Raw genomic sequence first — 55,096 nt, 5'->3', positions numbered from 1 at the left:
GCTGGTCTTCCTCGACCCGGTCGCGCGCGCCCTGCACCCGGACTGGGAGGCGAAGGCCGTGGAGGTGGTCGGCAACCTGCGTGCCGAGAGCGGGCGGCACCCCGAGGACCCGCGGATCTGCGAGGTGGTCAACGAACTCCTCGCGCACAGCCGGGACTTCCGGCGGATCTGGGAGACGCAGTCGGTGCACGAGTGCCTGTGCGGCACCAAGTCCCTCCAGCATCCGCACGTCGGCGAGCTGGTCCTCACCTTCGAGAGCTTCCGGCTGAGCACCGACGCGGACCAGGCGCTCGTGACGTACACGGCCGAGCGCGGGTCGCCGACGGAGCGGCGGCTGCGGGAACTGGGGGCGCTGGGACAACCGGTCCTGACGGCGTAGCGGCGTACAGCGACGCACCGCGACGGCGGCGCCTTCCGGAGCCGGGCCGGGCAGGTGCTCGGACTCGGGCCCGCCGCCGCCGGGCCGGGCCGCGGACCGCCTCAGCGGACGGCGCTGCTCCCCGCACTTCCCACGGCATTCCCCGCGCCGCTCCCCCCGGCGCCGCCCACCACGGCGCCCGCCGCCGCACCGCTCGGCACACCGCTCACCGGGCCACCCACCGCCCCGCCCCTGGGCGCCAGCGCCTCCCACCGCACCGTGACCTCCCCCTGCCGCCGGCGCCGCGGGTCGCCGGTCAGCGGCCAGTCCGCGGCCAGCGCCTGTACGGCGGCGCGCCACCGCTGGCGGGCCCCGAGCGCGCCGAGCGGGGCGGCACTGGCCCAGGCACGGTCGAAGTCCCGGAGGAAGGCATGCACGCCCTCGCCCGGCACATTGCGGTGGATCAGCGCCTTGGGGAGGCGTTCGGCCAGGTCGGAGGGGGTTCGGAGGGAGCCGAGGCGGGTGGCGAAGGTGACCGTGCGCGGCCCCTCCGGGCCCAGCGCCACCCAGACGTGCCGCCGCCCTATCTCGTCGCAGGTGCCCTCGACCAGCAGCCCGCCGGGCGCCAGCCGGGCACACAGCCGCTGCCACACGGCGGCCACCTCGTCCTCGTCGTACTGCCGCAGCACGTTCGCGGCCCGGATGAGGACCGGCGCCCGCCGCCGCTGCCCCGGCAGCGGCACCTCGAAGCCGCCGTGGAGGAAGTCCAGCCCGGGCCGCTCGTACGGCCGGGCCGCCTCGACCCGCGCCGGATCTATCTCTATGCCGACGACCCGGGCGTCCGGGCGCACCGTACGCAGCCGGTCCAGCAGCTCCACCGCGGTCCAGGGCGCGGCGCCGTAGCCGAGGTCGACCGCCACGGGGTCGGCGGCGCGGCGCAGCGCGGCGCCGTGCTCGGCCGCTATCCAGCGGTCCATACGGCGCAGCCGGTTGGGGTTGGTGGTCCCGCGGGTGGCGTTTCCCAGGGGCCGGGACTGCGCGGGTATCAGGGCGGCGCCGGAGACGGCGGGGCGGCGGACCATGACATCGAGGGTATGGGGTGGCCGGGGGAGAGCGGTCCGCCGCGGTCCGGGGCCCCCGCCCGGCCACGCCGCTTAAGCACGCCACTTGGTCACGCTTTGGCAAAGTACGCCCGGAGGCCGCCGGACGGAAATGGATGGCCGGGGTCTGTTGTTGGAGGGGTGCGGAGGCGTGCCGCCCGCCCCGTGCCTAGGAGGTAGCTCGACGTGAGCCCATACGCATCCCGGCTCCGCAGTCGGCCCCACGGCCAGTTCCCGGGCCAGTCCCGGCTGCGCCTGCCCGGCAGCCTGCGCCGTCCGCGCCGGGTGGCGATGCTCAGCGTCCACACCTCCCCGCTGCACCAGCCCGGCACCGGCGACGCCGGTGGCATGAACGTCTACATCGTCGAGCTGGCCAAGAAGCTCGCCTCGATCAACATCGAGGTGGAGATCTTCACCCGCGCCACCACCGGCACCCTCCCGCCCACCGTCGAGCTCGCCCCCGGCGTCCTCGTACGGCATGTGGACGCCGGGCCGTACGAGGGCCTGGCCAAGGAGGAGCTGCCCGCCCAGCTGTGCGCCTTCACCCATGGCGTGATGCAGGCCTGGGCCGGCCACCGCCCCGGCCACTACGACCTCGTGCACTCCCACTACTGGCTCTCCGGCCATGTCGGCTGGCTGGCCGCCGAGCGCTGGGGCGTCCCGCTGGTGCACGCCATGCACACCATGGCCAAGGTCAAGAACGCCGCGCTGGCCGCCGGCGACACCCCCGAGCCGGCCGCCCGGGTCATCGGCGAGACCCAGATCGTCCGGGCCGCCGACCGCCTGATAGCCAACACCGCCGGGGAGGCCGACGAACTCGCCCGGCATTACGAGGCCGACCGCGGCAAGGTCGCCGTGGTCCATCCCGGCGTCAACCTCGACCGCTTCCGGCCCACCGGCGGCGAGGTCGCCGAGAGCCGGGCCGCCGCCCGCGCCCGCCTGGGCCTGCCGCAGGACGCGGTCATCCCGCTGTTCGCCGGCCGCATACAGCCGCTGAAGGCCCCCGACATCCTGCTGCGCGCGGCCGCCGCCCTGCTGGACGAGGACCCCTCGCTGCGCTCCCGGATGGTCGTGCCCGTGGTCGGCGGGCCCAGCGGCAGCGGCCTGGCCAAGCCCGAGGGACTGCAGAAGCTGGCCGCCCGGCTCGGCATCGCCGACCTGGTGCAGTTCCGCCCGCCGGTCGGCCAGGAACAGCTCGCCGACTGGTACCGCGCCGCCTCCGTGCTGGTCATGCCCTCGTACAGCGAGTCCTTCGGCCTGGTCGCCATCGAGGCCCAGGCCTGCGGCACCCCGGTCGTCGCGGCCGCGGTCGGCGGGCTGCCGGTGGCCGTGCGCGACGGCGTCAGCGGCTTCCTCGTCGACGGCCACGACCCGGCCGACTACGCCCGCGCGCTCGGCCGCTTCGTCGCGGACCCGGCCCTGCCCGCCCGGATGGGCACCGAAGCCGCCCGGCACGCCCAGTCCTTCGGCTGGGACACCGCCGCCGCGGCAACGGGCGACGTCTACACCGACGCCATGCAGGAACACCGCCGTCACCTACGATCCCTCCATGGGTGACGAGCGAGAGAAGAACGACGCGGCGGGCGGCACCACGGCCGAGGCGGTGGTGCGCGCCAGGACCGTGATCGAGCGGACCCTGACCGACGCCGAGCTCGAATGGGAGTCGCCCGCCGACGGCACCTACGTCGTCAAGCTCCCCGGCACCCGCAAGCTCTCCACGACCTGCTCGCTCGTCGTCGGCAGGCACTCCCTCTCGCTCAACGCCTTCGTCGTCCGCCACCCCGACGAGAACCACGAGGCCGTCCACCGCTGGCTCCTGGAACGCAACACCCGCCTCTACGGCGTCGGTTACGCGATCGACAAGCTCGGCGACATCTACCTCGTGGGCAAGTTCCCCCTGTCCGCCGTCACCCCCGACGAACTCGACCGCCTCCTCGGCACGGTCCTGGAGAACGCCGACGGCAGCTTCAACACCCTCCTGGAGATGGGCTTCGCCACCGCCATCCGCAAGGAGTACGCCTGGCGCGTCTCCCGCGGCGAATCCACCCGCAACCTGGACGCCTTCGCACATCTGACGCGGGAGCGCTCCGCGTAGCCGCGGGCGGGCAGGAGCTGCGCGGACGGTTGCCGCGTACGGCCGACGACGGGACTGCGCGGCAGGCGGCGAGGGGGCCTACGGCACGGGGCAGCAGCGCTCAGGGTGCCGAGTGGGGCACCGGCTGCGTCACCTCCCGGCGCACAGGCGAGTGCGCCGCCGCGAGTCCGGCATCGTGCCCGGCCGTGGCGTCGGCACCCTTCGCCACCCCGGTCCGGACCCCCGTCCCCACCGTCGGGGAGGCCGCCCGGCTCGCCCCTGCCGGCGCCCCCGCCGCCCCCGTCCGTCCCGGCAGGCTCCGCAGCAGCAGCGCGTAGCCCATGGCCGCGACCGTGCCGACGGCCGCGCAGCCGGCCCACAGGGCATCGGCGCCGTAGTGGTCGATCACCATCCCGCCGAGCAGCGGGGCGGCCAGGGTCGCGATGGACCACGACAGGGCGTACATGCCCTGGTAGCGGCCGCGGCCGTGCAGGGGGGAGAGGCGCACCACCAGGCCCATCTGGGTCGGCGAGTTGATGATCTCGCCGAGCGTCCAGACCGTGACGGCGAGCGCGTACATGGCGACCGAGCCGGCCAGCGCCGTCAGCCCGAAGCCGTACCCGGCGAGCAGCGACGAGCCGACCAGGAGCATGGCCGGGCTGCGGTGCTCGATGCACCGCGTCACGGGGATCTGCAGCAGCACGACGAGGATCCCGTTGACCGCGATGACCAGCCCGAAGTCGGCACTGGAGAAGCCGCCCCGGCCCATCGACACCGGCATCGAGACGTACGCCTGCTGGAAGATCAGGGCGAGCAGCAGGTTGAGGCCGACGACGGTCATGAAGCGGCCGTCACGCACGACGGTCAGCAGCGAGACCGGGGCGGGGGCCGGGCCGACGGCGCCGCCCGGGCCGTCCGGTGCGCCCGCGGCGGGGCGCGATTCGGGGAGCTTCCGGAAGACGACCAGCGCGCAGACCAGCACCAGCGCGGACTCGCCCAGGAAGAGGGCCGTGTAGCCGTGGCGGGCGATGAGCCCGGCGGCGGTGGAGGAGACGGCGAAGCCGAGGTTGATCGCCCAGTAGTTGAGGGAGAAGGCGCGGACGCGGTCCTCCGGGGCGACGAGGTCCGCCATCATCGCCTGCACGGCGGGACGGGAGGCGTTGGTCGCCATGCCGACCACACCCGCCACCACCGCGATCGCGACCGGGTGCGCCATGAATCCGAGCAGCGCCACGGAAGCGGCCGTCGACAGCTGGGCGATCAGCATGGTGGGCCGCCGGCCGAGCCGGTCGGTCAGCACCCCGGCCCCGACCGACGAGATCACCCCGCCCAGCCCGTAGAGCGCCCCGACCAGGCCCGCGTACGAGGCGGAGTAGCCGCGCTCGACGGTCAGATACAGCGCGAGGAAGGTGGCGACGAACGAGCCCAGCCGGTTGATCAAGGTGCTGGTCCACAGCCACCAGAACTGCCGCGGAAGCCCGGAAACGCTCTCGCGAGCGGCCCGCCTGAGCCGGCCCGGCCCGGGCGGTGGAGACGTGATGGATGCAGGCATGACAATTCCCCCGATGAGTGGCGATACGGCACGGAAAACGAACGCGGCGGTACGGAAGCGGCACCTGCGGCGAACGAGCGGCGACAGCAGGCGAAGGACGGCAGCAGACGGATGGAGGTAAGTGGCGCAAGCGGCTTTCGCAACCTACATACGCGGCGTCCGTCACCGCCACTCATTTGACGAGAAGCATCAAACGTCCCCGAGAAGCCCAGGTCCTGGACCCGGACAAGGCGCCACGCCGACTTGGATTACGCTCGACGCCATGGCCGACGCACCGTACAAGCTGATCCTCCTCCGCCACGGCGAGAGCGAGTGGAACGCGAAGAACCTGTTCACCGGCTGGGTGGACGTCAATCTCAACGAGAAGGGCGAGAAGGAGGCAGTCCGCGGCGGAGAGCTGCTCAAGGACGCCGGCCTGCTCCCCGACGTAGTGCACACCTCCCTCCAGAAGCGCGCCATCCGCACCGCGCAGCTGGCCCTGGAGTCCGCCGACCGGCACTGGATCCCGGTCCACCGCAGCTGGCGGCTGAACGAGCGCCACTACGGCGCGCTGCAGGGCAAGGACAAGGCGCAGACGCTGGCCGAGTTCGGCGAGGAGCAGTTCATGCTCTGGCGCCGCTCGTACGACACCCCGCCGCCCGCCCTCGACCGCGACGCCGAGTACTCCCAGTTCTCCGACCCGCGCTACGCCGGCCTCCCGCCGGAGCTGCGCCCGCAGACGGAGTGCCTCAAGGACGTCGTCGTCCGCATGCTCCCGTACTGGTTCGACGGCATCGTCCCCGACCTCCGCGCCGGCAAGACGGTCCTCGTCGCCGCCCACGGCAACTCCCTGCGCGCCCTGGTCAAGCACCTCGACGGCATCTCCGACGAGGACATCGCGGGCCTGAACATCCCCACCGGCATCCCGCTCGCCTACGACCTGGACGCCGACTTCCGCCCGCTCAACCCCGGCGGCACCTACCTCGACCCGGAAGCCGCCAAGGCCGCCATCGAGGCCGTCAAGAACCAGGGCAAGAAGAAGTAAGCCCCCAGCCATAAGCCCCCTACCTGCGGTTTGCCCGCGAGTAGGGGGCTTGTTGCTGCCCGGGGCCGCGCGTCCGGGGTGCTCAGCGAGAGTCTGGAGTGCTCTGGTCGCCGACTCTCAGGGGAGGGACGCGGCGCGTGTGCCTGTTGCTTCGGGGACCACCGGCCGCATGAGTGCGGGGGAGCTGAAGCGCTGAGGGGCCGACGTCCGCTGTTCCGCAGTCAGGGGACACGGCCGGTCCGGTGCCGAGGCCGCACCCGGGTCCGTCCCGCTTTCCGGCCCTCCCGCACGCCACGCTCGCCTCACGCCGGCAGTTCCCGGTCCCCCCGCCACGTCACACACGTCATCGCGGCGAGGCCGCCGTTCGCCAGGCCCCTGTAGGTCACGGTCCGGGTGGGGCCGAGTTCGTGGGCGAGTTGTCCGGCCAGGTTTCTGCCCTCGTGGAACAGGCGCTGCCAGGTGTCGTCGTACGTGCCCTCCACCCGGTCGCGGAGTTCGAGGTTCAAGGTGGTGTCGATCTCGTCCGCCCAGCCGTACAGGGCGGCGACGAGGGCGTCGGACAGGTCCAGGGCGGCGGCCGGGTCGTCGGGGAAGAAGTCCCCGAAGCCGTCGGAGCGCAGCGGACCGTACTGGAACTCGCCCTCGACGGTGAGGTCCACCGGGTGCGGAGGCGTGCCGTGGCTGTCGCGTTCCCAGTGCAGGCGCTCGCAGCCCCAGCACACCCACTTCGACGTCCGGTGGCGCTCGTCCCAGTAGCGCACCGCCCACGGCGGCCCGAGGTGCCCGGCCAGCCGCTGAGCCGCCACCAGGCCCTGCTTGACGTGCTTCCGCAGGCCCGGACGGGAGGGGAAACCGTCTCGTGGGCGGGAGCGGGACCACGAGTGCAGCGTGTGGGCCAGGTTCTCCGGCAGGGCCAGGGCGGGGTCGTCCAGCGGCACGTTGCCGGTGAAGGTCCCGATGTCCTCGTGCGTCCCGCGCCCGTACGGCTCGTACAGGGGCGACGGTTCGGATCGGGCCTGCACCAGGAGGTAGCGCGGTCCTTCGAGGGGCATGGGGATCTCCACGATCGTGCCGGGAGGCGGGCCGTGGACGGCTGTCGAAGCAGAGCCGGGGGGCCGGGGTGCCGAACTTGAGCGTGCGCAGAGGACGTCGGTCCCGCCTCGCGGGCCGAGTTGCCCGGTGCCTCGGAAGCTTACGGGGCCGGGCCGGCGGGCCGGCGAGGGTCTCCGGGCAGGGGAGCGGGAGTCCGACCGCGCGCGTCCCCTCCGCCGGGCCGGCGGGGCCGTCGCGCCGCGGGCGGTGAGCGGTGGGGGCGAGGACCGCGGTGTTCGGATGCAGCATGGAAGAGGGAACGTGTTCGTCTGCGACCGGAAGGATGAGTTCGATGCCCAAGTTCATGGACATCCATCACGGTATGAAGGGCGTGACGCCCGACGAGCTGAGTGCGGCGCACCAGGCCGACCTCGCCATCCAGAGCGAGGAGGGCGTGACGTTCGAGCACGCCTGGGCCGACACCGACTCCGGGGATGTCTTCTGCCTGTCGGACGCGCCGTCGGCGGGGGCCGTGCAACGCATCCACGAGCGGGCCGGCCACAAGGCCGACGAGATCCATCCGCTGTCGATCTCCCTCTGACCGCCGGCGGAAGGACCGGCCGACCGGCCCCGGCCCTGACCGACCGCCCCGGCCCTTGCCGTATGACCCCGGCCCGCCGTACGGCAACGGCCCCCTTCGACTACCCCTCTTCGACCGGCAACGGCCCCCCGACCGGCAACGGCCCCGGCCGGTGAGAACCAGCCGGGGCCGCAAGGGCGCTGTGCCTAGTGCCGTGGTGGCGCCGTGCGTGACGGTCGCTAGCAGCCGCCGCCGCACTGGCACGGTCCGCCGGACTGGCAGCCGCAGCTGCAGCCGGAGCCGCAGCCGCAGGCGCCGAGCAGGGGGAGCCGTGGTCGCTCGACGGCCGTCGGGGTGTCGGGCGCGGGGTTGGGGGAGTCCGCCATGGGTGCCATGCATTGCCTCCTAGGGGTCACCTGGTGCCCATTGCAAGCCCGGGTGCCGAGGCGCGTCAACGGCGCGTGGAGGCACACGTCAACGGCGCACGGCGGCTCCGGGGGCGGACTCGCGGCTTCCATCCGCCGCCGCGGCCGGACGCCTCCCGCCGCGGCCACGGCCCCGCCGCCGCGGCTCCGCCTCCGGCCTTGTGCGGCTACGCGCCCTCCACCGCCGTCGGCGGGGCGATCTCGTCGGCGTGCTCGCCGGTCACGAGGTAGACGACCCGCTTGGCGACGGACACCGCGTGGTCGGCGAAGCGCTCGTAGTAGCGGCCCAGCAGGGTCACGTCCACGGCCGTCTCGATGCCGTGCTTCCAGCGGTCGTCCATCAGGTGCTGGAAGAGGGTGCGGTGCAGCATGTCCATGGCGTCGTCGTCCTGCTCCAGCTGCAGAGCGAGGTCGACGTCCTTGGTGATGATGACCTCGGCGGCCTTGGCCATCAGGCGCTGTGCCAGCTGCCCCATCTCCAGGATGGTGGCGTGCAGATCGCGCGGAACGGCCGTCTGCGGGAAGCGCAGCCGGGCCAGCTTGGCCACGTGCTGGGCCAGGTCGCCGGAGCGCTCCAGGTCGGCGCTCATCCGCAGCGAGGTGACGACGATCCGCAGGTCGGTGGCGACCGGCTGCTGCCGCGCCAGCAGGGCGATCGCACGTGCCTCCAGGTCGCGCTGGAGGTCGTCGACCTTCTCGTCGGCGGCGATGACGTTCTCGGCCAGCTTGAGGTCCGCGTCGAGTATCGCCGTGGTGGCGCGCCCGATCGCGGAGCCGACGAGCCGGGCCATCTCGACCAGGCCCTCGCCGATCGAATCCAGCTCCTCGTGGTACGCGTCCCGCATCTGTGACCTTCTCTCGCATCGATGTGGTGGTGTGGCGTGGGTGGGAGGTGGAACGGGGTGCAGGGTGACCTGTGCCCACGCTCTCACGGTCGGTGCCCGTGCGGCCCGTGCCCGGAGGGACGGTGCTCCACGGGGCCGGCCGCCGCGGTGCCGGTGCTCCGGAGGGCCGTGGCCCGCGCGGTCGCTCAGGGTGTCCGGCCGCGCGCCGGTGCACACCGTCCGGCACCCGCACCGTCACCCTGCGGGCGCCGCGCGACCTGCGGTGCCACCGGGGGTGAACCGGCGCCGACGTGAAGGTGAACTCTGGGCGACGCATCCACGGCCCCGAGGGCCGCGGCCCCGTTCACCTGGCCGGGCACCCCGGCGGCGGGGCGCTCCGCCGGTGGCCCCTGGGGCATCCGGCCGGCGGCCGCCCGCCCCGCGCCGGCCTCCGGAGTGAACCAGCGGGTACCTGACGGTGAACTCTGGGCGACGGCTGTTCGAGCAGGGCCCCGCATGGCTGGGGAAGTGTCCGACCAGGCGCATAACCTGGAGTCATGAACGTGGACGCGGCCGTCGCCGCAGTGGCTGCGATCGCCGGGCTCTGTACCGGTGTCTTCGCCATGCTGGCGTTCCGCTGGAGCGAACGCGACCAGGCCAAACCCACCCGTACCTCCCTGCACACCGAAGCCGTGCTGCCGCCCGGGGTCGACACCGTCCTGTCGGTGCTGCGCTCCTCGGCCGTGGTCCTCGACGAGGCCGACGCCGTCGTCAAGGCCAGCTCCGCCGCCTACGCCCTCGGTCTGGTCCGCGGCGGCAAGCTCGCCGTCGAGCCGATGATGCAGATGGCCCGCGACACCCGCAGGGACGGCGAGATACGCCAGGTCGAGCTGGATCTGCCGCGCCGCGGCACCGGCCGCGGCGAGGCGCTCGCGGTCTCCGCCAGAGTCGCCCCCCTCGGCTCCCGGCTCGTCCTGCTGCTGGTCGAGGACCTCACGGAAGCCCGCCGGATAGAAGCGGTCCGCCGTGACTTCGTCGCCAACGTCAGCCATGAGCTCAAGACCCCCGTCGGCGCCCTGTCGCTGCTCTCCGAGGCCGTGATGGACGCCAGCGACGACCCCGAGGCCGTCGAGCGCTTCGCCGGCCGGATGCAGAACGAGGCCACCCGCCTGACCAACCTCGTCCAGGAGCTCATCGACCTCTCCCGGGTGCAGAACGACAACCCGCTGGAGGACGCCGAGCCGGTCCGGGTCGACGAACTGGTCGCCGAGGCGATGGACCGCTGCCGCCAGCAGGCCGGTACGAAGCAGATCACCATGGCCGTGGGCGGCGCCGCCGACCTGCACGTATGGGGAAACCGCGGCCAGCTCGCCGCGGCCCTGGGCAACCTCGTCGAGAACGCCGTCAACTACTCCCCGGCACGCACCCGCGTCGGGATCGCCGGACGCCGCGTCTCCGCGCCCGGTGGCGACCTGATCGAGATCGCGGTGACCGACCAGGGCATCGGGATATCCGAAAAGGACCGGGACCGCGTCTTCGAGCGGTTCTACCGTGTGGACCCGGCGCGCTCGCGCGCCACCGGCGGGACCGGCCTCGGCCTCGCCATCGTCAAGCACGTGGCCGCCTCGCACGGCGGGGAGGTCACGGTGTGGAGCGCTGAGGGACAGGGCTCCACCTTCACCCTGCGTCTCCCGGAAGCCGGAGCCGTACGCGACCGCGAACGGCCCGCCGACCCCTCCGCGGAGGGCCTCGACGACGAGGACCGCCCGTACGAGACCTTCAACGATCCGCTCCCTGCTCACCCAGCCCCGGAGGTCCTTCCGTGACCCGAGTGCTTGTCGTCGAGGACGAGGAATCGTTCAGCGACGCACTGTCGTACATGCTCCGCAAGGAGGGTTTCGAGGTCGCCATCGCGGCTACGGGCCCCGACGGACTCGACGAGTTCGAGCGCAACGGCGCCGACCTCGTCCTCCTCGACCTGATGCTGCCGGGCCTGCCCGGCACCGAGGTCTGCCGCCAGCTGCGTGGCCGCTCCAACGTCCCGGTCATCATGGTGACCGCCAAGGACAGCGAGATCGACAAGGTCGTCGGCCTGGAGATAGGCGCGGACGACTACGTCACCAAGCCCTTCTCCTCCCGCGAACTGGTCGCCCGCATCCGCGCGGTGATGCGCCGCCGCGGCGAGCCGGAGGAGGTCACCCCGCAGGCCCTGGAGGCCGGCCCGGTCCGGATGGACGTGGACCGCCATGTCGTCACGGTCTCCGGCGGCAAGGTCGACCTGCCCCTGAAGGAGTTCGACCTCTTGGAGATGCTGCTGCGCAACGCCGGGCGCGTGCTGACCCGGATGCAGCTCATCGACCGGGTCTGGGGCGCCGACTACGTGGGCGACACCAAGACCCTGGACGTACACGTCAAGCGGCTGCGCGCCAAGATCGAGCCCGACCCGGGCGCGCCGCGCTACCTCGTCACGGTCCGCGGCCTGGGCTACAAGTTCGAGCCGTAAAGCCCACGGCCGTACGGCGCGCGAGCCGGACAAGCGCAGGAGCCGTACGAACCACGGGTCGTACGAACCACGGGCCGTACGGAGCACGCGCCGTACGAAGCACAGGCCAGGCGCGCCCACCGGCCCGCCCCCGGCCGCGCGTTGCGCACATACGCCTCAGGGGCGCCCCTCCGGATCGGACGGGCGCCCCTGAGGCGTTGTGTCGCGCGTCGCGCGGGCGGTCTCAGTGGCCGCTGTGCGCCGACGACGAGGGGGAGCCGGACGGGGAGGCCGAACCGGACGGCTTGCCCGACTGCGACGGCTTGGCGGAACCGGACGGAGAGGCCGAACCGGACGGCTGCGGGAGCTGCGAGGGGCCGTAGCCCTCGAAGTAGTTCTTCGCGGGGACGACGTAGGCGTTGGTCTTCACCTTGCCGAGCGAGCTGAAGCTGAAGGTCAGCGGCTGCACGTTCCCGTCCTTGACGGCCTCGCGGCCGCTGCTCAGGACGGCGGAGGCGCTGTCCTTGCCGCCGAGCACCACGGAGCCGCCGGCCGGCACGGTGATGGCGCCCGAGCCACCGCCCGCGGGCGAGAGCTTGGCCGACTGGCCGGTGCCGTCGACGGAGATCGCGGTCAGCTTCTGGTCCTTGGCACCGTTGTTGAACACCGTCGCGGACACCACTGCCGGGCCCTTGGCGTTCACATCGGGCTGGGTGATCACGTTGATGTTCTGGATCTTGATGCCGTCGACGGTGGTCGCGGCGTTGTCCGGCTTGACCTGCAGCGTCTGGGCGTCGTTCCCGGCTCCGCACGCGGACAGCGTGGCGATCGAGAGCGAAAGGACGGTGGCGGCGAGGACGCCGCGTCGAAGGCTGCGGCTCACGGCGGCGGCATCTCCTTGACGAGCTACGGCGGCCGAACGTTCGTGCCCGGTCGCGGATGGGCGGCTGGGGCGGCCACGTACGCGTCATGACGACGGGTGCGTAAAGCCGCCCTAAGGGTGTGTCAGCGCCGCTAGGTTACCGAGCCGTCCTCGCGCCGCCGCACCCGACCCGCCCCCAGCGCGCTCGGGGCCCCGCCACGCCCGCCCGTGCCCCGTCCCGCGGCCCCGGCAGCGGGAGCACCCGGCGAAAGCTGACCCCGTTTCACGATCCGCCGGGACGCGGCCGGGAGAACCCGTCACCGAGCTCCGGGAGAACGCGCCGCAGCACCCCGGCACCCGACACGCCACCGCGGCCTGCCGGCGACACGGGCCCGCAGACCCGGCCCATGGAGATCACCCATCGAGAACGTTCCCCGGGAAGAGGGAAGGAATTTTCGGCAAGCGGCCGTTCGGGTGGCGACTCATGGGTTTCTCCCTGGGGAAAAGCAGTATTCGCAGGGAATGTGAAGGGCTCGCGGAATTGATCACCCTCTTCGGGGACGGCCGATCGTGATCAATTCCGGAATCGCCCCCGAGGGGCCCGCGAGCAGCCGAACGGAGTACCGGAACTCGCTCATCTGGATCCTGACAAACTAGGGCATTCGGCCCGTTGATCATCGCCCTCCCGGTATGTGACGGGCGGGTTTCCTCTCACCCGTGCAGCCCCTCCGACCTGCGAATACCCGCCTCCCGACGCCCTTCGCAGCACGTTCCGGTCGCTGTTGTCAAGCCCCGAGATATGCCCTGACCTGCGAAAACGCCATTCAGAACGGTCCGTTCCCGTGTTAGCATGGATAGCCACGGAAGGGGTACCTGTCACATGACGTTCAAGGTTGGCGACACCGTGGTCTATCCCCATCACGGGGCCGCGCTGATCGAGGCCATCGAAACTCGCCAGATCAAAGGCGTGGACAAGACCTACTTGGTGCTGAAGGTCGCCCAGGGCGACTTGACTGTTCGTGTGCCAGCGGACAATGCGGAGTTCGTCGGCGTACGCGACGTGGTTGGTCAGGACGGGCTGGACCGGGTCTTCGAGGTGCTGCGTGCACCGTATGCCGAGGAGCCGACGAACTGGTCCCGTCGCTACAAGGCAAATCTCGAGAAGCTCGCTTCCGGTGACGTGATCAAGGTCGCCGAGGTCGTACGTGACCTGTGGCGGCGCGAGCGGGAGCGCGGACTGTCCGCCGGTGAGAAGCGGATGCTCGCGAAGGCGCGCCAGATTCTGGTGAGCGAACTCGCCCTCGCGGAGAACACCAACGAGGACAAGGCCGAGGCCCTGCTCGACGAGGTACTCGCGTCCTGACGACGTGTGCGCCGGTGAGAGCCAGCGCAGCGACGACGTAGCAATGCCGCGGTGCCCGAGTGACGACCGTTTCCCAGTGAGACGGTCTGTTGCCGGGCGCTGCGGCATATCTGCTGCTGTGTCACGAATCTCATGAGCCGGGTCACGAGCTGTGCGATCTTGACTTATGGGGTTGATGACCTGCCGGGACCGGCAGGCGCCGGCCCCTGTGGCGTGCCGGGCCCGGGCTGCTGCCTCGACCGCTGTCACGGAAGGGTCCGGTCAAGGCGTCGCGCCCGGCACTTCCCCAGCCTCCGGCCGGGGCTACCTCCAGGGCCATACCCACCTCTCCCGAGGAAACAAACCTGTCTGCGTCAATTCCGGGCTCGCCCCGGACTCCGGAGTCATCGATGCCAGATCCCTCCCGCCCGGCCCGCACGGCCGCGGTGATCCCCGCCGCCGGCCGCGGTGTCCGGCTCGGTCCCGGCACCCCCAAGGCGCTGCGCGCACTGGGCGGCACACCCATGCTGGTGCACGCCGTCCGCGCGATGGCCGCCTCGCGTGCCGTCTCGCTGATCGTCGTGGTCGCCCCGCCCGACGGCGCCGCCGAGGTGTCCCGCCTCCTCCACGAGCACCCGCTCCCCGAGCGCACCGACCTCGAGGTGGTTCCCGGCGGGCAGACCCGCCAGGAGTCCGTACGGCTCGGCCTGGCCGCGCTCCCGGACACCATCGACGTCGTGCTGGTGCATGACGCCGCGCGCCCGCTGGTGCCGGTCGAGACGGTCGACGCGGTGGTCGCCGCCGTGCGCGGCGGTGCGCCCGCCGTCGTCCCCGCGCTGCCGCTCGCGGACACCGTCAAGCAGGTCGACCCGCAGCCGCTGGGCTCCCCGGAGCCGGTGGTCGGCACCCCGGAGCGGGCCCTGCTGCGCGCCGTGCAGACCCCGCAGGGCTTCGACCTGGCGACCCTGCGCAAGGCGCACGACACCGTCGTCGAGGGCGAGGGCGCCACCGACGACGCCGGGCTGGTCGAACGGCTCGGATCGCCGGTCGTGGTCGTCCCGGGCCACGAGGAAGCGTTCAAGGTGACCCGGCCGCTGGACCTGGTCCTGGCCGAGGCCGTACTCGCCCGCAGGAGGGCCACCGATGGCTATGTCTGAGCAGGACCCGACCCGGCCCGCCGGGCAGGCCCCCGACCCCGCCGCGGCCCCGCCTGCCGTCGTCCCCCTCGTCGGCATCGGCACCGATGTGCACGCCTTCGAGCAGGGCCGCGAGCTGTGGTGCGCCGGGCTGCTCTGGGACGCCGCGGAGAGCGACGGCTACGGCCTGGCCGGGCACAGCGACGGCGACGTGGCCGCACACGCGGCCTGCGACGCGCTGTTCTCGGCGGCCGGCGTCGGCGACCTGGGGGCGCACTTCGGCACCAGCCGCCCCGAGTGGTCCGGCGCCTCGGGCGTGACGCTGCTCGCCGAGGCCGCCCGGATCGTCCGGGCCGAGGGCTTCACCATCGGCAATGTCGCGGTGCAGGTCATCGGCGTCCGCCCGAAGGTCGGCAAGCGGCGGGACGAGGCCCAGAAGGCGCTGTCGGCGGCGGCCGGCGCGCCGGTCTCGGTCTCCGGCACGACCTCGGACGGGCTGGGGCTGACCGGCCGCGCCGAGGGCCTGGCCGCGGTGGCCACGGCGATCGTCTTCCGTACGGCCTGACCGGCGGATACGGCGTCCGGCACGGCCGGTGCGGCGCCCGGCGTTCCCCCGCCCGCGCGGAATGCCGGGCGCCGCACGGGTGTTGGGGGGAGGATGGAGTACTCGTGTCCCCGGAAGGCCCGCAGGAAGGACCCCTCGTGACCGCCACCCTGTCCGACGACCTCAAGCAGCTCCTCGACAGCCCGGTCTTCGTGACCGTGGCGACCGTCCAGCCCGACGGCAGCCCGCAGGTCTCCCCGGTCTGGGTGAAGCGGGACGGCGACGACCTGCTGTTCTCGACGACCGTCGGCAGGCGCAAGGAGGCCAACCTCCGGCGCGACCCGCGGGTCTCGGTCGTCGTCCAGCCCTTCGACGCCCCGTACACCTATGCCGAGGTCCGCGGTTCGGCCCGGCTCACCACCGAGGGCGGGCCGGAGCTCATCGACGAGCTGTCGCGGAAGTACACCGGCAAGCCGTACGCGGAGTTCAATCCGGCGTCGGCCGACGACGCCGCGCGGGTCGTGGTCCGGGTCACCCCGCGCAAGGTGGTCGGCAGCATCTGACGCCGCCCGCGGTCGCTCCGGCCCGGCACCGCCGGCGAAATCGGACGCGTGTGAGGCTTCTGTCACCCCGTGGCCATATGGGTCGCGGGGCACTGCCTCGTTCCGACTACCCTGGTTCCGTGACGATTCGCCTGTACGACACCAGCGCCCGGCAGATTCGCGACTTCACCCCGCTCGTGCCGGGCTGTGTCTCGATCTACCTGTGTGGTGCGACCGTGCAGGCCGCCCCGCACATCGGGCACATCAGGTCGGGACTGAACTTCGACATCATGCGCCGCTGGTTCGCCCACCGCGGCTACGACGTGACGTTCGTCCGCAACGTCACCGACATCGACGACAAGATCATCAAGAAGGCGGAGGAGCAGGGCCGCCCCTGGTGGTCGATCGGCTACGAGAACGAGGTCGCCTTCAACGCGGCCTACGACGCGCTGGGCTGCCTGCGCCCCACCTACGAGCCGCGTGCCACCGGCCACATCCCCGAGATGATCGAGATGATGCGCGGCCTGATCGAGCGCGGTCACGCCTACGCCGCCGACGGCAACGTCTACTTCGACGTGCAGTCCTTCCCGGAGTATCTCCGGTTGTCCAACCAGGAGTTGGACAACCTCCGCCAGCCGTCCGGCGAGGGCGAGACCGGAAAGCGCGATCCGCGCGACTTCGCGATGTGGAAGGCGGCCAGGGAGGGCGAGCCCAGCTGGGAGACGCCCTGGGGCCGCGGCCGGCCCGGCTGGCACCTGGAGTGCTCGGCGATGGCCCACAAGTACCTGGGCGCCGCGTTCGACATCCACGGCGGCGGCATCGACCTGATCTTCCCGCACCACGAGAACGAGATCGCCCAGGCCAAGGCCTTCGGTGACGACTTCGCCGCGTACTGGACCCACAACGCCTGGGTGACCATGAGCGGCGAGAAGATGTCCAAGTCGCTGGGCAACTCCCTGCTGGTCGCGGAGATGGTCAAGCGCTGGCGTCCGATCGTGCTGCGCTACTACCTGGGCACCCCGCACTACCGCTCGATGATCGAGTACAGCGAGGAGGCGCTGCGCGAGGCCGAGTCCGCGTTCGCGCGGATCGAGGGCTTCGTCCAGCGCGTCGTGGAGAAGGCCGGGGTCGTCGAGCCGGCGGACGAGGTGCCGCTGGCCTTCGCCGAGGCGATGGACGACGACCTGGGCGTCCCGCAGGCGCTGGCGATCGTGCACACCACCGTCCGCCAGGGCAATTCCGCGCTGACCGCCGACGACAAGGAGTCGGCGGTGGCCCGGCTGGCGGAGGTGCGGGCGATGCTCGGCGTGCTCGGCCTGGACCCGCTCGACGAGCGCTGGTCCGGCGGCGGCACGGACCGCGGCGAGGACCTCCACGGCGTGGTCGACTCCCTGGTCCGCCTGGTCCTCGAACAGCGCCAGGCGGCCCGCGCCCGCAAGGACTACGCCACCGCCGACGCCATCCGCGACCAGCTCCAGCAGTCCGGCCTCGCCATCGAGGACACCCCGTCGGGCCCGCGCTGGTCGCTGTCCTGACCCCGGCCGCACGCCTCGTCGGCCACCCGGATTCGCCCCGCGCGGTGGCCGCGGGCGACACTCATTCCATACGTACGTACCCACTCCACGTCGCGAGACGTCGAGAGCAGTGAAGAAACAGGTGACCCATGGCCGGCAACAGCCAGCGCAGGAACCGCCGCACGTCCAACAAGAAGGGCGCGCAGGTCGGCAGCGGCGGTAAGCGGCGCCGGGGCCTGGAGGGCAAGGGCCCGACCCCGCCCGCCTCCGAGCGAAAGGGACACGTCAAGAACCGCGTCGCCAATGCCAAGGCGAAGCAGGCCGCGTCGCGCCGCCCGGCCCCGCGCCGCGGCGGCGCCAAGGGCACCGCCGAGCTGGTCGTCGGCCGCAACCCGGTCTTCGAGGCGCTGCGCGACGGCGTGCCCGCGACCACCCTCTACGTCCAGCAGTTCATCGACACCGACGAGCGGGTGCGCGCCGCACTCCAGCTCGCCTCGGAGCGCGGCGACATCAACCTGATGGAGGCGCCGCGCCCCGAGCTGGACCGGATGACCAACGGCCTCAACCACCAGGGCCTGGTCCTGCAGGTTCCGCCGTACGACTACGCGCACCCCGAGGACCTGGCCGCGGCCGCCTTCGACGACGGTGACGACCCGCTGATCGTCGCGCTCGACGGCGTCACCGACCCGCGCAACCTCGGCGCCGTGGTCCGCTCCGTGAGCGCCTTCGGCGGCCACGGCGTGGTCGTGCCGGAGCGCCGGGCGGCCGGGATGACGGCCGGTGCGTGGAAGACCTCGGCGGGCACCGCGGCCCGTACCCCGGTCGCGCGCGCCACCAACCTGACCCGGACCCTGGAGTCGTACCAGAAGGCCGGTCTGACGGTCGTCGGTCTGGCCGCGGACGGCGAGCTGGAGCTGCAGGACGTCGAGGCGCTGGACGGCCCGGTCGTCATCGTCGTCGGCAGCGAGGGCAAGGGCCTGTCGCGGCTGGTCGGCGAGACCTGTGACGTCCGGGTCCGGATCCCGATGCCGGGCGGCGCGGAGTCGCTGAACGCCGGTGTCGCGGCCGGTGTCGTCCTGTGGGAGGCGGCGCGCCGCCGCAGCTGAGTCCGGGTGCCCCGGGGCGGCCGGCCCACGCCCGCGCCACACCCCGGGGCAGAACCTGACCCTCTGTACGCCTTTCCCGTATCCCGTGATCTTTTGACGGGTCTCGGACAGATCGCCCCGGTCAAGGCAGTGTCTTAAACGCGGGTCACTCGGTTAGATGAGCGTGGACACCAGAACACCCCGCACGCCTACGGGGGGACGCTCGCCGGGCTTCGATGACGAGCCGGGCCTGAGCTCGGTCAAGGTGCCGTGCGATCCCGCGCAGGTCATCGTCAACCACGCCAGTTTCCGCGTACAGCTCGCCGCGCCCGCGCCGCGCGGCGCCCTGTCCGACACCGCGCGCATCCCCGTCATCCGGGGCTCGGCCGACGGTGCCAGACGCCGGGCGCCCGTGGTGTGGAGCGGCCGCACCGCACCGGGCGGCACGGCCGGCGCCACCACCCAGCTCCTGCACGCGGTGCGCAACGCGGGCGTCGGCCTCGACGGCCCGCAGACCGAGGACGTCGGCACGACCCAGGTCCTGCCCCGGGTCCGCCTCGGCGACGCCGCCCCCGCCCAGACCGTGATCGGCCAGCGCGGCCCCGCCGACTCCGACCGCACCCCCCTGCTGCGCGGCGTACGCCCCGTGGGCAGCGCGTACGCCGACACCCACCGCGAACCCTCCTACCGCGGCCCCTACGGCGGCCACGACGACGACCACTACGGCGACGACCGCTTCGACGCGCCGGACGGCTACGACCCCGGCAAGCGCCGCGGCACCGACAGCGTGCGCCACGCGTACTACCCGGGCCGCCGGATGAACCTCGGCGTCGTCCTGCTGCCGCTGCGCATCTTCCTCGGACTGATCTCCGTCTACGCCGGCATGGGCAAGCTCTGCGACCCCGTCTACTTCGACGGCGGCGAGCGGGGCTCGATGGTCAAGTGGCTGCTGTCGCTCGACCCCTGGGCGCTGGCCGTGCCGCTGCGGGACTTCGCCGTCTCGCACCCCGTCGGCGCCGGCCTGACCGTCGCCTTCCTCCAGGTCGTCGTCGGCGTCCTGACCATCTGCGGACTGTGGCAGCGCGTTGCCGCGTCCATCGGGGCGCTGCTCTCGGCGGCGCTGCTGATGACCGTCAGCTGGCGTACCGTCCCCGCCTACGACGCCCCCCACATCATCTACCTCGCCGCCTGGAGCCCGCTGATCATCGCGGGTGCGCCCGTCTACTCCATGGACGGACGGCTGGCCGGCGAGGCCTGGCGGCGCCTCGGCCCCCGCGTCGAGGTCGCCGACCTGCGGCGCCGGGTGCTGCGCCGCGGCGCCGTGATGACCGCGGTGGTGGCCGGACTGACCCTGCTCGTCGGCTCGCTGCTCGGCGGCGCCGTACGCTCCGCCACCGTCGCGACCGTCCCCCGCCCCGGCGAGCCCGCGATCAACAACCTCCCCGGCTCCCCGCTGCCCCGCCCCGGCAAGCACACCCCCCGCCCCGGCAAGCACCACAAGGGCAGCGCCGCCCCGCGCCCGGGAACGCCCTCCGCCAACGCCTCGCACAAGGCCCGCAAGCCCGGCACGCCGTCCGCCTCGACCTCCGGCACGGGACGGTCGACGAGCAGCGGCAGCGGCCTCTCGCAGCAGCCGGGAGCGACCACGAGCGCCCCCCAGCAGACCGTCCCCACCCGCGCCCCCGTACCGACCCACGTACCGAGCTCAACAGGCGGCACCGGCGGCGGCACCACCGGCACGGGCAGCACCGGCTCCGGTGGCTCCGGGGGCGACTCCGGGGGTGGAAGCCTGGGCGGGCTCTTGGGCTGACGGCTCTGCCGTCCGCCTGTTGCCTCCCGTCCCCCACCTGCCCCACCTGCCCCACCTGTCGCTCACTGTCCCCTTCCTGTCCCCGATTGCTCTGTTCCCTGTGCGGCTGGATTCGCCGGCTGTGTGGGGGTGGGGTGGTCGGGGACAGGCGTGTGTGGGGGGAAGGGGACGGAGGGGCGTGCGGGTAGAGGGCGGGCTCGGCGGGGTGGGGGAGCCTCAACGGGGCTGGGGGTGGGGTGACTTCGTTGGGTGGTTGGGGTGGTTGCCGTGGCGGCGGGGATGGGGGCGTACGGCGGGCGGCGGGGCGGTACGGCGGCCGTCGGGCGGCAGGTGAGGGTCGTCGTCGGCCGGAGGGTGACGTAACTGGCCCCTGGGGGCGCTCAGCCCGGCCCGGAGCCTCAAGGGGGCCCGGGGCCGGCTCAGCCTGTCCCGAGGCCTCCGGGGACCGTTCAGCCGCTCCGTGACCCGTCCGTCGTGGCCCAGGAGTGCGCAGAAGGCGACGGCGAAGGCGCCGGGGGCCGGGGCCGGGGCCCTCAACCCCCGTGTGCGCTCAGTTCCTCGGCGGCCTCGGTGAGGTCCTTGGCGGTGTCGATGGCGCGCCAGTAGGCGCCCTGGGGCAGCGGGAAGCCGGCCAGACGGCGTTCGCGGGCGAGGCGCGGGAAGGTGGTGCGCTCATGGTCGCCGCGGTCGGGGAGCAGCTCCGTGAAGGCCGCGGAGAAGACGTAGACGCCGGCGTTGATGAGGTACGGCGAGGGCGGCGACTCGATGAAGTCCAGGACGTGCCCGAACGCGTCGGTCTCCACGGCGCCCCAGGGGATGCGGGGGCGGGCCAGCGCGAGGGTGGCATCGGCGTCGCGCTCGTGATGGAAGGCGGCCATCTCACGGAGCGGGAAGCGGGTCCAGATGTCGCCGTTGGTGGCGTACCAGGGCTCGTCCGGGCGGGGGAGGGAGCGGGCCGCGTACTTGAGGCCGCCGCCGCGGCCCAGCGGCACGGTCTCGACAACGGTGGTGACGCGCAACGGCAGTTGGGCGCCGTCCAGCCATTCCTGGAGCACCCCGGCGAGATGCCCGCAGGAGACGACGACGTCGGTGACGCCTTCCGAGGCCAGCCAGTTCAGCTGGTGGCCGATGATCGGGGTCCCGGTGCCGGGAATCTCGACCATCGGCTTGGGGCGGTCGTCGGTGTACGGGCGGAGACGTGAGCCCTGGCCGCCGGCCAGGACCACGGCCTGCGTGGGGTGAGGATGCTGGGCACCTGTCATGGGTCGCACCTTATGCGGTGCGAGCGCGGGTCACTGGGCGGCGGCGACGCCGGTGGCGAAGGAGGTGTCGCAGACCGGGCGGGAGAAGGCCTGGGCGCGGTGTGCGGCGCCGTACTTGGCGACCGCGGCACGGCCGAGGTCACGGGCGATGGAGACACAGTGCTTGGCCAGTGAGGGCCGCTTGGTGGTCGCCTCCTGGAGGTGGGTCAGGGCGACGCCCGGGTCCTTCTCCTGGAGTTCGACGAGGAGGCGCTTGCGCAGCGCGTCCTCGGGGGCGCTGGGACCGGCCTTGGTGGAGGCCTTCCCGGCCGAAGCGGTCAGCACCTGGGAGTCGGTGGCCGTCGAGGCCCACGGGACGCGGGTGACCGCGAGGGTCCCGGACAGCACGAGGACGACGGGAAGGACGAGGGCGAGAGTTCTGCCGATGCGGCGGGCTGCGGAGTTCACGGTCGAGATGGTAGCGAGGAGTGATGATTTGGCGACATTTGGTCACCTTATCGAGGGACGCACGGGCTCATTGGTGCGGTTGCGATGTTGACGCACTGATGCGAAAAGCCCGGTTATGTCCCGATGGTTCCTCCTGGTGGGGACTCCTGGTGGGGACTCCTGGTGGGGCGTCCTGCCGTGCTTCCCGGTGGTGCATCCCGAAGCGGCGGCCCGGCGCGGCGGGCAACGCGACGGCGGCGGCACCAGGTTCTCCCCGGCACCGCCGCCGTTCACACGCGTCGGTCGCCCCGAGTTCGCCGTCCAGGGGGCGTCGCCCTCCTGTCCGTCGTCCAGGCGCCGTCAGTCGGTGAGGCGCTCCCCGGACGACGTCGAGAAGACGTGCGTCTCGCCCGGCCGCGGCACGACGTGCAGCTGGGCGCCCTTGGCCGGTACCTGGCGGCCGTTGACCCGTACGACGAGGTCCTTGACCTCTCCGCCGACCTCCGCGGTGCCGTACACATAGCCGTCGGCGCCGAGCTCCTCGACGACATTGACCGTGACGGCCAGACCGGCCGGCGCGTCGGCGGTCTCCTTGGACAGCGACTTCGCGGCGGCACCGTTCTGCTCGACGATCTCGAAGTGCTCGGGGCGCACGCCCACGGTCACCGTCGTGTCGCCCTTGTCGGCGGCCGCGGTCAGCGCCTCACGGCTGACGGGGACGACGCTGTTGCCGAACTTCACACCGCCGTCCGTGATCGGCACCTCGACCAGGTTCATGGCCGGCGACCCGATGAACCCCGCCACGAAGAGGTTCGCCGGCCGGTCGTACATGTTCCGCGGCGAATCGATCTGCTGGAGCAGGCCGTCCTTGAGCACGGCCACCCGGTCGCCCATGGTCATGGCCTCGACCTGGTCGTGGGTGACGTACACCGTCGTGATCCCGAGCCGGCGCTGCAGCCCCGCGATCTGCGTACGGGTCTGCACGCGGAGCTTGGCGTCCAGGTTGGACAGCGGCTCGTCCATCAGGAAGACCTGCGGCTCCCGGACGATCGCCCGCCCCATCGCGACCCGCTGCCGCTGACCGCCGGACAGCGCCTTGGGCTTGCGCCCCAGGTACTCCGTGAGGTCCAGGATCTTGGCCGCGTCCTCCACCTTCTGCCGGATCTCGGCCTTCGGCACACCGGCGATCTTGAGCGCGAAGCCCATGTTGTCGGCGACCGTCATGTGCGGGTAGAGCGCGTAGTTCTGGAACACCATGGCGATGTCCCGGTCCTTCGGCGGGAGGTGGGTGACATCGCGGTCCCCGATGCGGATGGCGCCTCCGTCGACGTCCTCCAGCCCCGCGAGCATCCTCAGCGAGGTGGATTTGCCGCATCCGGAGGGGCCGACCAGGACGAGGAATTCGCCGTCTTCGATGGCGATGTCCAGTTTGTCGACGGCGGGCTTGTCGGAACCCGGGTAGATGCGGGTTGCCTGGTCATACGTGACCGTAGCCATGGTGGGAGTCCCTTCACCGGCAGGAACGTGCCGGACGATCCGAGTAAAAGGAGTGGTGTAGTCCACTGATATGGACTCTCCGTGACGCTACCCGCGCCGGCCCCCGGTGTCAGTAGCCCTGCACTCATCAATTTGGGAACCCGCATCCGCCCCACCTGGGTACACTGCTTCACGCGCGCCTCCTTAGCTCAGCTGGCCAGAGCACCGCTCTTGTAAAGCGAAGGTCGTCGGTTCGAATCCGACAGGGGGCTCTCAGTGTGACCTGCGTCAAAGCCCCCGCGATCATGGATCACGGGGGCTTTGACGGCAGGAGCTGACGGCAGTCCCGTCTAACGGCGCCGTTTGAGCAGCCGATCCATGTGGCTCATGGCCTCCCGGCGGGTGTCATCGCTGACGTGCGTGTAGACGTTCATGGTCACCGCGATCTGCGAGTGCCCCAGGATCTCCATGACGGTGCGGGGCGCGACGCCAGCCGCGAACAGCAGGGATGCGCACCCGTGTCGGGCGTCGTGCAGACGGACCGGCGGCAGACCCGCGGACGCCGAGACCCGCTGGAAGGACCGGTAGAGGTTCCGCGGCTCGATGGGCCGACCACTGCGGGTGGTGAAGACCAAGCCGCTGTCGTGCCACTCGGGGCCGAGGGCAGCTCGCTGGCTGGCCTGCCTCATGCGCTGCCACCGGAGCGGAGCCACGCACATGAGGGGAACGGGGATCACCCTCGCGCGCCGGTTCTTGGTCGAGTCCAGGTATAGCTCCTTGCCGCCGCGGTTGAGCGTGGTCCGGACCGTCAACGTTCGCCGGCCGAGATCCACGTCTCGCCACTGCAATCCCAGGATCTCCCCGCGTCGAAGCCCGAGCGCGACGGCCAGGACGAACGCGGGATACAGCGGGTCGGAGCGCGCGGCTTCCAGGAAGGTCAAGGACTCATCCAGCGACCACGGGCACAGCTCGCGCGGCTCGACCTGCGGGGCGGGCACCAGCTGCACCACGTTGCGGCTGATCAACTCCTCCCGGCAGGCGGCTGTCAGGGCCGTGCGCAGAACGCGGTGCGCCTCCTTCGCGGTAGCCGCCGACGCCTGAGTCGTCACCTCCGCAATCATCCGCCGAACGTTCGCCGTGGTGAGCGATTCCAGGCGGCGGCTGCCCAGGAGCGGCACGAGGTACAGCCGAGTGTGCATCTCGTACTTCACGTACGTGGTGCGCTTGCGCTGCGGCCTGACGTGCTCCTCCAGCCAGTACGGCAGCCACTCGGAGAGCTTGGCCGACCGGGTCGGAGTCGGGATTCCCTGTCGGTCTCGACGGACCAGCTCCTGGCGCTTCTCGTCGCACTCCTCCCATGTAGCGCCGTAGACCGTTTTGCGCTTGCGGGTGCCGTCGGGCTGAGGGACGTACACACGGGCCTCGTAACGTCCGTCCTTGCGCTGCCAGATGCTGCCGGCGCCGTTCGGATTCCTCTTGCGTGCCATCAGGCAGCTTCCTCCAACTGGTCGTCGATAAAGGAACGGAGGGCGTCGGCAGGCACACGGCGGCACCGGCCGATCTTGATGCTCTTGAGCTGGCGAGAACGGATGAGGTCGTAGACCTTGAAGCGACTGAGGCCCAGGGCCTCCATCACTTCGGGAACCTTGAGCGCTTGGTGAGTAGTGGGCAGAGCGGAACTCACTGCGGCCTCCTCGGCGACAGAAGGGCGCCACAGAAACCACGAAAAACACAGAAAGCCGGGGGAGGGGCTCTGACCTGGCGGAACGCCCTCGTGGGGGCCCACGAGTGGGCTCACACAGAAATCGCAGAAAGTCACACAGAAATAGCTGCGGGGCTCCGGAGTCCTCCGGCTGTCCTGCTGCCCGGGACGCCCGGCGGGAGTGGGCGGAGGGGCAGGGCCTATTTCTGTGTGACTTTCGCGGATTTCTGTGTGAGCCCCGCCCGCCCCCTGGTGCGGCCGTTGCCGCAGGTCAGGGGCGGGGTGGGGCTATTTCTGTGTTTCTGTGGTTTCTGTAGCGGGAGTCAGTGGGTCGGGGTGCTCAGTCGGGGGTGGGTGAGGTAGCGGGGGGAAGGCGGCCGGCCACGGCCCCCGGAGCGCTGCACCGGCAGCGCCCGGACGTAGCCGTGGTCCTCCAGCAGGCCCAGGGCGGGGTCGAGTGCGTCAGCGGTGGGGAACTCCGAGCGGGAGACCTTGAGCATCAGGTCCCGCTTGCTGAACTCGCCCCAGCCATGGGCGCGTAGCGTCTCCAGCAGGCTGGTGGCGCGGTCGGCGGTCTGGTCGGCGCCCATGGCGTCGAAGGCGGCGAGTCCGTGGCTAGTGAAGTACTCCCCCAGCTCGATGGCGCCGCGCATCGTCTCCTGGGACACCGGCACGGTGTGGCCGTTCTCCAGATGCTCCGCCAGGTGCAGCAGACCGGCGATGCGGGCGGTGGCGCCGACGACTTTCCCGGCCCAGTCGGAGATGTGCCCCAACGAGCCTTCGCGCTGCCTCAGTTTGGGCTCGACGCGGTCCTGGAACTGCACGAGGGCGGTGTGTGCGTCGGGGGCGAGCTGGAGGACGGCGGGGTCGGTCCAGTCCGCCAGGGCCAGGGTCAGGTCGATGATGTTGCGGTGGTAGGTGGCCTTGATGTCGTCGGGGATGGGGTCGGGCTCGGACTTGCGGTAGCCGACCAGGGATTCGGGCAAGGAGTACAGGAACCTGCCCAGCAGGCCCCGGCCGCGGGCGGCTTCGTTGCGGCCGATGGCCTCCAGGACCTGCGGCTGGACGCAGATGCCCATGGTCACGGCCGGGTTTTCGATGTACTCCTTGCGCGTTTGGCGGTCCACGCGCAGCCGGTCGCCTGCGTGGCCTTTGAGGAAGACGCCGAGGTTGACACCGCCGCTGGTGTAGCGGCCGGCCATGATGTCGAAGATCTCGCCCTCCGCCGACATGACGGAGATGCGGTCGCCCTGCTCCGCGAGGCGGCTGGTGACGGTCTCGGCGGTCGCGTCGTCGGCGAGCAACTGCGGCTCCACCGGCACCTTCACCGACTCCGCCGTCTGTGCCAGCGCCAACGCCGATTCCACCAGGGCATCGCGCTCGTCGGGGGCGGCTTTGGCGGCTTTGGAGGCGGCGTTGTCGGCGGCTTCTTTGGCCAGGCGGGCGGTCATCTGCGCTTCCACGATGGCCGGGCCCGACGCCTCCCTGAGCCGCTCCTCGGCGTCGAAGAGTGGATCGGACAGCAGCGCGAACACCGCGCTCTTGCGGTTCGCCGGGGGCAGGGCCACCACCACGTAGAGGTTGGTGGGCTCCCTCCAGCTTCCGCGCACCTGCACCACCGACCGGCCGCCGGCCGCGGTGGCCAGCACGGACAGGGCGATGCTTCCCGCCAGGTCCACGGGGGTCTGCGTCTCCTCGGCGACCGCGGCCACGAAGTCGCGCAGCCAGCTGGGTAGGGCGTGGGTGGGGAAGTCCGCCAGGGCCCGGGGGCCTTTGAGGGGCGCGGGGTCGTCCCACATGGGGGTCAGGGGCTGGGCGGGTTCGAGCTGGGACAGTCCGGCCCACATGTCCGCGCTGTCCACCGGCTGTGTGGTCACGGTGCTGTCGCCTCCTTCGTGCAACGGTTCGGGGTCGTTTGCGGTGGGTTCGGTGAAGCAGCCGCAGCCGCCCCAGTCGCCGGTGTCGGTGGTGCCGCGGGTGATGCGGGAGCGCAGTTCGATTAGCGGCAAGGGGCGGGTGGCTCCGTCGACGCGCTCACGCAGGATCGCCACGTCTTTGCCGAGTTCGGCGCGCATTTGCTGTTCCTGCCGCTCTTCGTCGGCGAAGCGGGCCGGGTTGGTCTCGTGCAGCAGCGCCCATTGAGCCTGGCCGCCTCGGACGCAGGCGCCACCACAGTTGTTGTGCGGGAAACCCTGCGCGTACAGCCGCGGTGGCCGCAGGCCCCGTGCTTCCGCACCCCGGATCAGGTCCTGCTTGTCGAGGTAGGGCGGCTCACACAAAGGAGCCAGGGCCGTCCACGGGCGGTACGCCTCCTGGATGGCCGGTAGGCGGTGAGTTTCGGTCCAGTCGATGCCGACGTAGACGGCGCACTGTGCGGGGTCGGTGTTCTCTTCCAGCCATCGCCGGCAAGGAATCTGCTTCAGGTACTGGGAGCAGGGGGCGATGCGGGAGTTGCCGATGATCCGGCGGTCCCGGAATACCTCCCACGGGGTGCGGCCATCGGCCACCGTGACCAGCCGCGCCCCGAGCTGGGCGGCAGCGTCGTTCAAGAACCGGTAGAGGTCGGGGTCTTCCACCTTGGTGTCCGCGAAGAGCAGTACGACCTCATCCGGGCCCTGCTCGTCGATGACGCGCTTGGCCGTGGCCCAGGAACCGATCCCACCGCTCATCATCACCACGTGGCGAATCGCGGCGTTCATGCGGCCCGCCTCCGCTCCGCAGCGCCGGTGTGGTGCGGGCAGGTCGTCTTGTGCTCGGTGTAGTCCTCAACCAGGCGCAGGACAGCGCTGCGGCCCCGGGCGCTGCGCTGATAGCCGCACGGGCACGAGGCGGTGGCGCTGGTGGGCGCGCTCCAGTCGGGCGGGGCGACGATGTGCACCCCGAGAAACTCCGGGTCCTGGTCGCACGGGGTGGTCTGGCGCAGGTCAGGGCGAACTGCTGGAAGGACGCCTTCGGCGACGACCTTCGGCGCACCACTGCCGGCGGGAGTGCGGGCCGGTTCGGCGGAGCTGATGTGGTCGGTGGTCACGCGGCCCTCCCTGTCCTGCTGCTGAGGCCGCGGGTGACGGCGCGCTGGGCGTAGGGCTCGGGGACGCCGACGGAGACGGCTGCGGCGACGATGTGCTCGCTGAGGGCGTCGAGTCCGCACGGCCCGGGGCAGTCGGCGTGCTGGGCGGCCAGGAAGCTGGCGGCTCCGTATGCCTGTGATCCGGCGCCGGATGTGGTGCGGGCGCGGATCTTTTCGAGTCCGCGCATGAGGCCGGTGAGGACGTACTGGTCGGTGTGCCGGCATCCGGTGGAGCTGGTGCGGTCAACGGTGGTGCGCGTGGAGACTGAAGAGACCACCACCTGCCGCGGGGTGGTCTCTTCTGTCTCGACGAGGGCGAGAACGGCGGCCGGTAGCTCCGTCATGGTGCCGGTGCCCGGACCGAGCCAGCGGGCGTAGGACATGCGCGATTTGATGTCCACGCCGGGCCGCACCTGGTTCGCGGACTGCATCGTGCGGGTGTAGATCCAGTGCTGGCCCCGCGTCGTGCGCAGGGTCCGAGTGGGCGGCAGGGTGCGGCGGGCCCATGCGACGGCGTCAGCGTCGTCCAGGTCGACGACGGTGAGGCCGGCGCCGCCGGGGTGGTAGGCGACGGCCGCCGCCTGCCGCCACGCTGCGGCCCAGGCGGGTGAGGACAGGACGCACGGGTCGGTGGTGGCGGCGGCCCAGCCGTGGCACGGCCGCGGGCACTGGCAGGGCCCGGCGGCCTTCATGTGCGGGCGGTCACCGCAGGCACTTCCCGCGCACTCCGGGCAGTTGCCGAAAGGCCGCTTGCCCGCCCGCAGCGGCAGGACCGGAACCCCGCGGGTGGCCAGGGACAGTGCTGTCCGCAGGTGCTCGCCCAGGTGGGCTCGCCGAATATCGGTGGGTTGAGTCATGCTGGATGTCTCCTCTTCATGCTGGAGCTGGAGACCAGGGCGGCCCGAGGCTTTGGCGAGACGCGGGCCGCCCTAGCCATGACTAGGAGTGGGAAGGTTCGGAGCTGGCGGACTCCTGGGCGCGCCAGAGGGCGTACTGCTGGCGGACGTAGGCGCGCGGGTCGAAGTCCCGGGACGCCTGGTCGATGTCCAGCAGGACGATGGCGGTCGCCTCGGCGTCCTCCGCGGCGCAGGTGCCCTGGTCGGGGTCATCGCGCAGGGCGATGCGGTCGAGCATTGCGGCGTGCCGCAGGTACCAGTCCCGGTCCAGCTCATCGGGCGAGATGTTGGCGGTGCTCTCGGTCCACGCCTGCTCGTAGGCGATGGCCGGGGCGTCGGCGTATGCCTCTTCGGGCGTGGGCCACTTCTGGGCCAGGCGGCGGGCCGCTTCGTAGGTGTCGGCGGCCATGTCGTCGAGGGCGACGAGCAGTGCGTTGAGCTGGTGGCGGGTGATATCGCAGGTGTGCGGGGTCGTCCAGTCCGGGCAGTCCAGTTCCACGGTCACGATCTCGTTGATCCCGAAGCTCACGTCAGTTCTCCTAGCGGTGGTTGATGGTTCCGTTGGCCCGGCCGAAGAAGCCGGTCGCGGTGATGTTCTGAGTGATCTGGGTGGGGGCGGGGCGGCGGCAGCGCCGGATCAGGGCTGCTGCCGCGGCGCCGCCGGTCGCGATGAGGGCGACGGCGGCCCACAGGGCGTGGCTCATGGCGATCAGTCCCGGTGCGGCGTAGGAGAGGCCGACTCCGGCGGCGCCGATGCCGAAGCCTGTGGTGGGCACGAGCAGGGCCGTGGTCTTGGCCCAGGCCGGGACCGGCTGGGCGGCCGGAGCTGCGGTCATGGGCGGCGGGGTGGGCTGGGTGTAGGCGAGGGTGCGGATGCCGCTGGGGAGGGTGACCAGCTCGACGCCGGGCGGGATCTCGTGGAGCGGCATCGGTGGTGTGGGTCGGTGCTGTAGGTAGGCGGGTGCCTGGTCGGTTTTGGCGGTGGTGATCGTGTACGTGGGTCGGGGGTCCACAAGTCCTCCTCCTGCCGGGGCGGGGTTAGGCGGTGAGGTGGGTGAGGGCGTCGGCTACGGCCTGGCACAGGTTGTGGATGGGCTTGTAGGCGCCGGTGCCGGCGACGAAGAAGCCGAAGAGGAACAGCACCAGCGCGTTGCCGAAGCTGACGTGCCTGCCGCGCAGCAAAACGACGGCGAGGATGCCGAAGAGGACGGTGGCGGAGAGCGTCAGGGCCACAGGGGTCTCCTGTCGGTACGACGGTGGGCGGCCCTTCGGCGAGGAAGGGCCGCCCACGTGACGGTCACGGTGTGTAGCTGTAGTGGGTAGTGAGTACTGGGTAGTGGGTAGTGGGGCGTCTACTGGGGAGTGCCTGTTGAGTACCCACAGGTGGGCGGTTCGCGGGGTTAGTGGGTAGTGGGGTGTCGCGCCCCACTACCCACTACCCAGTAACCGTGTGTGAGGTCAGGTGTGGTCGGGGTGGACGTAGACCGAGTGCGGTCCGCGGTCGCGGTAGACCAACTCGCCGCGTTCGGCGGCGGCCTTGAGGGCTTCGCGGACGGTCTTGCGGTCCCGGCCGACAAGGTCGGCGATGGCGGCCGGCTTCATGCCCATCGCCCCGGCGGACTCGATCGCGTCGATCGCCGTGGGCAGCCACTCCGGCCCGGCCGGCACCGCCTCGACCAGCTCCTCCTCGGGGGCGGTTTCGGCGGCCTGTTCGGTGATGCGCTCGAACTCCGCCAGGGCTCGCGCGATCGCCGCGGCCACCTGCGGGTCATCCTGGCCGCCGCCGGAGCCTCCGCCGGTGGCGGGCTCGGTAGCCGGGGCAGTGGGCTCTTGCGGCGGTTCGGCCTGCGGGTTCTTGGCCTTTTCGATGTAGTAGTCGAGGGGCTTCATCGGGGTGAGCGTCCCGATGCCCCCCGCTTGTCCTGGTGCGGTGTTGCCGCCCGCGGCGCTCGCCCCGCCCGCCGCGCTGCGGGCGCCGGTGCCGGCCGGGGTGGGCAAGCCCAGCGCATCCAGCAGCCAGGCGATCCGCTCGGGGTTCGACCAGCGCTCCGGGTAGCCGAACGGCGCGGCGTCCTCCTGCGCGGCCTGGTCCAGGTCGGGGCGGATGTCCCAGCGGGCCACGGACAGCTCTTCGATGTCATGACGCGGGGTGCCGTCGGCGTGCTCGTCCTCGTCGTTGGCGAAGTAGACCTTGCCACGCTCCGGCCCGATCCCGCCTTCCTGCGCACGGGCCTGGTCCAGGATGTAGAGGGCGCCCTTGCCGGGCAGCTTGGCCAGGTCAACTTGCTGGTAGTGGCCGGGGAAGACGAACTGGCCTTCCTGCTTCTTGGCGAAGCGCATGCCGATGGCGATGTCGTACTGCGAATCGACCTCACCGCCGCCGGTGTTGGGGCCGGTGCCGCGCTGGACGGCGTCGACCACGTCCACGGCGGCCTTCCGTCCCTTCTTCAGCAGCCGGATCTTCGCCTTCAGCGCCTCCGGCGTCCACGCCATCAGATCGGAGTTCTCATCCGACAACACGATGACGGCCGGCTCGGTGTCCTTGGGCTGGATCTTCCCGCCCTTCATCCGGCGCGCGCGGCCATCGGCGATGGCCAGCGCGGCGTTCAACAGCCGCACCGCCTCCGCCGGTTCGGTGGCCACCCAGTCCAGGATCGGGCGGTCGATCAGACGGCCGTCGGAGTCCTTCCACTGCTGGGCCCAGGGGCGCAGCCAGCGCTTGGCGGTGTTGCCCTGTGCCATGTCGATCATCCAGATCACCGCATCGGTGCAGCGGGTCAGCAGGGAGATGATGACGTGCAGCAGGACGCTCTTCCCAGACCCCTTCATGCCCGCGATCATGATGCTGACCTGACGGAACAGGATCTCGATCGGCTCCCCCGACTCCAGCAGGCCCAGGGTCAGCGGTTCGCGGATGGTCAGTGGGTGGTAGTCGTCGGGCAGGTCGATGGTCTCGGCGAGCACGTTGCGGGTGGTGACGTGCAGCATCGCTTCAGAAGCCAGGCCCGATTCGCTGCGGACCAGGCGGAGGGAGCCGGGGCGGATGTCGCCCTTGCGGGTCTCCAGGGCGGGCAGCATCGTGAGCAGCTGCTCGAAAGAGGTGCTGGTCAGTCGGAGCGGCATGGCGTAGCCGCCGCGGGTGCGCTGGCTCTTACCGACCTCCACGCCCTTCGCCCCGACCTCTTCGAACAGGCGTGCCCATTCGGTGCGGTCGCCGTAGCCGGTGCCGGCCTCGGCGGCCCACTGGGCGGCGACCTCCTCCGCCCTCAAGCCCCGGTCGATTGCATAGAACGGGGTGAGGGCGGCGGTGGCGGCGCCGATGACGGCCGCGGAGGCCAGGGTCCAGGGGCTGCCGTGGGCGGTCCAGTTGATCCAGGCGTAGGCGGCGCTGGTCCAGGTGGCGGTGAAGCCGGTGTGGAACCAGCGGCGGAACTTCGATTGGCCGGAGGTGCAGATGAAGCGGGAGGTGGCCGCGGCGGCGATGCCGGTGAGGGAGCCGACGCCGATCCAGCCCAGCGGCAGCGCGGCACCGCCGTCCGCGGCCAGCCCGAGGCCGAGGCCGCCGGCGTAGACGGTGGCGGCGGTGAACAGCGGGGTGGACACCACGCCGTGCCGCCAGGGGATCGGCTCGTGGTTGCTGGGACGGCTCAGCATGAGCAGGGTCTCCGTTCGGTCGGGGTGAGCCGGAAGAGCGCAGGCCAGGCACCGACGGTCGGTGCCTGGCCTGCTCTGACGGGCTGGTGGGTTACTGCCAGTTGGCGGACTGGTCCCACTTGGCGCCCTGGATGGTGGGGTTCTCGATGTTGTCGATCTGCTCGGCGTGGATGATCCGGTACAGCGTCGGGATCGAGTCCAGGCGCCCGGCGAGCGCGTGGGCGTAGACGGCGGTGTCGTCGTACGCCTCGGGGATGGCCGCGTTGACCTTGAAGTTTTCCCGGCTGGAGTGCGCGGCCATGGAGATCACGTCGCCGATGGCGCGCTGGATCTCCGCCAGGCTGTTGATGGTGGCCTCGTAGCCGACCATGTTGCCGGCCGGGTTGAGGACCATCATGGCGCCGGCGGTGCGCACGGCGTCGGCGGCGTACTGCAGCGGCAGCGCGGGTTCGATGGAGGACACAGGAACTCCGTTCGTCGCGGGGGTGGTGATGCGGGTCGGGCTGTGCACCGGCCGGTGCGCTCCGGCCGTCCGGCAGCCGGTCGGTGCCGTGCGGCGGGGCTTGGGCGAGGTGGGGGTGGTGCCGGCGCCGGTGTGCCGGTACATCCAGCGGTTCAGCCACCCCCAAGTCCCGGCCCAGGCCAGGGCGCGGGCGGCGGGAGTGGTCAGGGTGTGGAAGACGCGGGCCAGCGGCCGCAGCCAGTTCGGCCCGGCGGTGGAGAATCGGACCGAGCCCAGGGCCAGGTGCGCGTTGAGTAGGGCGCGGGAGCCGTAGCGCCAGGCATGGGCCAGCAGCGGCGAGCCGTGCCGGGCCATCAGGCGAGCCGTGGCCCGCAGCGGGGTAGCGGCCTTACGCAGCCGATCCCGAGTCAGGGGGCTGAGGTGCTGGCGCAGCTTCCGCCCCACCCAGTGCGACCCCTGCTTGGTCAGGCGCGAGCCGCGTCGCAGTCCGGACCAGGCGCCCCGCAGCCTGGACTTCCCCTGTCGCGAGGTGCGCTTGGAGCGGGCCTTGAGCTTGCCGGGGTTGGGCTGCTTGCCCGACTGCCCACGGTTGCGAGGAGCAGCTTGGGTGAGGGTCTTCGCGGCCTTCCGGGCACGCCCGCCGGCCGACGTGGCGCTCTGCGGTGCGGGCTTGTAACCGCCCTTGCTGTTGCCCGGCTGCTGCCGGCCGCTGCTCTTCGGCTGCTTAGCACCACCCCCTCGACGTGCCCCGCCCTGCGGAGTGTTGCCGCCGGCCGCGGTGGTGGGGGACTTGCGGCTGAACGTCCGGGCCAGCCTTCCCGCGGCGCCGGAGAGCGTCGGGGCGGCGCCCCCGCCCGTGTGCTTGCGCAGCGAGGCGCCGCCGGTCGGCTTGGGTGCCGTACGTGGCGCTGCGCCGCCCGGGGTGGTGCGGCGGCCCGGCCCGCCCAGCGCCGCCGCGTTCCGCCCCAGGGTGCCCGGCTGGTGACCGGAGAGATTCGGTGTGGCCGCGCTCAGCGGTTTCGGCTTCGCGGCCAGACCACCCGGCTTCCGCGAGGTGCCACCGGCGCGGCCGACTGCCGACGGCGTGCCGCTGGTCGGCTTGCGCAGCGACGGTCCGGCCCCGGACCGGGCGGCAGGAACCCTTCCCCCGCCAGTCGGACCACGTCCCGCAGGGCCGGAGGCAGCCCCGCCGCGGTGGCCGGTGCCCGGTGCGCGCAATGAGGCACGCCCCAGACGGCCCGAGCCTGCCCGCCGAATGCGCCGCCCGGCCCGCACGGCCAGCGTGGCCGTGGCGACCGCGGAGCAGGCGACGACGGCCAGGAGGACGGCGGGCAGGCCGAACTGATGGCAGAGCCAGCAGAACCCGATCATGCCGGTCAGCGCTCCGCCGGGGATCAGGACGCCACCCAGCGTCTGCCCCGGCGCGGAGGCCGGCTCCCTGGTCTGTGCGGCCGGCTTCGGCTGCTGCTTGACGGGTTCGGGCGTGGTTGTGGGGGTGGGTGGTTTGGTCTCGGTTGCCGTTGAGGGCATGGGAGCCTCCTTCATGCGGCCAGCGCGGGAGCGTCTGCGCAGGGCACACACACGCCGAGTGAGGTGGAGAGGGTGTAGCCCGCGTCCCGCCCGCAGGCGGGACAGATGCGGCGGGCGGCGTTCGCCTTGGCCAGAGCTGCCCATTTCGCCGGGGTCATGGGCCGGACGGGCTTGGCCTGGTCGATGCGGTAGAGGTAGGCGGCGCGGATACCGCCGTGTGTGCGGCGGGAGCGCCACAGGATCTGCGCGGCGATCTCCTGGCCACCGGGGCGGAGCCCCCGCGCGCGGAGCTGCGCGCGGGTGGCCAGACCGTCGGGAGCCATGCGCCACGGATACGTGGGGACCCCGTATTTCGTGCCGCCGGGGTCCCAGAAGCGGGGCGCCGGCATCAGGCCGCGCTCGTCGCGGCGGTGCCGTTAACGGCGTGGTGCGCGGCAGCGCGCGGCTGGTGCGCGGCGAGCTGCGCGGCACGCGCGGAACGGAAGTCCCGCAGCCAGTTCCGCGCGTTCCCGCTATCGACCCCGAACCGCTCGGCCAGCTCGGCTGCGGTCGGCTCGGCACGGCCCTCGGAGCTGGTCAGGGTGTGGAGGTAGTGCTGCCACCCCTGTTCCTTGGCCGGCGACTTGTACACCGGCCCCTCCCCGCCGCTGGCCCCGTCAGGGGCCTGCGGAGACAGCGCGGCGAGGTCGCCGCGCAGCCGATCGCGCAGGAGGGTGGCCTCCTGAATCTGCCGGTTGACCTCCCCCAACGCCTTCTGACGCTGCTGGGTGAGCCCTTCGGCTTCCTGCGCCTTCCCGAGCAGCGCATCCAGGTGCTGGCGCTGCTCGGTGGTGGCCTGCTGGACCTCCTCCAGGGCTGTTTCGGCATCCTGCCGCAGGCGTTCCGCCTTGCTTTCGGCGTCCTTGAGGATGGCTTCCGCGCGCTGCCGCGCGGCCTGCTCGGCCTGCCGCGCGTCCTCCGCGCGCTGCCGCGCAGCGGCCACCGCGGACGCTGCACCGCCTTGATCCGCAATGGCGGCGTCACGGGCCTCTTCCGCGCGGGTCAACTCCTCCCGCGCGGCTGTCAGGGCCTCTTCCGCGCGCTGCCGCGCGGCTTCGGCCTCCTGTCGCGCGTCGTCGGCTTCGCGCCGCGCGGCTTCCGCGCGCTGCCGCGCGTCCTCGGCCTGCTCAGCCAGAGCGGAGGACTCGATGCGCTGGGCGCCCGGTGTCACCGCCAGGTCTTCGATCAGCTCCAGGACGGCGGGGGCGTCGGAGTAGTCGAGCAGCGCGACTTCCTCCGCACGGGTCAGCGCGGCCAGCCGCCGCACCAGCGCCAGCGACTGGCCCGGGTCGGTAGCCACGTCCGCGCGGTCCAACGCCTTTTGCGCCCGGCCCCGCAACCGCTCCCGCCTGCGCTGCACCCGCCGCGTCGAACGCGGCGTACCAGCAACCGGAGCGTTCTCCAGCGCCAGACGCAGGCGATAGACCCGCAGGGCTGCACGCTGCGCCATGGCCGCACGGGCGATGGCCGAGGAGGAGGTGCGGGCATCCAGGCCGAGCAGGGCGAAGATGCCCGACCAGGCGTGCTGCCACAGCAACGCCACCAGCCGCGCGGGCCCCGGCCGGACGTCGTCGTCCTCATCCCGGCTGGGAGCGTGCAGCTTGCTGCGCAGCTGGAGTTCGATCAGCCAGGCGGCCAGCGCCGGGACCGCGGCGAGCACCGGCCGGGCCCACCAGTTCGGGGCGTGGACGGCGTTCATCGCACCGGAGAAGCCCACCAGGGTCCAGGCGGTGCGGTGCATCAGGCGCAGCTCCCGCGTCCACCCGACCTGGGGGTCGGCAGTGCGGTAGAGCATCACCAGCAGCACCATCTCCGCTGCATCGAAGACGGAGATGAACGCGACGGCCAGCAGGCGGGGCAGGTGCACGGTCTCGGTGGCAAAGCCCCACAGCCCGTAGACGCTGACCGCGACACCGCCCAGCGCCACGACCGCTTGCGGGCCGATGCCGGCCAGCCACGCCGAACCCCGCAACCGCCGCGCGCCCCATAGCGCCACGGCCACCGCGATCAGCGCGGTGGCCAGCGGCGCGGCCCACGACAGCCAACTCGGCCCGTCAGGCAGGAGTCGGGAAAGGGTCGGGATCATCCGGCATCACCGCCAACCGCGACCACCCACTTGCTCAGCGGCGAGATGAGCCAGGCCGACTCCTCCACCGGACGCGTGCCAGCCGGGCTCCAGCCACCGGGGCCGACGCCGAAGGAAGCCGCGTGCCGCTCGGCCGCCGACCGGTCGGGGTGGACGCTGTGCAGCTTGCCGTAGTGCAGCAGCACCACAGCCCCGGCGATCGAATCCAGCTCGCGGCTCAGCGCGTCGATCCGCGCGGCCTGCTCAGTCACCGTCGCACGCGCGTCGGTGAGCTGGGCCTCCGTGCGCGTCAGGAGCTCCCGGGCGATCTCCGCGTCGGCTCGGTTCGCCTCGGCTGCGCGCTCGGCGGCTTCCGCGTCGGCCGTCAGGTCGTAGACGGTGCGCAGATGACCGGCGTAGGCGCGGTCCGCGGCACCCTGGATCTCCTGTGCCCGCTCACGAGCGCGATCGGCGTCCTGCTGCATGGCCGCCAGCCGAGTGCGGGTGACGATGCGGATCATCACGCCACCCCCAGCCACGCCACAACGGCCGCCACAACGAGCAGCGCACCGGCAACGCAGGTCAGGTCGATGGCGCGCTGAAGGCGGGCGAACTTGGCGACGGCGATGCGGGACAGGGCGGCGATGTGCTTGGGCCGGTCGTCCTCGCTCAGTGCGTCGCGGATCTCGTCGGGGGTGAGGGTGGCCCACTTGGGGAAGCCCTGCGGGCGGGTGCCGCCGAGGTTCGGGCGGACGGTCCGCAGCAGGTATGTGGCCGCGGCCAGCAGCACCGCAACCCCGGCGGTCCCGAACGCGACGGCGGCCGGGGGCAGGTGGACGCTGGTGGCGACCGTCCAGGCGCCGGCCAGCATCGCGCCGGTGAACGCCAGCAGCAGACTGGCCTTCGTGTCCGTACGGGCCAGCTCGGCCTTGACCTCCGCGTGTGCGGCGGTCAGCGCGGTGTCCTGGTAGCTCACGCCCCCACCTCCGGCACGAACGCCGAAGAGGAGAGGTTCGTGATCTCGCGGCGGGCGGTCAGCACCTTGCGCCTGGCCCGGCGCAAGCGCCGGGTGTCCACCTCCGACGGAACCCGGTCGAGGACCATGATCTGCGCGTCAAGCAATTCCACCTCAGCCGAGATCAGCGGCATCTCAGCGTCGATGGCGTCCAGCTCCGCGGCCGTCGGCCCGCGGTCGATATCAGCGGCGGTAACGACCGCCTGAACAGGAACGATGTACCTCATCGGGTCGACTCCTTTGACGAGTGGGACGGCCCAGAAAGCGGCCCCGGGATCGCACCCCGGGGCCGCACACCGTCGTGAGAATGGAGCGGTTCCAGCTCCCCCCGCCCCGCCCGTACGAGCAGCCCTACGAAGAGGCGCCCGGACGGGCGAGGGAGGCAACCGGCCGCGGCTATCCCGCGGTAGCTCCGGATGAACCGCGCGCGGCGGCGCCCGGATGTCTCCGGCGCCGCCCCGGGCGGGACGCAAAGGGCATGGCTACTGCCGCGCCGGTCCAGCGTCGGCAGCGCCCTACAGATGTCGTGTCACGGCGACTCCTCGGTGGAAGCGGACGTGGAGAGGTGTCTCCTTCGGGAACACGGGCTCCCGTTTCAGGCGTATGGAGACGTGACCTTTCGGTCTAAGCCCTCCCGGATGCAAAGGGCCCGGGGTCCCTCGCCCCCGCCGAAGCAGGGCCTCATGACCCCGCCGAAGCAGGGCCCTTTAGTCGTGCATTTGTGCAGGTCAAGCAATGCGACTTCCGGAGCCCAGTGGTGGCGCCCCGCGTCATGAGATACATGTAATACCTGTATCTCACATGCTGTCAAGAACCCGCCCTCAGAAGGGCGTTCTCTCGGTGTGCTTCCAGATTGCTGCCTGAACAGCAGACGTACGACCGCCCCCATGGACGGCTCCGGGACGGCTGGCTAGGGTCGAAGTCGTCCCAAGGCGTCCCAACGCGTAGGGGGAGAAAGGGAGATGGCGAACGAGCGACTTCGTGGCGCGATCACTGAACGAGGGCTCACCATCGAGACCGTCGCCGAACGCCTCGGGGTGGCCGGCAAAACCGTCGAACGGTGGATCAACCAGGGCCGCAAGCCGTATCGCCGCTTCCAGTACGCGGTGGCTTCGCTCCTCCGCTACGAGGTGTCCTACCTGTGGCCCGACGAGCGGACGATGGCTGAGGTCACGTCAGCCGGCGGCGCAGAGCTGGTGAAGCTGTACCCACACCGTTCAGCAGTGCCCCCGCATCTCTGGCCACAGCTCTATTCGTCGTCCAGGACGCACTTCGATGTGCTGGTCTACTCCGGGTTCTGGTTGACCGAAGATCCCGAATTCCTCCGCCTGGTCAAGGAGAAGTCGGCGGATGGCGTATGGGTTCGTTTCATGCTTGGCGACCCGGACTGCCCCGAGGTTGCAACCCGTGGTGCAGACGAGGGAATCGGGAATGCGATGGCCAGCAAGATCCGCAACGCATTGATGAACTATCGCGGGCTCTTCGGCCTGCCGGGCGTCGAGTTCCGCTTGCACAGCACGACCCTCTACAACTCCATCTACCGTGCCGACAACGAACTACTTGCGAACGGCCACGTATACGGAGTCGGTGCCTACCTTGCTCCCGTTCTCCACCTACAGCGCGTCCCTGGTGGCGAGTTGTTCGACACCTATGCCGAGAGCGTTGAGCGCGTGTGGGACTCTGCCCGCGTGATCACCTCACCCACCGACTTTGCGGAGGTTCAGGCATGAGCCGCAGGGACTACTTCAACGACCCGGAGGCCCCGAAAGCCAACTCTGTGGTGCCTTCGGTTACCGCCGTCGTCCGGGATGAGGATGGGCGACTCCTACTCATCCACAAGACCGACAACGACCTGTGGGCCCTCCCCGGGGGAGGCCATGACGTAGGCGAGTCGATCGCCGAGACCGTCGTCCGGGAGGTCGAGGAAGAGACCGGCTTTACGGTCGAGGTGGACGGTGTCAGCGGGCTCTACACGGACCCGCGCCACGTCATGGCGTACGACGATGGAGAAGTCCGGCAGCAATTCTCCATTTGCTTCCGCGCGCACCTCACAGGCGGCTCGCTGCGTACCAGCAACGAGTCCAAAGAGGTCCGCTGGGTCTCTCCGGCGGACCTCGACCGGCTCGACATCCACCCCTCCATGCGGTTGCGCATTGAGCACGGACTGGATGACTCACGGACCGTGCCCTACGTCGGCTGACCCGTGCCCACTGCGGCCATCCGCTGTTCCACCCTGCTCGCGGCAGCGTGAATCTCGGGTGCCGCCCGCTGGATGAAGCGACCCACGATGGTGTCCGGACCGTAGCGCGCCACGATCTCGTCCAGACGGTCGGCCGGCGTGGTGTGGTCGCCATCCGGCGTCGTCGTCATGTCGCAGAAAATCAGGGCGTCCACGAGCTCCGGACGTTCCATCTCGAACTCAGTCGCCAGCTCATCACGCAGTCCCCGCTCTTCCGCCTCAAGCAGTGCGCAGGAATGGTGGGCCACCAGGCGAACCACCCGTTCGTCAAACGACTCCTGCTCGCGGAGGAACCGGGCACCGTCGAGCGGATGGAACCCTGTCGTAGCGATCGATGGCGAGTAGCCGACGTCATGGAGGACCGCGGCGGCCTCCATAATGTCGGCGTCGTGGCCGAGGACGGGGCGCAGGGTCGCCGCACGCTTGGCGACGCCGAGCGAATGCGCCCAGCGGCGCGGGAGGGGGTCAGCCAGCATCGATTCCGAGAGGGCAAATGCCTGCTCTGTGAGTCCCATGGGCTCCAGCCTACGAACCGTGTGTGGTCGCCGGGAGGGCGCGAACGAACCGCCCCTTCCCGTGCACAGCTTCCAGCAGGCCCTGGCCCTCCAGCGCTGACAGAGCGCTCCGCAGGGCTGTCCGCGAGACTGCGAATTCCTCGCAGAGCCGGGCCTCGGATGGGAACGCGTCACCGACGGCGAAGCCGCGTTCCGCGATCATGTCGCTCATCCTTTGCGCCAAGGGGCGCCGCTCGCTGCCGTCGCTGACCACGCGGCCAATCCCGGGCTCGGAGCGGATGAGACCTTCCTTCTCCAAGATCTCCAAAGCGCGTCGCACCGTCGTTCGCGCCACCCCGTGCTCACGCATCAGCGCGGCTTCGGAGGGGAGCCCCGTCTCAGCGAAGCGCCCTTTCCCGATCTCCTTGCGCAGGGCATCCGCGATCAACAAATACGTCCCGCGCGGACTCGCACCCGGCATCTGGTCCCCTCTCACCCTCTGATGTGCCGCATGGCCAAGCGTCGCACAACAGGTGTCAGGGGGACCGTTCGCCGGGCGAGTGCCCTGGGCGTGCCGGGGAGCGGTGGGATTGAACGCTGGCAGCCTTCAACGCAGGGTGCTGGCGGGGTTCTCCCGGGGGTGCCGGTCTGCTCAGCTTCCGTCTCATGCCTCTCCGTACGGTGATCCTGTGGTCGGGACGGTGCTGTACACGCGGGCGCCGCTCGGGTCCGCGCTCTCAGTGATGGTCTCAATTGCCGCACTCGCCACCACGGCGGGCATCTGTGTCGGTGCCGCGAGGGACATGGGCTACTTAAGCTTCGCCTCATGGAGGCGGCGCGCAGTAGCAGCGAGGAGGCGTCCGAGCTTCTCCCTGTTCTCGCCGTAGGTCTTGAGGGCATGGCAGTTCGGGCACAGAGCGATCATGTTCCAAGGGACATCAGGCCCACCCTTAGCCAGGTCCTTGACGTGGTCAACCTGCAGAATAGGTAGGCCAGCTTTGGTTCGCTCGGTGGGGTGACCTGCACATTCAGGGCTTTCACACCTGTTCTGGCAGCGTTTGATGACCGCCGCCCTCGCGCTGGGGTCGCGGACGTATTTATCGGCCAACGTGGGCTTCCTCATCTGGCCCCGGCGCTCGGCGTTCGCTTCTGCCTTTCGCGCCAGGCGCCTGTACGCTTCCTCGTCGCTCTCCCCTGTGCCGGGGGCCTCAGGATCAAGGTCACTGGGGCGGTAGTCGCCCGTATCGTCGTGCAGCTCGCCCGTGTCAGTGTCCAGTGCTTCAAGGACCTCTAGGGGCCAGGTCTCACGCTCTGGGGATGGCACGGGCGCCAGCACCCAGAGGAACTCGCGGCGAGGCCGTTTGTCGGCTCCAGTACCCCAGCGCAGCCGGCGTTGCACAACCACGGCCCAGGTTTCGAAGCTCCATTGTCCCTGGAACGGCTTGTGCCAGTAGCGCAGCGGACGCCCAACGGTCTGATGCTCCGCCATGAGCTCGTTGCCATCAGAGAGCGTCTGGTCGCCAGAGAGACCGTCGCCGACGTAGGCGATCCAGTTCGTATCCGGGATGCGCCCATCGGCGTAGGGGCCCTTGTCATCGGAGAAGACGCTCAAGATGCCGTCGGCGAGGCAGCCGATGCCTGCCATCTTCTGGCCACCGTAGGCCCGCCAGATGGCATCTCGGTCTTTGAAGGTTTCTCCGAGCAGAGGCCGCAGAGCATCAGGCCACCGACCGGCAAGCAGGTCGTGGAGGCCAAAGTCTTCCAACAAGCCTGCTGGGAGAGGATGGAAGTAGCGGAGGATCAGTCCCGCTGCTGCCGATGCCGCGGCGTCAGGGTGCGAGCGAAGCAGGTTGTAGTCGTCTTCGCGCAGGCCCGCGGAGGGGTCGACCACATTGAGAGATTCCAGGGTGGGGCGACGCCCTCGACTGGTCAGGGTGAGTTCTTCTCCCTGCTCAACGGTCCAAAGCTCATCGCGCATCAGGGCCCAGAACGGATAGCGGGACCCGTCCACGCCGTCTTCAACCTGGCCGTACTTCGCCATCAGGGGCGCGATTGCATCACGAGTGGCCGACCATCGCTGCATGCGGGGCGCTCCGGCCACAGCCTGCCCGATCGCCCAGAGAAGAAGAACGGGACGGTGCAGGGCAGGGCCCGTCGCACGACGTGCCGGCCGAACGTCTCCCACCCGCCGGTGGAAGGTCTTAGGGGGCTCCACGACGGTGAAGCCCTCCCTCTTAAGCCAGGCCACGGCGTGCTTGAGGCCCCCGCTGAGTTCCGAGGGCTTGAGCGGTGTTCCGAAGTCGTACCGGTGAGCGACTCCAGCTATGGCCTTCGAGTCGTACAGGTTGCCTTCGTACTCAAGGAAATAAGTCGCCGCGGCGTGGAAGCCGTACGTCTCCCGGAACGCCTCCGGGCCGACTTGGTCGTGCTCTGCAATCGCCTGAAGGATGCCCGCACGAGTGATCTCAGAAGGTGCCATGGCCGCCACCGTAGAACACGGCACTGACAACGAGACCGTGCCAGCCTCCCCTCGATCCAGAGTCCAACAGCCTGGTATGCAACGGCCTGCCGGCTCTGGAACGAGGGACTTGCTGGTTCGGGAGAGCTGGTGTAACTCAGTTCGGTAGCGGGTCGGGGAGCTTGAACGTCGACTCGTCCTCGCCGCGCGTCTTGGCCATGCGCTCACGCAGTTGTTCGACGTGGTTGGCAGGCAGCTTGTCGGCTACGACCAGGTAGGTGATCAGGTCCGCCGCGAGGTTGTAGTTCTCCCTCCGCGTCAGGATGTTGTGTGCGGAGTTGATGAGCACGTCGCGCCACATGGGGTCCGTGATCTTCCAGCTGACCTGGTAGGTGCGTTCCACGGCGTCCTGGAGGAGCAAGTCGGGGTTCCGCTTGAGGATTTGAGAGAGCGCTTGGAAAAGCACGATGTGTGCAGCCGGCTTGAACAGCAGCCCGTAGTCGGCGTCTTTAGCGCGCAACTCGGGGAGGACTTTGGTGTTGTCGCGTCCGTATTTCAGCTGGGGGATTCCGTTCAGGACAGTTGCCCACCAGCCCTCGACGTGCTCGTAGCCCTGGTCCAGGATGTCCTCCGGTGGACGGACGTGGGTCTTCTTCTCGTTGAGTTCGTCCGCCATCTCGTAGTGCTCGGTAATGATTCGGACGGTCTCGTAGATGGCGCTCAGAGTAGTGAGCTGGGTGCTGCGTTCCGCGATGGTGGTGTTCTTGTAGTTGACCAGAGACTCGCCCTTGTGGTTCTTCCCGGCCAGCGGGCCATCGTCATCAGCCAAGCGCCGAGTCAGGATGGCGAAGCCGTCATCTTCGCTGGTGAGAATGTTGTCTCCGCGACTGGTGCTCTTGGCGTAGCGATTGACCTTGTTGAAGAGCTTCCTGGTGTGTTGCGTGCTAATGCGAGGGACGATGATGACGGTCACCTCGTCGTCCCCGACGTCCTTGGCGTAGTCGCCTTCAACAGTGCGGGCAATTACCACCTCGCGCAGAGCGGCGAATCGGTGCTGGCCGTCGAGAAGGATGCGCTCTCCGCTATCGATGGTCAGGAAGCCAAAGGAGTCCTTACCCATCGTGGACCGATACGCCTTCGGCAGGTTCTTGGCCACCTCGCTGAATGCCTCGAACTCGGGCTCCTCGTCGGCGTCGAGTAGGAGGATGAGGGCGCCGAAAAAACGGTCCGGCGAGTTGGCCAAGTACGGGGCGATCTCAGACCGTACGCGGGAGTCATTGAGCTCGCGCTGCAGTCGTTCGGTCAGGCCGCTGGTGGCCCATTCCTCTTGCTCACTCGCCGGCCGGGCGACCTGGACGAGGTCGCTTACCTTCATGGTGGTCACGTAATACGGAGTCGATCCCATCCTGGCGCGGATTGCCGTGTGAAGAGTTGCCATGCCTACCCCCCTGGGTGTGTTTGTGTACTCAAGCTACCTGTCTGCAAATACTGTTTGCGGACAAATTGCGGTTGTTTTCGAAAACATTCCGCCTTGAATTAATTGGCGACGGGGACTGATCGAAAAGTGATGCCAAGCGATCACCAGCGTGGCGTCGGCCATGGGAGGGAACCAGTGAGCCGTGACGAAGTTCGTGGGGCGGGGGGGGGGGACTGTCGCGGCAAGATCCAGCTCAGGCTCGCTGCGCTGCGCGGCCTGGGGCAGCCCTGCGTAAGCGTGCCGACTGGTGGCACGCCTGGTGAGGGCCGCTGCATCCTGCCGCATTCCGTGGGGTGCGGGCAGTCAATGGAGCCTCTGTGGGGCAAGGAGGCCGTGGAGCCAGTGCAGGTCGTGGGGATCACCGCGCGGGCTCCAAATCTGTCGGCTCTGCCTACCCTGGTTCGATGCACGGCGGCTTCCTGACGGCGGATGCTGACGGCAACGTCTACGCGCTAAAGCGGTCCCCAACCGGCTCTCGGAGACCTCGCCGGGCTTGCGATGAAGTCGGTACCCAAGCCGATCAACCGCTTGAACGACCTTGTAAAGCGAAGGTCGTCGGTTCGAATCCGACAGGGGGCTCTCAGCTTGAGCAGGGAAGAAGCCCCGGGCCGGATGTGGCTCGGGGCTTCTGACATCTACGGATGACATCAACGCGGGTGGCCGGTCGAGATCACTGCCGATCGAGCCGCCGTTTCAGCAGCCGGTCCATGTGGCTGATCGCTTCCCGCTGGGTGTCCTGGGCGACGTGGGTGTAGACGTCCATGGTCATGCTGATCTGGCTGTGGCCAAGGATCTCCATCAGCACGCGCGGGGCCACGCCGGCCGCGGTGAGCAGGGTGGCGCATCCGTGCCGGGCGTCGTGCAGACGGATCGGGCGGAGGCCGGCCGAGGCGGTGAGCCGGGAGAAGGAGCGGTTCAGGTTCCGCGGCTCGATCGGACGACCGGAGCGGGTGGTGAAGACGAGGCCGGCCGGGTCCAGCTCGGTCCCGCGCTTCTCTGCGTCGTGGACCTGGCGGAGTCGGTGCCAGCGGAGCGCGGCCAGGCAGATCAGGGGCAGCGGTACGGGGCGGATCTTCCCGGTCTTGGTGGTGTCCTGGTACAGCTCGCCGCCGATGCGCTGTACCTGGTTGCTGATGCGGATCACGCGGCCGTCCAGGTCCACGTCCGACCAGCGCAGGCCCAGGACCTCACCGCGGCGAAGGCCCATCGCGATAGCGAGGACGAAGGCCGCGTAAAGCGGATCGCGGCGGGCCTCTTCGAGGAACGTCAGCGTTTCGTCCAGCGACCAGGGTGTGGTCTCGCGGCTGACGACCTTGGGGGCCTCTACGAGTGAAGCGACGTTGCGCGTGACCAACTCCTCGCGGGTTGCCGCTGTGAGGGCCGTACGGAGCACTCGGTGCGCTTCCTTGGCCGTTGCCGGGGAGGACTGGCGGGCAACGTCGGCGAGGAACACCCGGACGTGTCGCGGACCCAGGGTCTCCAGTCGCTTCGTCCCGAGCAGCGGCACGAGGTAGAGCCGTACGTGCATTGCGTACTTGCTGTGCGTGCTGCGTTTCCGGTTCGGCTTGATGACGTTGTCCAGCCAGTACGGCAGCCATTCGGCGAGCTTGGCCGAGCGGGTGGGGACGGGGACGCCGCTGTCGACCTTGGTGAGGAGTTCGCGGCGCTTGGCGTCGCACTCTGCCCAGGTCTTGCCGTAGGCGAACTTGCGGGCTCGGGTGCCGTCGGGCTGGAGCACGTAGACCGCGCACTGGTAGCGGCCGTCCTTGCGCTTGGTGATGGTGCCGGCGCCGTTGGGGTTGCGCTTGCGCTTCTGCGACATCAGGCCGCCTCCTCGATCCGGTCGCGGATGTAGTCCTGCACTGCGTTTTCGGGGATGCGGCGGGCGCGGCCCTCGGTGATGGAGAGGAGGCGCTTGGAGCGCATCAGGTCGTAGACCTTGGAGCGTCCGAACTTGAGCCGTGCCATGACCTCGGGCACGGTCAGCAGTTGGCCGGTGGCAGTGGTCATGTCCAGTCGTCTCCTTCTTCGGCTTCGAGTTCGGCGCGTGCTTGGCGTGCGGTTTCGCGGTTGGTCTGGATGTCGCGGGAGATGGTGGCGGCGAGGGCGGATTCGCCAGGGGTGTGGCCGTGGCCGGCGTACTGCCAGTTGGTCAGGACGAGGACGGTGTTCGGCTCCGGGGGTTCGAGGCCGAGGGATTGCCGTTCCTGGGCGGCGCGGAAGTCGGCGCGGGCCGCGCGCAGCTTGCCGAGGGTGACCGAGTAGCGGCGGGACTTGGAGGAGAAGTGGCCGCGGAAGCCGAGCATGTGGGCCCAGGCCCAGAGGCGACGGTCCGGGTAGAGCGGATCCAGGGTCTTGCACGCGGTGATCAGGCGGCGGGTGTGTTCGGGGATCTGGTGGCGGTCCAGCTCGGCAAGTTCGCCGATGCGGCGGTCGAGGGTGCCGGTGGTCTCGGCGGCTTTGGTCGCGTACTTGGCCACGTATGAGGCGACCGCCTGTTCGGTGATGTCGGAGCCGTCGTCGAATGCCTTGACCGGCCGGACATCCAGTTGCGTGCCCCAGCGGAAGGTCCGGGCGGGTTGGTCGCCGGCAGCCGGGGCCGTGACCGAGGTGTACGGGTGCGCGGCGGCGGCGCGGATCGCGTCGGTCAGCAGGTCGACGCTCGCCCAGGACGGAGGCGGGGTTCCGGGCCCATCCGGTCCGTCGATGCGGATCACCGCGTGGAAGTGGAGGGCACCGCGCTTCTGGAACTCGGCGACCTTGCCGTAGGAGAGACGGGCGGATTCCTTGAGCTCGCGTTGGGTGAGGCCGGCGCGGGTGGCCAGTTCGCGGCGGAGTCGGGTGGTAAACCGTTGCCAGAGGTCGCCCGCGTGATTGTTGAACAGGACGGCGGCGGCATAGTCGTACGTCTCGGAGTCCAGGGCGGTGCCGAGCGCCGGATCATCCGTGCGGTGCTGTGTGCCGCAGCGGCAGGCGCCTTGGTCGGGCCGGTTGTGCACGGGGCCGAAGGATGGCGCGGTGAGGGTGGTGAAGACGCGGGGGTGGTCTCGGACGGCGGCGGGGATGTCGCGGCGGTCGTCTCCGGCCAGGCCGGCGCGGATGAGGTGGTACGTGTCTCCGGCGTAGGTCCAGGCGCAGGCGGGGCAGCGGGAGGCGCGGCGGTTGCCGCAGGCGAGGCGGAGTCGTCCGCCGGGTTCGGAGGCGGTTGAGTAGTGGTGCAGGGTCTCGCCGGACGTGCGGTCCTTGGTGAGGGTCCAGCCGGTGAGGTGGATCGGGTCGGAGCAGCCGCCGGTGCGGTGGATCTGGTCTTCCCAGCGGTCGTAGTCGGGGGCCGAGGCCACCCTCAGTAGGTCGCCGAGGGTGGTCGGGTCGAGGAGCGCGTCAGGCACGGGCGCCCTCCCGCGTACGCGGGTGCGGTCCGTCATGATGGGGATTCCTTCCGGATCTGTGGTTCGGACGGAGCACGGCTCCCGGGCGGTGGAAACTTGGCGGTTGCAGCCGCCCGGGGGCCGGTCAGCGGTGCGTGCGCCCGGAGGCGAGCATCGAGCGGAGGACGACCGCGCAGACGGCGACGGACATGCCGCTGATGGCGACCGCGAGGAGCATCGAGACCACGACGGCGCCGACGACCAGGACCACGGCCGTACCGCCGCCGACGAGGGCGAGCGCGGTGCCGGGCGTGAGTTGAACCGCGGGGCGGGGCGAGGACTGAGCGACCGGGGCCGGCGGCGGGGTGTGCCGCACGAGGGCGGTCGGTTCGACGGTGGGAGGGATGACGAGTCCGGTGGGAGTCGGATTGGTCGGGACCTTGGGGCGGAACATGGCGGATCCCCCTTCTGTGGGCGTTACTTGACGACCGTGTTGATGGCGGGAGCCAGGAGGCTGTCGGCGAGGAGGTAGCCGCCGAGGAGGATCACGGCCACGAGCCACCAGGGCGGGCGGATGAGCTTGATGCCGAGGTAGCCGACGACGATCAGGGCGAGCCAGAGCGGGACGTCCATGGGGTCTCCTCAGTCGGTCAGCGGACGGTGCAGCGGTGGGTGCGGGCGGCGAGCTGGGCAGCCGAGCGGCTGGAGAAGTCGGCGGACCAGCCGCAGCGGTCGGCGGTGCAGACGACGGCGTGCTTGGTGCGGCCGTGGCGGTCGCGGTAGGTGCCGATCTGTACGGGGCCGATTCGCATGACGGAGTGGAAGTGGTCGCGGGCGGGCATATCGGTTCTCCTTGCTGGTCAGGTGAGTTGGGCGGCGATGGAGTCGGCGAGCTGGGGCGGGACGCCGAGGCGGGCCCGCAGGGTGTCGGTGTCGATCTGCTCTCCGGTCCGGGCGTGGTGCTCGTCGGCGACCTTGCGGGCGTGGGCGACGAGCGCGGCCGGGACGGGCGCAGGTGCGGGCGCCGGCCGGGGCGGTTCGGCAGGTGGTTCAGCCGCAGGGAGGTCTGCGATGTCCAACTCAGGCGAACTGTCCGCAGGTTCAGTGACAGCGATCGGAGCGGGGTCGGGTGCCGGAGTCAGATCAGCCGGCGGGGCGAGATCGGCAGCTTCAGCTGCACTCCGCGTATGCGCCAGCAGCGTCCCGCCGAGGAAGGCGAGCGCCGGCCATCCGGCGATGCCGAAGCGGAGCCAGGCGGGCGGGTGCCGGAGGTCGAGGAATCCGGCGGTCGCGACGTTGGCGCCGAGCGAGGCCACCAGAGCGATCACGAACCAGCACCAGGCGAGCCGGGACGAGCCGTCGTTGCGGAGTCGCCGCCAGGCCGCGACCAGCAGCAGGTCGACGCTGATCGGGTAGGCCCATGCCTTCCAGCCGTCCTGTCCGGCAGCGGCTGCCAGGTCGTGGAGGTGGGCGAAGGAAAGAGCTCCAGCGATGACGGCTTGTACGAGAACGGGGTCCGGGCGAATGCGTCCCATGACGGTTCTCCTTCCGGGATCTGGCATGGAGGGGGTAGGGACCTGGCGCGTCGAGGTGGCGCCGACCTTGGAGCGGGAGGGTCAGGCAGTCGTGGTGGACGCCTTGGTGAGCGATACGGCGGTGGAGGCCGACGAGGCGACGGCAGGCCGGAAGGGCGCGAGCGCGGGCAGGTCCGGCGTGCGGTCGGCGTGCTTGTTACACAGGTTGACCGCTTCGCGCAGTGAGGTGTGCGGGGCGCGGATGCGTGACCAGCCGCCAGTCGAGTCACCGGCGACCGCGACGCCCGGTGCATCTGCAGGTATCTGGATGGCAGCCAGTACGGCGTCCGGGGAGATGTCGCCGAAGGCCATGTTGGCGCTGGCCTCGTCGTTGACCCGGTGCACGGTACGGCCGGTGAGCTGGGCCCGGAGCATGGTGATGCCCTTGCCGAGTTCGGAGCCGAAGCGCTGGCCGCAGATCTCCAGGTAGATGCCGGCGGCGCGGCCGAGCTGGGCCAGGCGGACGAGCGCGGTGATGATCCGGTCCCGGCGCCTCTCCTCCTCCTTGGAGGCGAAGAGCGCGAGTTCGGCCACCTCGTCCACCAGGACCACGACGGGCGTGGGACGCAGGTCATCAGCCAGATCCCAGATGTCGGCGGCGATCTCCGCGTCCAGGATGTTCACGCTGATGCGCTGTTCCTCGCGGACGAGTTGATAGACGGACTCCATGTGCGAGACCAGGGCTTCGAGCAGTTCGAGAGCGGTGTCCTGGTTGTCGGCGAGGGCGGAGAAGCGGCGAGCCAACGGGAACAGCTCGACGCCCTGCTTGCAGTCGATACCGACGAGCGCGACGTTCTGAGCGGCGAGGCCGGCCACCAGGTTGCGCTGGTAGACGGACTTGCCCGACTCGGTGGCCCCGAGTGTGAGCCCGTGCGGAACGGTCCGGTAGTCGCGGTAATGGACCGATCCGTCCTCGCGCAGTGCGACAGGCACGCGCATCGGAGCGCGGTCGAGCTTGGCGGGCATCTGCACACGCCTGAGCACGTCGTAGCCCGTCATCCGCAGTTCGACGACCCCGGAGCGGATCTCCCGGGCGGTGACGCCGTACATCCCGAAGGAGTGCCGCAGCCGGTCGGTGGCGGAGGAGACGTCGAAAGCGTCCTGGCCGGGACGGAGCTTGAGCCGCAGGACGAGCCCGGTACGGGTCGGCCGGAGACGGAGGATGCGTGAGGCACGTGACTTGGGGGCCGGGCGATCTGCCATGTGGGCGAGCGCGAGCCGCCAGCGCGGTGGCGGGACCGTCAGGCCGCAGGCGTCCATGACAGAGGCGTACCGGACTAAGACCCGCAGCGCGGCGAGGACGACCCCGAAGGTCATCCAGTACCAGGCGGGGCGCCGCCACCGCAGTACGAGAGCGGTGGCGACGACCAGCAGCAGTACGACCGAGAGGCGGGCCATGATCAGGCCGCCTCAGCCTGCGAGCCACCGGCGGCGAGCGAGGTGACGGCCACGGCGCGGAAGGCGATGCCGTGCCGCTTCTGCCCGTTGAACTCGTTCTCCCACGGCCGGGCGATCAGGCCGGTCAGGGCCACCGGAGTGCCCATGCCCAGCTCACCGGACACCCCGCCCTCGGGGACGGTGACGGACAGGATCTCCACCGCGTCGTTGGCGGCGAACATCACGTCCACCGTCATCAGCTTCGCCCCGGTCTCGGCGTCGAGGGCGACTTCACCGGTACGGCGGTCCTTGACCTTGATCTGCGGCTGCTTCGCGACCATCACGGTCGCGGCGGAGGTGTCGACGGGAATCTGACGCACTACCGATCACTCCTCTATAGATGCTGAACCCCGTCACTCATGCACATGAGTGACATGAAGAAGAGTGCCCGACTCCTATACATGAGTCAACCCGCCGCGACAAAGAAGTCGGGGCGGGCTGAGGAGAGTTGAGCGAGCGTCAGTCCGTGGCAGGGATGCGGTAACTGAAAACGAACTGGTCAGCGGCCATGAGGGTGTCACAGACCTCCACCACGCGGCCCTCGGTCGTCAGCGCCTCACGGACGAGATGGACGACGGGGGCACCAGGGCTGAGCGCCAGCTCGGACGCTTCAGCCTTGGAGGCCGACCGGGCCTGCAAGGTCTCGACGAACTCAGCGAACTCGTGCCCGTGGTCTTCGAGTCGGGCGTAGATGCCGCCACCGCCGGGGTTCTCGGCAAAGAGCTCGGGGATGTCCTTCACGACGTCCCAGGGCAGGTACGAGCTGGCCGTCTCGACCGGAGTGCCGTTGCGGAAGTAGAGCCGCCGGCGGGCGAGGACCTGAGTGCCGGGCTCGACCCCGAGGCGATCGACCACGTCTTCCGGGACCTCCATGGGCCCGATGTACAGAACGCTGACCTTGGCCGTGGCTCCCGACTGTGCGGACTCCGCCAGATACGCGGCCTTGCCGCCCTGCCGGTGCGAGCGACGGAAGCGGTCGGACGAGCGGTGCCGTACCGGCGGCCGGTCCTTCACGATCGAGCCCTTGCCGTGGCGCGTCTCCACCAGGCCGCTCGCACGGACCTCCACCATCGCCTTACGGATCGTGCCGCCCGAGACGCCATAGCGTTCGACCAGCTCGGATTCACTCGGCACCATCTCGCCGGGCTTGAGGACCCCAGCCCTGATCTGCTGCACGATCTCGTCGGCGATCTGCACGTATCGAGGTACGGCCCTACCCCCTCCTACCGCGGTTCCCATAGCTCTTCCCATCCTCCTATGCTCCTGTACATGAGTAACAGCGCCTCGGAAGCCCAGTCAACGCCACTGCACTCCGTGTCCGTGGCCGGAGTGGTGGTCCGCGAGGACGGCAAGCTTCTAACGATCCGGCGGGCCGACAACGGCGCTTGGGAGCTCCCGGGCGGGGTGCTCGAACTCGACGAGACCCCGGAGGCCGGCGTACGGCGCGAGGTCTGGGAAGAGACGGGCATCCACGTCGAGGTGGACGAGCTCACCGGGGTCTACAAGAACACGACGCGAGGCATCGTGGCGCTGGTCTTCCGCTGCAAGCCGGTGGGAGGCGAGGAGCGGACCTCTGGCGAGTCGACGGCGGTCACCTGGTTCACGCCCGAGGAGGTGGCGGAGTCCATGTCCGAGGTCTACTCGATCCGGCTCCTGGACGCCCTGGACGGGGCAGGCCCTCACGTACGAAGCCACGACGGCAAGCGACTGACACCGGTGCGATAGAACTTTCTCTACTTCATCAAGGCTCGCTTCGCTCGCTACCCGCCGCCGGGGCAGGGGCCGTTCAGGAGGACGCCACACGTGGGCGCAGGAGCGCTGACGTTCCCGGCCTCCTGGAACTGCAAGCAGTCAGATCACAGATCAGAGGTGCCGCGCACAGCGCGGCGGCGCCGGCCGTCGCCGCCGCACGGCTCCCTCAACGTCTTCGCCGCCGGGGCCGCGCGCCGTCGACGCCCGCGCCCACAAGGGGCGAAAGACCAGGCCGGGGGCGGTCGGCTCCACGGCTTTACCCACCTCCCCGGTTCGGGTCCCGCGTCGAGCAAGACCAGGGGGCCACTCGTTCAAATTCCGGGCAGCTCACAAGCCTGCCCGAGTTGCCGGCCAGCGTACGGCCCCCTGATCATGCTCGACCCCAAACCGGGCAGGCCACCGGCCAAAGCCGCTCCGCCGACCTGGTGAGCCGAGTCAGAAGCTCCTTGTTGCTTTACCAAGCCTTGGGCCGGGGGCTGGCTCGCGGTCAAACGCAATCTGCATTGCAGGAAGGCGACGACTGATCCTGCACACGCCCAGGCAAGATCTACCTAAGTACTTCTGACTCGATCCGCGAATCTCAACGAGCAGTCCAGACAGGTTGAATCTCACAGAGGCCAGCTGCACACTGCAAGAAGTTGTTCATCCGGGAACCCTTGCGCCAGTTGCATTACTGCAAGATTCCAGGAGGCGGCTTCACTTCCTCGCTTTCGTGCCATCCGAAACCATCTTTTCGCCCCTGGTATATCGCGACTGCGCAAGCACAGGACACCCAGGTGTTCCGCAGAGTGCAGGTGGCCATTTTCGAACGATAACTGATACAGACGGAAGGCTTCGTCAATATTCCCCAGAAGCGATTGAATGTCGGCTGCATGGCATACGCCCATCCAGTCTTCTGCCTCGACGGACTTCATGAGGAGTTCGAGGGCAGCAGCGTAATCACCTTCCTCTGCATGGAGCATTCCGAGATTGATTTGGGCAGCTGCATACCCTTCGTTTGCTGCTTTCCTATACCAGATCTTGGCATTCTCCGTGTCGCCCGCGCCCATCAGGGCTCTACCGAGGTTGAATTGCGCCCCCGGCTTATTGAATTTCTCCACCACCTCTCGGAATACTGCTATCGCAGAACCATGTCCCTTACGTCGCGCTAGCGAAATTCCCAGAGAAGTCCCAGCGCCCTGGCTCCCCATGTCGAGTCCCGTCTGCCATAGCTCTTCGGCTCCGGAAACGTCCCCTACGGAAGCTCGAATCTTTCCTAGGTGCCACGCGCAATCCGCTTCTCCTAGTGCAAGTCCACGTATGAGCCACTCCTCTGCTTCGCCGATTAGCTTTTGCTCAATTAGCAGTTCCCCTAGCAAGAGCATGGATTGCTTATTTCCAGCGGCCACAGAAGAGCGAAGCCATGATTCCTGTCTTTCAACTTCACCCCGCTCTTTGAATAGTTCAGCAAGGTGAAAAGCTGCATGACCATCATCTTCGGCAGCGAGGTCGATCCAGATCTCTTCTGCCACTTTTTTGTTGTCAGTTTCGAATGCAGCCAATGCCACGCTGAAACGTTGCCAGTGACTGTCTGTGATAGAAATCGCTGCTTTCCAGACTGCGTCACCTTCAGGGAAGTCGACATTTTCCCTAGATACGGTGTCGACTAGATAGTCAAAGGGGCGCCAAGTCCCTTCCCCTGCCGGCATTAGGAGACTGGTGACGCCGTAGCGCACGTCGCTAGCCCATTTCAAGGCTACCTCGAACCTTTCTGGGCGGAGCAAACTTCCTCCTGCCCGGTCAAGGTAGATCTCATGCAGGTCACGCAACGTCGAGGTTGCTATAGGCCCAATTACTCCCGCGCGTGCGAGGTCCACTGCTGCAGCAACAAGAGCGTGACCGCGTGGATTGCCGTTGGCGCGTAGCGCCCTCTTCCATTCGCTGTGCAGAGGCGGGCCCGCAGCTAGATACTCGGCAATTCCATAAGGGCCGTGCCGTTTCACAGCCTCTTCCACTCTGGGGTCGTCGCATTCTTCTGCTGCTTCTATCTCATGGTTACTCCAAGAGCGATTTATTTCGATCAGCTCTGCGATATTCAGTACCTGAAGGCCGACACGTGCTACATGTTGGCTAGCTGTATCGCTACTCGCACATGCGATTTTTTCCGCTTGGGGGATGTAGGCCTCATACCGCTCAGCGCGCAAAGTCGCGGCAATGCATACTCCGCTTCTTATTAGCTCACCAACCAGAAATGGTTCAACGGCCCCGGGGCCCAAGTACCTTTCAAGGTCATCCAGCCACAAGACGCAGCTCTGCGGTTTACTCCTGACCTCTCGGAGAACCTCAACCACAGATCCTCCTGTTGATGGCGCGATCACTCGGGCCTGAGGGACCACTTTCAACAGCGCTTCATACAGAGAACGCGTCTTGCCCGCCG

General features: G+C 70.0%; 56 protein-coding genes and 1 tRNA gene (2 of these 57 running past the window's edge). 18 read left to right on the top strand and 39 right to left on the bottom strand.

All coding sequences use genetic code 11. The annotated features are described in order from the left end of the window. Window positions 1-379: the 3' portion of a helix-turn-helix domain-containing protein gene (locus AB0411_RS23510; RefSeq protein WP_366419242.1), read on the top strand. 509 nt of this gene lie to the left of the window's left edge; the window shows 379 of its 888 coding nt (coding positions 510-888); its start codon lies off the left edge, out of view; its stop codon occupies window positions 377-379. A gap of 101 nt (window positions 380-480) precedes the next feature. Here AB0411_RS23510 and AB0411_RS23505 read toward each other — a convergent pair whose 3' ends face one another. Then, window positions 481-1,440 carry a class I SAM-dependent methyltransferase gene (locus AB0411_RS23505; RefSeq protein WP_366419241.1) on the bottom strand — a complete coding sequence of 320 codons (960 nt, stop codon included), beginning with the start codon at window positions 1,438-1,440 and terminating at the stop codon, window positions 481-483. A gap of 204 nt (window positions 1,441-1,644) precedes the next feature. Between AB0411_RS23505 and mshA the strand changes: the two genes are divergently transcribed. Together mshA and AB0411_RS23495 are read left to right on the top strand one after the other, a co-directional pair. Beyond that, the gene (gene mshA, locus AB0411_RS23500) at window positions 1,645-3,015 is read left to right on the top strand and encodes a D-inositol-3-phosphate glycosyltransferase (protein WP_366419240.1); all 1,371 of its coding nucleotides are present in this window, start codon (window positions 1,645-1,647) and stop codon (window positions 3,013-3,015) included. Then, window positions 3,008-3,553, top strand: coding sequence for a YbjN domain-containing protein (locus AB0411_RS23495; protein WP_366419239.1), 546 nt, complete (start codon window positions 3,008-3,010; stop codon window positions 3,551-3,553). Before mshA ends, AB0411_RS23495 begins: the two co-directional genes overlap by 8 nt. Window positions 3,554-3,653: 100 nt before the next feature. On the opposite strand, the gene AB0411_RS23490 is transcribed toward AB0411_RS23495, so the two are convergent. Further along, window positions 3,654-5,084 carry an MDR family MFS transporter gene (locus tag AB0411_RS23490; RefSeq protein WP_366419238.1) on the bottom strand — a complete coding sequence of 477 codons (1,431 nt, stop codon included), beginning with the start codon at window positions 5,082-5,084 and terminating at the stop codon, window positions 3,654-3,656. A gap of 262 nt (window positions 5,085-5,346) precedes the next feature. On the opposite strand from AB0411_RS23490, the gene AB0411_RS23485 reads away from it, so the two are divergent. Then, the gene (locus tag AB0411_RS23485; RefSeq protein ID WP_366419237.1) at window positions 5,347-6,108 is read left to right on the top strand and encodes a phosphoglyceromutase; all 762 of its coding nucleotides are present in this window, start codon (window positions 5,347-5,349) and stop codon (window positions 6,106-6,108) included. Window positions 6,109-6,410: 302 nt separating this feature from the next. Here AB0411_RS23485 and AB0411_RS23480 read toward each other — a convergent pair whose 3' ends face one another. Next, entirely contained in the window at window positions 6,411-7,160 is a 750-nt protein-coding gene (locus AB0411_RS23480) for a hypothetical protein (RefSeq protein ID WP_366419236.1), read from the bottom strand. 332 nt (window positions 7,161-7,492) lie between these two features. Between AB0411_RS23480 and AB0411_RS23475 the strand changes: the two genes are divergently transcribed. Then, window positions 7,493-7,741, top strand: a complete 249-nt coding sequence (locus tag AB0411_RS23475; RefSeq protein ID WP_086721184.1) for an SCO4226 family nickel-binding protein — start codon at window positions 7,493-7,495, stop codon at window positions 7,739-7,741. Between the two features lie 218 nt (window positions 7,742-7,959). Here AB0411_RS23475 and AB0411_RS23470 read toward each other — a convergent pair whose 3' ends face one another. Continuing rightward, window positions 7,960-8,115 (bottom strand): hypothetical protein, encoded by a 156-nt coding sequence (locus tag AB0411_RS23470; protein WP_366419272.1) that lies wholly within the window; start codon window positions 8,113-8,115, stop codon window positions 7,960-7,962. Window positions 8,116-8,312: 197 nt separating this feature from the next. Further along, complete coding sequence (gene phoU, locus AB0411_RS23465; RefSeq protein ID WP_366419235.1) at window positions 8,313-8,990, bottom strand: phosphate signaling complex protein PhoU; 678 nt, start codon at window positions 8,988-8,990, stop codon at window positions 8,313-8,315. Window positions 8,991-9,526: 536 nt separating this feature from the next. On the opposite strand from phoU, the gene AB0411_RS23460 reads away from it, so the two are divergent. Both AB0411_RS23460 and AB0411_RS23455 read left to right on the top strand, forming a co-directional pair. After that, window positions 9,527-10,795: a sensor histidine kinase gene (locus tag AB0411_RS23460; RefSeq protein WP_366419234.1), complete on the top strand. Its 1,269-nt coding sequence runs from the start codon at window positions 9,527-9,529 to the stop codon at window positions 10,793-10,795. Next, window positions 10,792-11,472 carry a response regulator transcription factor gene (locus AB0411_RS23455; protein WP_086721180.1) on the top strand — a complete coding sequence of 227 codons (681 nt, stop codon included), beginning with the start codon at window positions 10,792-10,794 and terminating at the stop codon, window positions 11,470-11,472. The genes AB0411_RS23460 and AB0411_RS23455 overlap by 4 nt, the downstream gene beginning before the upstream one ends. A gap of 223 nt (window positions 11,473-11,695) precedes the next feature. Here the strand turns inward: AB0411_RS23455 and AB0411_RS23450 are convergent, their stop codons facing one another. Next, window positions 11,696-12,334: a DUF461 domain-containing protein gene (locus AB0411_RS23450; RefSeq protein WP_366419233.1), complete on the bottom strand. Its 639-nt coding sequence runs from the start codon at window positions 12,332-12,334 to the stop codon at window positions 11,696-11,698. 859 nt (window positions 12,335-13,193) lie between these two features. Between AB0411_RS23450 and AB0411_RS23445 the strand changes: the two genes are divergently transcribed. From AB0411_RS23445 to AB0411_RS23415, 7 genes are all read left to right on the top strand, one after another. Continuing rightward, window positions 13,194-13,676: a CarD family transcriptional regulator gene (locus AB0411_RS23445; RefSeq protein ID WP_003953493.1), complete on the top strand. Its 483-nt coding sequence runs from the start codon at window positions 13,194-13,196 to the stop codon at window positions 13,674-13,676. A gap of 389 nt (window positions 13,677-14,065) precedes the next feature. After that, a complete protein-coding gene (gene ispD, locus AB0411_RS23440; protein ID WP_366419232.1) occupies window positions 14,066-14,812 on the top strand; it encodes a 2-C-methyl-D-erythritol 4-phosphate cytidylyltransferase in 747 nt (248 codons plus the stop codon). Continuing rightward, window positions 14,805-15,356 carry a 2-C-methyl-D-erythritol 2,4-cyclodiphosphate synthase gene (gene ispF, locus AB0411_RS23435; protein ID WP_366419271.1) on the top strand — a complete coding sequence of 184 codons (552 nt, stop codon included), beginning with the start codon at window positions 14,805-14,807 and terminating at the stop codon, window positions 15,354-15,356. Before ispD ends, ispF begins: the two co-directional genes overlap by 8 nt. A gap of 137 nt (window positions 15,357-15,493) precedes the next feature. Beyond that, complete coding sequence (locus tag AB0411_RS23430) at window positions 15,494-15,898, top strand: PPOX class F420-dependent oxidoreductase (protein ID WP_366419231.1); 405 nt, start codon at window positions 15,494-15,496, stop codon at window positions 15,896-15,898. A gap of 119 nt (window positions 15,899-16,017) precedes the next feature. Then, on the top strand, window positions 16,018-17,412 hold the full coding sequence (gene cysS / locus AB0411_RS23425) for a cysteine--tRNA ligase (RefSeq protein ID WP_366419230.1): 1,395 nt from the start codon (window positions 16,018-16,020) through the stop codon (window positions 17,410-17,412). Between the two features lie 128 nt (window positions 17,413-17,540). Further along, window positions 17,541-18,497, top strand: coding sequence for a 23S rRNA (guanosine(2251)-2'-O)-methyltransferase RlmB (rlmB, locus tag AB0411_RS23420; protein ID WP_086717365.1), 957 nt, complete (start codon window positions 17,541-17,543; stop codon window positions 18,495-18,497). A 157-nt stretch (window positions 18,498-18,654) separates the two neighbouring features. Further along, entirely contained in the window at window positions 18,655-20,286 is a 1,632-nt protein-coding gene (locus AB0411_RS23415; protein WP_366419229.1) for a DoxX family protein, read from the top strand. Window positions 20,287-20,819: 533 nt separating this feature from the next. On the opposite strand, the gene AB0411_RS23410 is transcribed toward AB0411_RS23415, so the two are convergent. From AB0411_RS23410 to AB0411_RS23400, 3 genes are all read right to left on the bottom strand, one after another. Beyond that, window positions 20,820-21,548 carry a nucleotidyltransferase family protein gene (locus tag AB0411_RS23410; protein WP_366419228.1) on the bottom strand — a complete coding sequence of 243 codons (729 nt, stop codon included), beginning with the start codon at window positions 21,546-21,548 and terminating at the stop codon, window positions 20,820-20,822. A gap of 30 nt (window positions 21,549-21,578) precedes the next feature. Then, complete coding sequence (locus tag AB0411_RS23405) at window positions 21,579-21,995, bottom strand: hypothetical protein (RefSeq protein WP_086719776.1); 417 nt, start codon at window positions 21,993-21,995, stop codon at window positions 21,579-21,581. Between the two features lie 339 nt (window positions 21,996-22,334). Continuing rightward, window positions 22,335-23,471 carry an ABC transporter ATP-binding protein gene (locus tag AB0411_RS23400; protein WP_366419227.1) on the bottom strand — a complete coding sequence of 379 codons (1,137 nt, stop codon included), beginning with the start codon at window positions 23,469-23,471 and terminating at the stop codon, window positions 22,335-22,337. A 177-nt stretch (window positions 23,472-23,648) separates the two neighbouring features. Here AB0411_RS23400 and AB0411_RS23395 point away from each other — a divergent pair. Further along, window positions 23,649-23,722, top strand: a tRNA-Thr gene (locus AB0411_RS23395). Window positions 23,723-23,800: 78 nt separating this feature from the next. Here the strand turns inward: AB0411_RS23395 and AB0411_RS23390 are convergent. The 15 genes from AB0411_RS23390 to AB0411_RS23320 all read right to left on the bottom strand — a co-directional run bounded on the left by AB0411_RS23390 (window position 23,801) and on the right by AB0411_RS23320 (window position 38,108). Beyond that, on the bottom strand, window positions 23,801-24,937 hold the full coding sequence (locus AB0411_RS23390) for a tyrosine-type recombinase/integrase (RefSeq protein WP_366419226.1): 1,137 nt from the start codon (window positions 24,935-24,937) through the stop codon (window positions 23,801-23,803). Then, window positions 24,937-25,134, bottom strand: a complete 198-nt coding sequence (locus AB0411_RS23385) for a helix-turn-helix domain-containing protein (RefSeq protein WP_359365723.1) — start codon at window positions 25,132-25,134, stop codon at window positions 24,937-24,939. The genes AB0411_RS23390 and AB0411_RS23385 overlap by 1 nt, the downstream gene beginning before the upstream one ends. A gap of 341 nt (window positions 25,135-25,475) precedes the next feature. Next, on the bottom strand, window positions 25,476-27,851 hold the full coding sequence (locus AB0411_RS23380; protein WP_366419225.1) for a DUF3987 domain-containing protein: 2,376 nt from the start codon (window positions 27,849-27,851) through the stop codon (window positions 25,476-25,478). Then, a complete protein-coding gene (locus AB0411_RS23375; RefSeq protein WP_366419224.1) occupies window positions 27,848-28,180 on the bottom strand; it encodes a hypothetical protein in 333 nt (110 codons plus the stop codon). The genes AB0411_RS23380 and AB0411_RS23375 overlap by 4 nt, the downstream gene beginning before the upstream one ends. After that, window positions 28,177-29,076, bottom strand: coding sequence for a bifunctional DNA primase/polymerase (locus AB0411_RS23370; protein WP_366419223.1), 900 nt, complete (start codon window positions 29,074-29,076; stop codon window positions 28,177-28,179). Before AB0411_RS23370 ends, AB0411_RS23375 begins: the two co-directional genes overlap by 4 nt. Before the next feature lie 82 nt (window positions 29,077-29,158). Then, window positions 29,159-29,644: a hypothetical protein gene (locus AB0411_RS23365; protein WP_366419222.1), complete on the bottom strand. Its 486-nt coding sequence runs from the start codon at window positions 29,642-29,644 to the stop codon at window positions 29,159-29,161. A 10-nt stretch (window positions 29,645-29,654) separates the two neighbouring features. After that, the gene (locus AB0411_RS23360) at window positions 29,655-30,128 is read right to left on the bottom strand and encodes a hypothetical protein (protein WP_437043045.1); all 474 of its coding nucleotides are present in this window, start codon (window positions 30,126-30,128) and stop codon (window positions 29,655-29,657) included. 25 nt (window positions 30,129-30,153) lie between these two features. Then, on the bottom strand, window positions 30,154-30,348 hold the full coding sequence (locus AB0411_RS23355; RefSeq protein WP_093813914.1) for a hypothetical protein: 195 nt from the start codon (window positions 30,346-30,348) through the stop codon (window positions 30,154-30,156). 225 nt (window positions 30,349-30,573) lie between these two features. Then, on the bottom strand, window positions 30,574-32,769 hold the full coding sequence (locus AB0411_RS23350) for a hypothetical protein (protein WP_366419221.1): 2,196 nt from the start codon (window positions 32,767-32,769) through the stop codon (window positions 30,574-30,576). Window positions 32,770-32,860: 91 nt separating this feature from the next. After that, the gene (locus AB0411_RS23345) at window positions 32,861-34,762 is read right to left on the bottom strand and encodes a hypothetical protein (RefSeq protein ID WP_366419220.1); all 1,902 of its coding nucleotides are present in this window, start codon (window positions 34,760-34,762) and stop codon (window positions 32,861-32,863) included. Window positions 34,763-34,773: 11 nt separating this feature from the next. Then, window positions 34,774-35,151, bottom strand: coding sequence for an RRQRL motif-containing zinc-binding protein (locus AB0411_RS23340; RefSeq protein ID WP_366419219.1), 378 nt, complete (start codon window positions 35,149-35,151; stop codon window positions 34,774-34,776). Continuing rightward, window positions 35,151-36,887: a hypothetical protein gene (locus AB0411_RS23335; protein WP_366419218.1), complete on the bottom strand. Its 1,737-nt coding sequence runs from the start codon at window positions 36,885-36,887 to the stop codon at window positions 35,151-35,153. Before AB0411_RS23335 ends, AB0411_RS23340 begins: the two co-directional genes overlap by 1 nt. Continuing rightward, window positions 36,884-37,387 (bottom strand): hypothetical protein, encoded by a 504-nt coding sequence (locus AB0411_RS23330; protein WP_366419217.1) that lies wholly within the window; start codon window positions 37,385-37,387, stop codon window positions 36,884-36,886. The genes AB0411_RS23335 and AB0411_RS23330 overlap by 4 nt, the downstream gene beginning before the upstream one ends. Then, window positions 37,387-37,842, bottom strand: coding sequence for a Pycsar system effector family protein (locus tag AB0411_RS23325; protein WP_366419216.1), 456 nt, complete (start codon window positions 37,840-37,842; stop codon window positions 37,387-37,389). Before AB0411_RS23325 ends, AB0411_RS23330 begins: the two co-directional genes overlap by 1 nt. Next, window positions 37,839-38,108, bottom strand: a complete 270-nt coding sequence (locus tag AB0411_RS23320) for a DUF6284 family protein (RefSeq protein ID WP_366419215.1) — start codon at window positions 38,106-38,108, stop codon at window positions 37,839-37,841. The genes AB0411_RS23325 and AB0411_RS23320 overlap by 4 nt, the downstream gene beginning before the upstream one ends. Window positions 38,109-38,843: 735 nt before the next feature. On the opposite strand from AB0411_RS23320, the gene AB0411_RS23315 reads away from it, so the two are divergent. Further along, on the top strand, window positions 38,844-39,611 hold the full coding sequence (locus AB0411_RS23315) for a helix-turn-helix domain-containing protein (protein ID WP_366419214.1): 768 nt from the start codon (window positions 38,844-38,846) through the stop codon (window positions 39,609-39,611). Continuing rightward, on the top strand, window positions 39,608-40,081 hold the full coding sequence (locus tag AB0411_RS23310) for an NUDIX domain-containing protein (protein WP_366419213.1): 474 nt from the start codon (window positions 39,608-39,610) through the stop codon (window positions 40,079-40,081). The genes AB0411_RS23315 and AB0411_RS23310 overlap by 4 nt, the downstream gene beginning before the upstream one ends. Here AB0411_RS23310 and AB0411_RS23305 read toward each other — a convergent pair. The 14 genes from AB0411_RS23305 to AB0411_RS23240 all read right to left on the bottom strand — a co-directional run bounded on the left by AB0411_RS23305 (window position 40,069) and on the right by AB0411_RS23240 (window position 52,167). After that, window positions 40,069-40,635 (bottom strand): HD domain-containing protein, encoded by a 567-nt coding sequence (locus AB0411_RS23305; RefSeq protein WP_366419212.1) that lies wholly within the window; start codon window positions 40,633-40,635, stop codon window positions 40,069-40,071. The two genes, AB0411_RS23310 and AB0411_RS23305, sit on opposite strands and share 13 nt — an antisense overlap. 10 nt (window positions 40,636-40,645) lie before the next feature. Then, window positions 40,646-41,062, bottom strand: a complete 417-nt coding sequence (locus AB0411_RS23300) for a GntR family transcriptional regulator (RefSeq protein WP_366419211.1) — start codon at window positions 41,060-41,062, stop codon at window positions 40,646-40,648. A gap of 360 nt (window positions 41,063-41,422) precedes the next feature. After that, on the bottom strand, window positions 41,423-43,093 hold the full coding sequence (locus tag AB0411_RS23295; protein ID WP_366419210.1) for an HNH endonuclease: 1,671 nt from the start codon (window positions 43,091-43,093) through the stop codon (window positions 41,423-41,425). A 136-nt stretch (window positions 43,094-43,229) separates the two neighbouring features. Continuing rightward, window positions 43,230-44,510 carry a DNA sulfur modification protein DndB gene (locus AB0411_RS23290; RefSeq protein ID WP_366419209.1) on the bottom strand — a complete coding sequence of 427 codons (1,281 nt, stop codon included), beginning with the start codon at window positions 44,508-44,510 and terminating at the stop codon, window positions 43,230-43,232. Between the two features lie 709 nt (window positions 44,511-45,219). Further along, on the bottom strand, window positions 45,220-46,371 hold the full coding sequence (locus tag AB0411_RS23285; protein WP_366419208.1) for a tyrosine-type recombinase/integrase: 1,152 nt from the start codon (window positions 46,369-46,371) through the stop codon (window positions 45,220-45,222). Further along, a complete protein-coding gene (locus AB0411_RS23280) occupies window positions 46,371-46,559 on the bottom strand; it encodes a helix-turn-helix transcriptional regulator (RefSeq protein WP_366419207.1) in 189 nt (62 codons plus the stop codon). The genes AB0411_RS23285 and AB0411_RS23280 overlap by 1 nt, the downstream gene beginning before the upstream one ends. Then, window positions 46,556-47,974: a replication initiator protein RepSA gene (gene repSA / locus AB0411_RS23275; RefSeq protein ID WP_366419206.1), complete on the bottom strand. Its 1,419-nt coding sequence runs from the start codon at window positions 47,972-47,974 to the stop codon at window positions 46,556-46,558. The genes AB0411_RS23280 and repSA overlap by 4 nt, the downstream gene beginning before the upstream one ends. An 88-nt stretch (window positions 47,975-48,062) precedes the next feature. Beyond that, window positions 48,063-48,371 carry a SpdD-like protein gene (locus AB0411_RS23270; protein WP_366419205.1) on the bottom strand — a complete coding sequence of 103 codons (309 nt, stop codon included), beginning with the start codon at window positions 48,369-48,371 and terminating at the stop codon, window positions 48,063-48,065. Window positions 48,372-48,394: 23 nt separating this feature from the next. Continuing rightward, the gene (locus tag AB0411_RS23265) at window positions 48,395-48,550 is read right to left on the bottom strand and encodes a hypothetical protein (protein WP_366419204.1); all 156 of its coding nucleotides are present in this window, start codon (window positions 48,548-48,550) and stop codon (window positions 48,395-48,397) included. Between the two features lie 17 nt (window positions 48,551-48,567). Further along, the gene (locus tag AB0411_RS23260) at window positions 48,568-48,759 is read right to left on the bottom strand and encodes a mobile element transfer protein (protein WP_366419203.1); all 192 of its coding nucleotides are present in this window, start codon (window positions 48,757-48,759) and stop codon (window positions 48,568-48,570) included. A gap of 18 nt (window positions 48,760-48,777) precedes the next feature. After that, the gene (locus tag AB0411_RS23255) at window positions 48,778-49,452 is read right to left on the bottom strand and encodes a DUF2637 domain-containing protein (RefSeq protein WP_366419202.1); all 675 of its coding nucleotides are present in this window, start codon (window positions 49,450-49,452) and stop codon (window positions 48,778-48,780) included. A gap of 81 nt (window positions 49,453-49,533) precedes the next feature. Continuing rightward, window positions 49,534-50,889, bottom strand: coding sequence for an FtsK/SpoIIIE domain-containing protein (locus tag AB0411_RS23250; protein WP_366419201.1), 1,356 nt, complete (start codon window positions 50,887-50,889; stop codon window positions 49,534-49,536). Between the two features lie 2 nt (window positions 50,890-50,891). Beyond that, on the bottom strand, window positions 50,892-51,248 hold the full coding sequence (locus tag AB0411_RS23245; RefSeq protein ID WP_311626120.1) for an SCO3933 family regulatory protein: 357 nt from the start codon (window positions 51,246-51,248) through the stop codon (window positions 50,892-50,894). Between the two features lie 139 nt (window positions 51,249-51,387). Next, window positions 51,388-52,167 (bottom strand): GntR family transcriptional regulator, encoded by a 780-nt coding sequence (locus AB0411_RS23240; protein WP_366419200.1) that lies wholly within the window; start codon window positions 52,165-52,167, stop codon window positions 51,388-51,390. Window positions 52,168-52,185: 18 nt separating this feature from the next. On the opposite strand from AB0411_RS23240, the gene AB0411_RS23235 reads away from it, so the two are divergent. Further along, window positions 52,186-52,653: an NUDIX hydrolase gene (locus AB0411_RS23235; RefSeq protein ID WP_366419199.1), complete on the top strand. Its 468-nt coding sequence runs from the start codon at window positions 52,186-52,188 to the stop codon at window positions 52,651-52,653. A 635-nt stretch (window positions 52,654-53,288) separates the two neighbouring features. Here the strand turns inward: AB0411_RS23235 and AB0411_RS23230 are convergent. Next, window positions 53,289-55,096, bottom strand: partial view of a tetratricopeptide repeat protein gene (locus AB0411_RS23230; RefSeq protein ID WP_366419198.1) — the 3' portion only. It continues 82 nt past the right edge of the window; only the last 1,808 of its 1,890 coding nucleotides appear in the window; its start codon lies off the right edge, out of view — the gene reads right to left on this strand; its stop codon occupies window positions 53,289-53,291.

Origin of the sequence: Streptomyces angustmyceticus, assembly GCF_040701845.1 — a bacterium.
Classification (GTDB): domain Bacteria; phylum Actinomycetota; class Actinomycetes; order Streptomycetales; family Streptomycetaceae; genus Streptomyces; species Streptomyces angustmyceticus_A.
Note: the sequence above shows the minus strand (reverse complement) of the source record. Positions and strands in the feature narration are given on the sequence as shown.

Bases quoted from the DNA above. Each gene is read 5' to 3' on its own strand.
- AB0411_RS23505 (WP_366419241.1), bottom strand. From the start codon at position 1,440: ATGGTCCGCCGCCCCGCCGTCTCCGGCGCCGCCCTGATACCCGCGCAG.
- AB0411_RS23495 (WP_366419239.1), top strand. From the start codon at position 3,008: ATGGGTGACGAGCGAGAGAAGAACGACGCGGCGGGCGGCACCACGGCC.
- AB0411_RS23490 (WP_366419238.1), bottom strand. From the start codon at position 5,084: ATGCCTGCATCCATCACGTCTCCACCGCCCGGGCCGGGCCGGCTCAGG.
- AB0411_RS23485 (WP_366419237.1), top strand. From the start codon at position 5,347: ATGGCCGACGCACCGTACAAGCTGATCCTCCTCCGCCACGGCGAGAGC.
- AB0411_RS23480 (WP_366419236.1), bottom strand. From the start codon at position 7,160: ATGCCCCTCGAAGGACCGCGCTACCTCCTGGTGCAGGCCCGATCCGAA.
- AB0411_RS23475 (WP_086721184.1), top strand. From the start codon at position 7,493: ATGCCCAAGTTCATGGACATCCATCACGGTATGAAGGGCGTGACGCCC.
- AB0411_RS23470 (WP_366419272.1), bottom strand. From the start codon at position 8,115: ATGGCACCCATGGCGGACTCCCCCAACCCCGCGCCCGACACCCCGACG.
- phoU (WP_366419235.1), bottom strand. From the start codon at position 8,990: ATGCGGGACGCGTACCACGAGGAGCTGGATTCGATCGGCGAGGGCCTG.
- AB0411_RS23460 (WP_366419234.1), top strand. From the start codon at position 9,527: ATGAACGTGGACGCGGCCGTCGCCGCAGTGGCTGCGATCGCCGGGCTC.
- AB0411_RS23445 (WP_003953493.1), top strand. From the start codon at position 13,194: ATGACGTTCAAGGTTGGCGACACCGTGGTCTATCCCCATCACGGGGCC.
- ispD (WP_366419232.1), top strand. From the start codon at position 14,066: ATGCCAGATCCCTCCCGCCCGGCCCGCACGGCCGCGGTGATCCCCGCC.
- ispF (WP_366419271.1), top strand. From the start codon at position 14,805: ATGTCTGAGCAGGACCCGACCCGGCCCGCCGGGCAGGCCCCCGACCCC.
- rlmB (WP_086717365.1), top strand. From the start codon at position 17,541: ATGGCCGGCAACAGCCAGCGCAGGAACCGCCGCACGTCCAACAAGAAG.
- AB0411_RS23415 (WP_366419229.1), top strand. From the start codon at position 18,655: ATGAGCGTGGACACCAGAACACCCCGCACGCCTACGGGGGGACGCTCG.
- AB0411_RS23410 (WP_366419228.1), bottom strand. From the start codon at position 21,548: ATGACAGGTGCCCAGCATCCTCACCCCACGCAGGCCGTGGTCCTGGCC.
- AB0411_RS23400 (WP_366419227.1), bottom strand. From the start codon at position 23,471: ATGGCTACGGTCACGTATGACCAGGCAACCCGCATCTACCCGGGTTCC.
- AB0411_RS23390 (WP_366419226.1), bottom strand. From the start codon at position 24,937: ATGGCACGCAAGAGGAATCCGAACGGCGCCGGCAGCATCTGGCAGCGC.
- AB0411_RS23380 (WP_366419225.1), bottom strand. From the start codon at position 27,851: ATGAACGCCGCGATTCGCCACGTGGTGATGATGAGCGGTGGGATCGGT.
- AB0411_RS23370 (WP_366419223.1), bottom strand. From the start codon at position 29,076: ATGACTCAACCCACCGATATTCGGCGAGCCCACCTGGGCGAGCACCTG.
- AB0411_RS23350 (WP_366419221.1), bottom strand. From the start codon at position 32,769: ATGCTGAGCCGTCCCAGCAACCACGAGCCGATCCCCTGGCGGCACGGC.
- AB0411_RS23345 (WP_366419220.1), bottom strand. From the start codon at position 34,762: ATGCCCTCAACGGCAACCGAGACCAAACCACCCACCCCCACAACCACG.
- AB0411_RS23340 (WP_366419219.1), bottom strand. From the start codon at position 35,151: ATGCCGGCGCCCCGCTTCTGGGACCCCGGCGGCACGAAATACGGGGTC.
- AB0411_RS23335 (WP_366419218.1), bottom strand. From the start codon at position 36,887: ATGATCCCGACCCTTTCCCGACTCCTGCCTGACGGGCCGAGTTGGCTG.
- AB0411_RS23330 (WP_366419217.1), bottom strand. From the start codon at position 37,387: ATGATCCGCATCGTCACCCGCACTCGGCTGGCGGCCATGCAGCAGGAC.
- AB0411_RS23320 (WP_366419215.1), bottom strand. From the start codon at position 38,108: ATGAGGTACATCGTTCCTGTTCAGGCGGTCGTTACCGCCGCTGATATC.
- AB0411_RS23315 (WP_366419214.1), top strand. From the start codon at position 38,844: ATGGCGAACGAGCGACTTCGTGGCGCGATCACTGAACGAGGGCTCACC.
- AB0411_RS23310 (WP_366419213.1), top strand. From the start codon at position 39,608: ATGAGCCGCAGGGACTACTTCAACGACCCGGAGGCCCCGAAAGCCAAC.
- AB0411_RS23305 (WP_366419212.1), bottom strand. From the start codon at position 40,635: ATGGGACTCACAGAGCAGGCATTTGCCCTCTCGGAATCGATGCTGGCT.
- AB0411_RS23295 (WP_366419210.1), bottom strand. From the start codon at position 43,093: ATGGCACCTTCTGAGATCACTCGTGCGGGCATCCTTCAGGCGATTGCA.
- AB0411_RS23290 (WP_366419209.1), bottom strand. From the start codon at position 44,510: ATGGCAACTCTTCACACGGCAATCCGCGCCAGGATGGGATCGACTCCG.
- AB0411_RS23285 (WP_366419208.1), bottom strand. From the start codon at position 46,371: ATGTCGCAGAAGCGCAAGCGCAACCCCAACGGCGCCGGCACCATCACC.
- AB0411_RS23280 (WP_366419207.1), bottom strand. From the start codon at position 46,559: ATGACCACTGCCACCGGCCAACTGCTGACCGTGCCCGAGGTCATGGCA.
- repSA (WP_366419206.1), bottom strand. From the start codon at position 47,974: ATGACGGACCGCACCCGCGTACGCGGGAGGGCGCCCGTGCCTGACGCG.
- AB0411_RS23270 (WP_366419205.1), bottom strand. From the start codon at position 48,371: ATGTTCCGCCCCAAGGTCCCGACCAATCCGACTCCCACCGGACTCGTC.
- AB0411_RS23265 (WP_366419204.1), bottom strand. From the start codon at position 48,550: ATGGACGTCCCGCTCTGGCTCGCCCTGATCGTCGTCGGCTACCTCGGC.
- AB0411_RS23260 (WP_366419203.1), bottom strand. From the start codon at position 48,759: ATGCCCGCCCGCGACCACTTCCACTCCGTCATGCGAATCGGCCCCGTA.
- AB0411_RS23255 (WP_366419202.1), bottom strand. From the start codon at position 49,452: ATGGGACGCATTCGCCCGGACCCCGTTCTCGTACAAGCCGTCATCGCT.
- AB0411_RS23250 (WP_366419201.1), bottom strand. From the start codon at position 50,889: ATGGCCCGCCTCTCGGTCGTACTGCTGCTGGTCGTCGCCACCGCTCTC.
- AB0411_RS23240 (WP_366419200.1), bottom strand. From the start codon at position 52,167: ATGGGAACCGCGGTAGGAGGGGGTAGGGCCGTACCTCGATACGTGCAG.
- AB0411_RS23235 (WP_366419199.1), top strand. From the start codon at position 52,186: ATGCTCCTGTACATGAGTAACAGCGCCTCGGAAGCCCAGTCAACGCCA.